Genomic DNA, 54,950 nt, shown 5'->3' with positions numbered 1-54,950 from the left:
CTCGTGATTGGCCGCAGGGGCATACTTGTCAAAACTTACGCTATTATTCTCGCATATTGCACCATAGCGCCTAGGAGAAATTATTCACCAATTCCTTGACGACTTGGGATTGCTCCTCAATACGCTGCCTCAGCCGCTGACACACCAAATCACACAGCGGAAAGATCGTTGGATCAGCAATTTCATAATAGACCGTAACCCCTTGGGGTTGTCTTCGCACCAGACCCGCTTGAGCAAGAGTTTTCAAATGCTTGGAGACATTGGCCTGCCCCAAGCCCGTCTCTTGAATAATCTCTGAGACATTGCGTCGTCCGTGTTTTAGGGCACAGAGCACTTGTAGGCGACTGGGTTCTGCCAGCACTTTGAAATAGTCAGCAACGTGGACAAGTAAATCAGGGGAGGGGAGGTCAACCATAGAGAGTATTGCAGAGACACAGATCAATTGCAGAGACACAGATCAGGATAACTTAGCTTAATAGTTCTATTATATGACTCTACAGTAAATAAGTAAATAAACCAACCTACCCCGTGGCTAACGCAGTTTGACCGCCAACTTGATTGCGGATGTGGATGATGAGGACGTTGAATTTTGTCGGCGTAGGCGTTGGGCATAGAAAGACGCCGCTTCATCACCACGGGCACATTCTTGGGCAAAGTTAATCAAATGATGCCCCACAACACCGACATGGATCACTTGTTCGATTTGGCCTTTTTTCAGAGCAGGCCATGCCAGTTTCCAGAACGTCTTGCGATAGCTCCCCCAAAGCCCCACGTGCCAGAGGAGATTTTTCATAATCCGCAGTCCCCGCAGGATATTTTCACGGCTGAGGCGAGCCGGACTATTGGGCACGGCAATGCGGTTGGGGTAGGTGTGCTCCATTTGGTAGGCAAACCGTTCGTAGAGGAATTCTGGTTCATAGGCGGCTGTGATCGTGCGGCGCCACATTTCCACCACCTCTTCGTAGGGCATGAGGAACTCCACATTGGATTCACGGCTTTCGTCATGGTTGAGGCGACCTTCTGCTTCAAGGCGCCGCCACAGGGGAGTACGGGGTAGGGCGTGCAGCAGGTTAATCGTCAATATGGGAATCTGGGAAGCGCGAATAAATTCAAGAATGCGATCGCCCGTCTGGGGTGTATCCGTATCAAAGCCGATGATGATTCCGGAGACCACTTCCATGCCGTAACGATTGAGGGTTTGCACTGCTTGGAGAATCGGCATGCTCAGGTTTTGATCTTTGTGGATGGCATGAAGTGCTTCCGGCTCGGGGGTTTCAATGCCACAGAAAATCGTACAGAAGTAGGCTTCCCGCATCATTTCGAGGAGTTTCGGGCTTTGGGCAATGTTCAGGGTCGCCTCACAGGCAAACTGCACCGGATAGCCGTTGGCCTTCTGCCACTCAATGAGATGTGGCAGCAGTTCGGTTACGGCGCGGCGGTTGCCGATAAAGTTATCGTCCACAAAATAGACTGCTCCCGGATTGCCCGCAGCCAGCATGGTATCCAGCTCCTTGAGGATCTGCTGTGGCGTTTTTAGGCGGGGATTGCGGCCATAGAGTTCGGGGATATCGCAAAACTCACAGCGAAAGGGACAGCCACTGGAAAACTGAATACTGCCGAGGAAGTAATTTTCCATGCGCACGTGCCGGTAGGCGGGGATGGGAAACTCACTCAGGGGCAATCTTGCGGTGGTTTCAAAGATCAACTGTTGGGGTGGGCGCCGGCTGCCATATTCATCAAAGTAGGCAATCATTTTGTCCGTGGCATCCCCCAGTTCCCCCAAATGGAGAATATCCACCTGCGGGTAGTATTCCGGACAACTGGAAACCGAAGGCCCGCCAAGGGCAGTGAGTTTACCGTGACGATGGGCAATTTCATTGATTTCTAAAATTTGTGGCCGCTGAATGTGCATGCCACTGATAATCACCACATCTGCCCAAGCATAGTCGGCCTCGGTTGCCGGCCGCACATTTTCATCAATGAGGCGCACGTCCCAAGATTCGGGAAGATAGGCGGCCACCAATAGAATTCCTTGGGGCGGCATGAAGGCGCGTACGCTGCCCATGAGGGGGTAGGCATGGTGAAACGTACCAAAGGAGCGGCTATAGCGGGGAAAAATGCAAAGAATACGGCGATGGTTGCGGGGGGTATAGGGGACTCGACCACCGGTCATCTCGGGAACCAGTTTAATCTCATCAGTACTCCGACTGAGGTTCATTGCCCACCACTCCTACCTACACGCACTTTTCTCAATAGGTATAGCCTACAAATGCGGCTATCGCCTAGGTTTTAGTACCCTTTGGCACTGAAGTCCAATGTGAGGGGAATCTCTACCCGCTCAATATGGGTGCTGAATGTGCCATCGGGGTATAGCGAGAGATGACGAAAACCAGGACCAATGGGTTCAAGGGAAAATTCAGGGGCACGGGGCAAAAACTGGATACAGGTGGAAGGGCAGCCCAGATACGTGACCCGTTGCCGCTCGGTAGCAAATTCCTGATGGATGTGACCAAAGAGAACCAGTTTTACCTGTGGATGGCGATCTAAAACGGCAAAAAGATGCTCAGGGTGCTGGAGGCGGCTACAGTCAAGCCAAGGGGCACCGGTCTCAAAGGGGGGATGGTGCAGAGCAATGAAGGTGGGGCGATCGCCTGTGCGATGTAAGGTCTCCTCTAGCCAACTTAGGGTCTCAGGGGTCAATTCACCGTGAACTTGACCCTCTGCGTAGGAACTCAGGAGCAGGCCTTGCCAAGCCCCAAGGTTAATCTGGCGATCGCCCCGCAGCGGCGGACGCGCAAGCGCCGGCAGCATTGCCCTTGGTTCATCATGGTTGCCGGGAATCCAATAGACAGGACAGGTAAAATCGCTGAAGGCAGCGGCCAAGCGGTTGTAGGTGGTGGCAATAGGTTCTTGAGCCAAGTCTCCTGTCAGCAGCAGGGCATTGGGGGTATGATGGCGAATGGCTTCCAAAACAGCAGCTAGGGATTGAGCCGTGGGCAGGCCAAGGAGTCGGTCTTCCTCTGTGGCAAATAAATGTAAATCCGATAACTGGATCAGGCGAACAGGTTGATTCATAGACTCGCTGGGGGTTGGGAACGCTGTAGCTTAGATGCTCAGGCTATTTCATCTGATCAACTACCTTAACGCGGACAGAGGTCGGCGATTCACGCAAGCGAGCAGGTAAGGGGAGTTGTTGCCACCACTGACCAAGCACTTGGCGTTGATTGATAAGGTAAATGCTGAGGAGCGTTAACCCCACGCCTAGTAACTGAACCTGACTTAGGGTTTCCCCCAAGAACCAATGCCCAAAGGTGAGGGCAAACACCGGCGTGAGAAACGTCAGGGCACTGAGACTGGTGAGATTTCCCTTGGCGGCGAAATAGAAAAAGACACCGTAGGACAGAGCACTGCCAAAGAGGGTGGTATAGCCCAGATTGAGAACATCCGACCAGTGGAGGCCTGCCCAAGGCGCCGGGGTCTGTAGGCTCGGCCAAAGCAATAGGGGGAGTCCCCCCAAGACCATGTGCCAGCCGGTGGCGACAACGGGATCCGCATAGCGTGCCAAGGGGCGCATAAGAATTGTGCCCACGGCCATCGAGAGGGCAGCCAACAGCATCCACAGTTCGCCCCGCTGCCACCACTGTCCCCAAGGGATGCCTTGCCATGTGCTAGGTTGATGGAGCAGCGTCAAGAGGTCATCGCCTAGACCAATGCCGCTAATGCCCAGTAAGCCAAGGAATAGCCCCAGCCAGCCCCAACCCCCAACGCGCTCTTGATACAGCCAGCGCGACAGCAATGCCACCGCCAAGGGTTGGGAGTCAATCATCACAGAGCCAAGGCCGGCGCCGGTTTTTGCTAAGCCCGTGGCCAGAAACCCCTGAAATAAAAAGCCATCCACAAAGGCAAACAGACTAATCCATCCCCACGCCTGCCAGCTATTGGGTTGGGGTTTACCAAGGGCGATCGCCACCGCTAAAACCAGAAGACCTGCGGGCACGAGGCGCACCCCCCCCACCCACAGCGGCGAGGTATGGGGCATTACCTCTTTCATAGCCACCATGGCAGTTCCCCAAAAGAAAAAGGGGGAAATTAAAATCAAACGTTGCCAGAGTGCGGTCACAGGGGTTGCAAAATCAAGAGAAATGTTAAGGATTATTGCAATTCGTATCCTTAAATTATAATCCTGCCGTGGGAAACAGCAACTTCAGGAGAGAACCGACAAGTTGATTTGCTATAACAAGTTCTAATGACCTCCCTAGCATCCTAGGGAAATTTCAGGCAGTGGGTGAGGAGCCGCAGCAAGGAATGAAAGCACTAGAGGTTTGGCAACGGTGGTTCCGGCGGGTTCCTAAGTCAGCGGAGCTAGCGATCGCCCCAGTGGGAACAACGACCACGGAATCTATTCCCTCCCGCTGGCAAACCTACCGCCAACGCCTTATGGCATACGAGGGGTGGCCTTGGCTTATCCCTTTTTTAATCTCCGGAGCAACCTTGATGACTGCCAGTGCGTGGCTATTGGTGTTACCCCCCTTGCCCGATTGTCGTCACCCCGGCTTCGTCATGAGTGATGGCGATCGCCTCTACTGTGCGGATCAAGCAGCTCTTCACGGCAACTTGCCCTCTCTCGCTCAAGCGATTGAAACCGTCAGTCAATGGCCAGAAGATCACCCCCTCTTTCCCCAAGCAAAACGACGTGTCGATGAATGGTCTGCCGCCCTTCTAGTAATTGCCCGCCAACAGTTGAGCCAAGGCAATATCGAACTGGCCACCCTTCTCCTGAAGAAAATCCCCAGCACTGCCGCCGGCTACGCCCAAGCCCAAGAGCTACTGACCGCAACCCATGTAGGAGAGGGTGGAAACTTGTTGGCCACAGCGGAGGCGGCACTGCGGCAGCAGGATTGGGGATTGGCATTACTGCAAGTGAAATTGATGAACCAATTAGGCACCCCCTACTGGCGCGAACAGGCCCAAAAGCTCTCGGTGCGCATCTCCCAAGAACAGGATGCGTGGGTACAACTGGTGCAGGCACGGGACTTAGCGGCTTGGCTAACGCCCAATGAACTGGCGGAGGCGGTCATGCTGGCTCTGAAAATTCCCCCGGCGGCGGTTGTCTATTCCCAAGCCCAAGCGGATATTCGCCGTTGGATTCCGCAAGTATTTACCTATGCAGAGGAGCGCTTAGCCGCCGGCGATCGCGAGGGCGCCTTAGCCCTTATCGAGAAAATTGCCCCGGCGCTTGAGGTGTCCTACCACGATCGCCCGATTGTGATCTTGGGTCAAGCCAAAGCCCTTGCGGCCAAGGGAACGGTTTTGGGCTACTGGGAGGCGATCGCCCGCGTGCAGCAGATTCCCACCACCGATCCATTCTATGAATCGGCTCAAGCTTACCTCAAGACATGGCAGCAACAGTTGCGTAACCAGCAGCAGCTTCAGTGGGCGTCGTGGCTTGCTAATTCCCATCTACGCTGGGGGTATGCCTTGGCTGTTGCTCAAGCTCGGCAGGTGCCCCTTGGTCAGCCGGAACGGGGTCAAGCCCAAGGTTTGATTGCCCTGTGGCAACGGGATCTGCACACCATTGATGAGCAACCCTTGCTCCATGCGGCGATCGCCCTTGCGGAGCAAAAGCAGTACCAAGCTGCTATCGGCGTTCTCAAATACTTCCCCGACAATGCCGTGCTTGCTAAGGTCGTTGCCAATTACCGTGAGGAGTGGCAGGCAAAACTGGAAGAAATTGAGGATCGTCCCATTTTGGATCGCGCCATTCGTTTGGCCCAGGAAGGCAAACTTGAGAAAGCCATTCAAACCGCCGAGCAAATTGGCCGCGATCGCGCCCTCTACCGCGAAGCCCTGAACAAAATTTGGCAATGGGATTACGAACTGAGCGTGCGTCAACGGCAGCAAGCGATCCCCCCAACCCCTTGGTGGGAAAGCCCCCCTAGTCCCCCCGAAACTACTTCTGAACGAGCAGTCGAGCCAGAATTGGCTCCGCCAGCAACACCCACGCCAGAAACAGTGACGCCCTCACCGACCCCTGAGGCATCTCCCCCGCCCACTCCTGAAACCACAGTTGACCCCACCCCTGCCAGTCCTTCACCGACACCTGAAGCCACTGCCGGCCCTCCGCCGACCCCTGTTCAACCGCCACCAGTGGAACCCGAACCGACGGCTACCCCCTAGCGATCGCCTGCCATCGTAAAATAGAGGCTCTGTGCAGTCTCGGTAGCCCAGCTATGCGCCTCTCGCAAATGCTTTTTGTCACGCTTCGCGATGATCCGGCGGAAGCAGAAATTCCCAGCCACAAACTATTGCTGCGGGCAGGATATATTCGACGGATTGCCAGTGGCATCTATAGCTATCTGCCCTTGATGTGGCGAGTGCTGCAAAAGGTCAGCGCCATTATCCGCGAGGAAATGAACCGCAGTGGTGCCTTGGAGTGTTTACTGCCGCAGTTGCAACCCGCTGAGGTGTGGCAAGAGTCGGGGCGCTGGGATACCTACACCAAGGCGGAAGGGATCATGTTTTCCCTGACGGATCGGTCTGAGCGGCAGTTGGGCCTAGGCCCCACCCATGAAGAGGTCATCACCACCCTTGCCAAGGACTTGATTCGCTCCTATCGCCAGTTGCCCGTTCATCTGTACCAAATTCAAACGAAATTCCGCGATGAGATTCGGCCGCGATTTGGGCTGATGCGGGGGCGGGAATTTATTATGAAGGACGGCTACTCCTTCCATGCCGATGTGGCCAGCCTCAAGGAAGCCTATCAGGCGATGTACGATACCTACAGCCGGATTCTGCGGCGCTGTGGCCTGAGCTTTCGAGCCGTAGAAGCGGATTCTGGTGCCATTGGGGGATCGGCCTCCCATGAGTTTATGGTACTGGCTGCCGCCGGCGAAGATGAAGTGCTCTACACGGCCGACGGTCAATATGCGGCCAATGTGGAAAAGGCCGTCTCGCTGCCTCCTGACCCTGTGCCGACAACCTACACAAAGACGGCGACGCTGGAGACCCCCAATGCGGCAACCATTGATGCTTTGGTTGAGCAATTGCAGTGCCATCCCACCCAAATTGTGAAAAATGTCCTCTATCGAGCGGTCTTCGACAGTGGGCGGGTGGGTCTGGTGTTGGTGAGTATTCGCGGCGATCAAGAAGTGAACAGCGTCAAGCTGCACAACACCCTAACCTCCCTTGCCCCCAACTATGGCGCCACAAAATTGCTGGATCTGCGGGTGGCGGATGCCAATACAGCTCAAGAGTGGGCCGCAACACCGATTCCCTTTGGTTACATTGGCCCCGATTTGGAAGACGCAGTGATTAAAGCGGATCCCCAAATTATTCCCCACTGGATTCGCATTGCCGATCCAACGGTGACAACCCTGAAGCGATTCATTACGGGCGCTAATCGCGATCAACAGCATCGGGTGGGGGTCAACTGGGGCAAAGCCTGTCCGCTGCCGGGGATTGTGGCCGATGTGCGCAAGGCCCAAGCAGGCGATCGCGCCTGTCACGATCCCAATCAGTACCTTGAAAGTGCTCGTGGTATTGAAATTGGCCATATTTTCCAGTTGGGCACCAAGTATTCTGAGGCAATGAAGGCCACCTACACCAATGAGCAAGGGCAAGAAGTGCCCCTGGTGATGGGCTGCTATGGCATTGGGGTTTCCCGCTTAGCCCAGGCGGCGGTGGAGCAGCACCACGACGAAAACGGCATCATTTGGCCGCTGGCGATCGCTCCCTATCAAGTGATTATCGTCGTGCCCAACATTGAGGATGGGCAGCAAAGGCAGGTGGCCACCGACCTCTACGGGCAGCTTCAAGCAGCAGGGATTGAGGTGCTCCTCGACGATCGCGAGGAACGGGCAGGGGTGAAGTTCAAAGATGCCGATTTGATTGGCATTCCCTATCGGCTGGTGACGGGGCGGGCGATCGCCCAAGGGGAAGTTGAATTGGTGGTTCGGGCCACGGGCGCTCGGCTCACCCTCCCCTTAACGGAGATTGTTGGTTATCTTCAGAAGGAGATTGCGCAACAGTTAGCCCCATGATTCTCAGCCCTCAGCAGCGCACGAAACTAGATAGCCGCAGTGATGATCTCTTCTACGCGGTGCCCCGTTTTGTGACCCACGTGGATGATTTCTTTTTGGCGCGCCTAACGGATCTGTATCGCCAACACTTGCGGCCGCAGATGCGGGTTTTGGACTTAATGAGTAGTTGGGTGTCCCATCTGCCCCCGGAGGTCTTCTTTCAGGAAGTGGTGGGCCATGGCATGAATGCCGCAGAGTTAGCCCGCAACCCTCGGCTAGATCGCTATTTTGTGCAGAACCTCAACGAAGAGTTGGCCTTGCCCCTTGAGGATGCCGCTTTTGAGGCCGTGCTGATGGCGGTGTCGGTGCAGTATCTGCAGTATCCGGAGGCGATCTTCGCAGAAATTGCCCGTGTCCTCAAGCCCCAAGGGGTGGTCATTGTCAGCTTCTCCAATCGCATGTTCTTTGAAAAGGCAATTCAGGCGTGGCGAGAAGCCACGGAGGGCGATCGCGTGCAGTTAGTGCAAACCTACATCGAGAGCATTCCCGCCCTTAAGGTGATCGAAACCCATCTGCCCCGTCCTTGGTCTTGGTTAAGACTCACCGATCCCTTCTATGCCGTTGTCGGTCAAAAGCAAGCAGCCTAATGGTTAGAGGCGGCGTCTATGAACAATTTCGCGGTGCCCTCCTTGGACTCCTCTGGGGCATGGCTAAGGAGGATGCTCATCTGGCACAGGCACTGCCGCAGCAATGGCTGCTCCATAACCAAGGGGATTGGTGCGTACAGCTTCCCCAGTTGCTTGCCTCATGGGATCAACCCCTGATCTCGGTTCCCGCGGAACTGCAAGACATTCAAGCGCTGCTGCACGAATACCTAGGGGCGGCTTGGGCCCCTGAACCTTTAGCTTTCCCTGCCGAAAGAGGAGAGATTCTCCGCTATGCCTTGGCGATCGCCCCCTGGGACTTGGAGTTGGCTCATGGAATTGTCTGCCGCCAAGAACCTAACGCCGGTCCTCTTTTGAGCTGTCTTTTTGGTGCCTATTGGGGAGCACTGGCGCTTCCTCTCACCGCCTGGCAGCATTGGACGCCTACAGTGGCTGAAGTTCTCACCCATATCATGACCCAATGGACCGGAGGTTCGGGCAATGAGCTTGCCGTTGCTCCCAAGGCCGGACTAAAAAACTGGAGAAGGGGCTGTACTCGGAACATAGCGCTCTAGCTGTGCGCCCAAACCCCGCAACTTGGCTTCGATTTGCCAGTAGCCTCGATCTAAGTGCTGCAAGCCATAGACGTGGGTTTCTCCGTGGGCAGCTAGTCCAGCAACCACTAAGGCCGCTGTGGCGCGTAAATCCGTACCTGTTACGGGCGCGCCGGAAAGATGGGGCACCCCTCGAATCGCCGCGTGATTGCCCTTGACGCGAATATCAGCACCCATGCGATTCAGCTCGGCCACATGGCCAAAGCGATTCTCAAACACCGTTTCGCTGACTAAACTATTCCCTTCACTGATGGCAAGCAACGTCATCATTAGGGCTTGCATATCCGTGGGAAAGCCGGGGTAGGGGAGCGTTTCAATGTCAGTGGCACGGTAGCGCTGGGCAGGGGTAAAGCGGACACGGGTGGGATCGGGGAATTCAACCGTTGCTCCCATTTCTGCAAGTTTGGCGATAACGGGAGTCAGATGAGCGGGAATCACGGGTGCAAGTGTAATTGCTGAGCGAGTAACCGCAGCCGCCAAGAGAAAGGTTCCTGCCTCAATGCGATCGGGGATAATTTCATATTCAGTGCCGTGGAGGCGATCGACTCCGACAATCGTGATTGAATTAGTGCCGGCGCCATAGATCTTTGCCCCCATGGCGATACAAAAGTTAGCCAAATCCACCACTTCGGGTTCTTGGGCGGCATTTTCAATCGTAGTTTCCCCCTCGGCAAGAGTGGCGGCCATCATTAGGGTTTCCGTTGCGCCGACGCTGGGATAGTCTAAATAGATGCGTGTTCCCTTGAGTTTGGCTGCACTGGCAGTGACGACACCGTGATCAATCGTCACTTCAGCCCCCATCGCTTGCAAACCGCGCACATGGAGTTCCACCGGACGGGCACCAATGGCGCAGCCACCGGGCAAAGGGACACGGGCAACACCTAACCGTGCCACCAAAGGACCAATGGCAAAGAAACTCGCCCGCAGTTGACTGACCAAGCGATAAGGGGGATCATTGGTATTTAAGTCTGTGGCATCAATGGCGATCGCCTCACTACCGAGGCGTTGTACCTTCACCCCCAATGCCTGTAAAATTTCCGCGAGGCGGCGAATATCGGCTAAGTCAGGCACTGCATGAAGAATGGTTGTGTCGGCTGCTAAGAGCGCCCCTGCCATCAAGACCAGTGCTGAATTCTTGGCTCCGCTAATCCTCACCTCACCCGATAACCGATAGCCCCCCTGAATCTTGAGGTGTGCCTGCTCCGTGGTCAGCAGCGTTGCGGTCGAGGTTAGCATATTTCACTCTCACAGCCAAAAGAATTCCAAGCGATTATAGCCCATCAGTGCGAATTTTATGCAAAGATCAATTTTGTAAATTATTTAATTATTTGATGGAACACCAAAATCTCAGTGACTTATTGCGGCAAGAGGCCGCCAAACAAAGTCAAGCTCCCAACAAGCGGAGTCGTCACCAGCCCACCAAGGCAGAACTAGAGCAAGAACTGGCCACCCTCAAAGCAGCCTTAGCAGCCGCAGAAGCTGAGAAAATGACTCAGAACACCCAGATAGAGCAACTCCAACAGGAAGTGCAAACGTGGCGCGATCGCGCCCAAGGCCTTGAAACAGCGCTTCAGGAACTCCAGACTCGCCATCAGGAATTGCACGCCGAATTTGAAGAAGCCAAAGAAGTCATTCGCCAACTCACTGCTCCTCAGCCCTACCGTTTTGAGGACGTGGGATTTAAGCCTCTTGTCAATGAGATTCCCACCCCCAATCCCAATGCCTCTCACCTTGGGGATGCCGAAATTGGTTGGTTTGACTAGCCATTCCCCAAGCGTTTTAGGGACTTTTTGAGAAGATTAAAAAATGTAAAGACAGATAAATCAATTATTAAAATTCCCACAGCGGTAATCTAATGTACATTTCACAAATCTGTATTAGCCTTAAGTTAAATTATTTCCGATTCCTTCAGAGCCACAGTTTGCATGAATAACTCCGCCACTCCGAACGGTCATCCTGTCGATTCAGTTTCCCACACCAATCCTGCTGCCAGCGACGACCACTGCGATCTGTATATCGAGAGCGATCGCACCGGGATGACCGTGCAAACCCTGAAGCGCGCCTTTGTTGATAATCTCCACTACATCCAAGGCAAGGATGCCATGTTTGCCACGCCCTACGATTACTTCATGGCACTGGCCTACACGGTGCGCGATCGCCTGCTGCATCGGCGGATTAAAACCGCCCAAACCTATTTTGAGCAGGATGCCAAGGTGGTCTATTACCTATCGGCAGAGTTTCTCATTGGTCGCCTGCTCCTGAACAATCTGATTAACGTCGGCCTCTACGAGCAAACCAAACAGGCGATGGCCGACTTTGGCCTTGACCTCAATGAACTCATGGAGCGCGAACCGGAGCCGGGATTAGGCAATGGCGGTTTAGGACGCTTGGCGGCCTGTTTCCTCGACTCTCTAGCTACTCTTGAAATTCCCGCTGTCGGCTACGGCATTCGCTACGAATTTGGTATTTTCGAGCAAATCATCACCAATGGCTGGCAACACGAAGTGCCCGACAACTGGCTGCGCTTTGGCAACCCTTGGGAGATTGCCCGTCCCGATTACAACGTTGAAGTCAAATTTGGCGGTCACACCGAAGCCTACACCGATGCCCAAGGGCACTACCGCGTGCGTTGGATCCCCAGCACGACGGTTTTTGGCACGCCCTACGATACACCCATTCCCGGCTATGGTAAAAACACCGTCAACACACTCCGTCTGTGGAGTGCCCGCGCCGCTCAAGACTTTAACCTTCAGGTGTTCAATGCGGGCGACTACACCCAAGCGGTCTCTGAAAAAACCTTTAGTGAAAACATCTCGAAGGTGCTCTACCCAAACGACAATACCCCCCAAGGCAAAGAACTGCGGCTGCGGCAACAGTATTTCTTTGTCTCTTGCTCCTTACAGGACATTATTCGGCTCTACTTGCGTCGGCACACCAGCTTTGATGCTTTCCCGGACAAAGTAGCCATTCAGCTCAACGATACCCACCCGGCCATTGGGGTCGCCGAATTGATGCGGCTGCTGGTGGATGAGTACCAACTCACATGGGAAAAAGCCTGGGACATCACCCAGCGCACCTTTGCCTATACCAACCACACACTGCTGGCGGAAGCCCTCGAACGCTGGTCAGTGGAACTCTTTGGTCAACTGCTACCGCGCCATTTAGAAATCATTTACGAGATTAATTACCGCTTCTTGAATGAGATTCGCCTGCGCTACCCCGGCAACATTGCACGGTTGGCACGCATGTCTTTGATTGAGGAGGGGTATCCCAAGCAGGTGCGCATGGCGCATTTGGCCTGTGTCGGCAGCCACACGGTGAATGGGGTAGCCGAACTGCACACAGAGCTGATCAAGCAGGAGCTGATGCGGGACTTCTATGAGATGTACCCCAACAAGTTCCAGAACAAAACCAATGGTATTACCCCCCGTCGTTGGCTATTGATGAGTAATCCGCGCTTGGCCAGTCTGATTACTGAAACACTGAAGAGCGATCGCTGGATTACCCACCTTGAAGACCTGCGTGGCCTAGAACCCTATGCCACCGATCCCGCCTTTCAGGCCAAGTGGCAGCAAATCAAACAAGCCAATAAAGAGCGCCTAGCGGAGTATATCTGGCGCAACAATCAAATCGAAGTAGATCCCTATTCCCTCTTTGACATTCAAATCAAGCGCATTCACGAGTATAAGCGGCAGCACTTGGCGGTGCTCCACATCATTACACTCTACGAGCAAATCAAAGCCAATCCCAACATGGACATTCAGCCGCGCACCTTTATTTTTGGCGGCAAGGCAGCCCCCGGTTATTTCATGGCCAAGATGATCATCAAGCTGATCAATTCTGTGGGCGATATGGTCAACCACGACAGTGATGTGAATGGCCGCCTCAAAGTGGTGTTTTTGAGCAATTACTCCGTTTCCCTTGGGGAGATGGTCTATCCCGCCGCCGATCTTTCGGAGCAGATTTCCACCGCTGGGAAAGAGGCCTCCGGCACTGGAAATATGAAGTTTGCCCTCAACGGGGCACTGACGATTGGGACACTGGATGGCGCGAATGTGGAAATTCGCCAAGAGGTGGGGGCAGAGAACTTCTTCCTCTTTGGTCTAACAGCTCAGGAGGTGATGAGCCTAAAAGCGGAGGGCTACAATCCCCGCGAGTATTACAACAGCAACCCCATGCTCAAGAAGGTGATTGACAGTCTGATTTCCAATTACTTCAATCCGCGTGAGCCGGGGCTATTTGAACCCATTGTCAGCTCGCTGCTGAATGAAGACCCGTACATGCTCTTGGCGGACTACCAATCCTATGTGGACTGTCAGCAACGGGCAGCGCAGGCTTTTCGCGACAAGGCTCACTGGACACAGATGTCTATTCTCAATGTGGCGCGCATGGGCAAATTCTCGAGCGATCGCACGATTGCCGAGTACTGCAAAGACATCTGGCACGTCAAGCCTGTCCCTGTTTCCCTAGACACCTGTCGGCCTGCTTTTCGCCCCAGCCGCGCCAGTCAAGCCAGTAGTCTTTAGGTTCCTGCCCTTTTTGCTCTAAACTAGGGCAAGTCCTAAGCAGTGGAACAAAATAAATGGCGGGAATCAGCGCAGCCCTACGGGTGTTTCAAAGTCGCAAAATGGTGGCACTGCTTTTATTGGGCTTTTCGTCGGGGCTGCCCCTGTTTCTCACCAGTCGAACACTGCAAGCATGGATGACCGTTGAGGGCATTGACTTGACCGCCATTGGCCTCTTTAGCTTGGTGGGGTTGCCCTATTCGCTGAAGTTTCTCTGGTCACCCTTGTTGGATCGCTATACGCTCCCTTTGTTGGGACGGCGGCGAGGGTGGTTACTGCTGATTCAGGTACTTCTCTTAGGAGCGATCGCTCTCATGGCGGTACAGGATCCCAGTACAAGTCTGCGGCTGTTGGCGGTGAATGCCTTGGCCATTGCCTTCTTGAGCGCCAGCCAAGATATTGCCGTGGATGCCTACCGTGCCGATGTCCTAGAACCGCTTGAAATGGGAGCTGGGGCAGGTATCTATGTCCTTGGCTATCGCATTGCACTCCTGATCACCGGCTCCCTAGCGCTGATCTTGGCCGATCAACTGCCGTGGCCAGTGGTTTACGTCCTCATGGCGCTGCTGATGCTGGTGGGCATGGTCACTACTCTTTGGGCGCCGGAACCTGAGGTACATCCCCCAGCTCCTCGTTCCTTAGCGGAAGCAGTGATTCGACCCTTCCTTGACTTTTTCCAGCGCTACGGCTGGGGAACCGGGCTGATTATTCTGCTCTTTATCTGCCTCTACCGCTTGGGGGATGCCCTCACAGGGAACATGATGACCCCTTTTCTGTTGCAGCAGGGCTTTAGCCAAACCCAAATTGGCGCAGTGCAAGGGGGGGTGGGGCTGATTGCCACAATTGTTGGTGCCCTTGCCGGGGGCGCAGCCATCAGTCAAACCGGGATTCACCGTGCCCTGTGGATCATGGGGGGATTGCAAGCCTCCAGCAATATCTCCTATTTTGTGTTGGCCAATGCCGGTGCCAATCCTACGGTGATGGTGGCCGCCATTAGTATTGATAACTTCTGTGCGGGGCTGGCGATCGCTGCTCTGACCGCCCTTTTAATGAGCCTCTGCAATCCCCAATTTAGTGCTACGCAGTATGCCCTGCTCTCCAGTCTGTTTGCCTTTAGTCGCGATGTCCTAGCAGCCCCGGCGGGGAAAGCCGCAGAAATCATGGGGTGGCCGCTCTTTTTTCTGTTTACGATTGGGGCTGCCTTACCAGCCTTGCTCCTGCTGCCCTTTTTTGCCCCGTGGCAAGCGAAGTCAGCGTTTCCCCGTCCCGGCAGTGATGACTGAAAATACTTAATAAGTAAATGTCCCCAGCAAATCCGACAATGACAACGCTGATTCCCGTGCCTCTTGGTGAGCACGCCTACCGAATTGCCATTGGTGCCAACACACGGCGGCAGTTGCCTGCACTTCTGGCCGAATATACCCCCTTGACCCCCAAAGCCCCCGCTCTTATTGTTTCCAATCCGCAAATTTGGCGCTACTACGGCATGGACGTGCAAGAGGTACTGACTCAAGCAGGCTGGCAGGTCACCCCCTGCATCCTACCGGCAGGGGAACGCTACAAAACCCTCAGAACCGTCGAGAAGATATATGATGCTGCCCTGCGTCAGCGCTTGGAACGGGGTTCCACCCTCTTTGCCCTTGGCGGTGGTGTCATTGGGGACATGACTGGCTTTGCAGCAGCGACGTGGCTGCGGGGGATTGCCGTGGTTCAGATTCCCACCAGTCTCTTGGCAATGGTGGATGCCGCCATTGGTGGCAAAACGGGCGTCAATCATCCCCAAGGCAAAAATCTCATTGGTGCCTTTCATCAACCTCGGCTTGTGGTCATTGATCCCGATGTTTTAGCAACCCTGCCCCCTAGAGAATTCCGAGCCGGTATGGCGGAGGTGATTAAGTACGGGGTGATTTGGGATGCTGAGCTTTTTGACCTACTGAGTCAGTTGCCACGCTTGGATCGGATGAGCGCCTTGCCCGCCGAGCACTTAATCCAAATCCTGCAACGTTCCTGCCAAGCGAAGGTGGATGTGGTCAGCCGAGATGAGCGGGAAGCCGGTCTGCGGGCTATTTTGAACTATGGGCACACGATTGGCCATGCCCTTGAAAGGATGGGCAACTATCGTCTCTTGAACCACGGCGAAGCAGTTGCAGTGGGAATGATTGCAGCGGGAGAACTGGCCGTGGTCTTGGGGTATTGGTCAGCCGAAGCTGCTGCCACCCAACGGGCGTTGATTCTCAAAGCAAAGCTACCGACAACAATCCCGGCGCACTTTGAGGTGGAGGGACTGCTGGCACTCTTGCAGCATGACAAGAAGGTGCAGGCACAAAAGGTACGCTTTATTCTCCCCACCGCCATTGGTCATGTGGAGATGTTTGATCACGTGCCGACAGAACTGATTCGGGAGACGCTCCATCGCCTGCAAGCCTAGCTGGAGGATACCGTATCTAGCAGCGCTTTTTTGCTTGCTTTCAGTTCTTGCCATAGGCTTTTAATTTGCTCATAGGCTTCCTGCGGGGAGAGCTTGCCACTATTTTCGAGGCCGGCAATGTAGCTCACGCGGGTGGCAAACTCCTGCAAGTTAGCATCAAATAAAAAGTTTTCGGGTGTAAAGTCACCGTGGTAACGGCTATGGGGATGTAAAAATTCGTATTTATTCATTGCTTACCTATCCTTTTTTCTCAGAAATTAACCTAGATTTAACTTCATTTTAACCAATTACCCTTGGATTCTTGTAGCTGCTGTAACAAAACTGTGACTTCTCAGATGGCACAACAGGGGCTTTGTTAACAACTGTTGGCAAATGGTTAAGCATTATTAACTTTGATTGATCAAATAAAGGAGACTTATCACACTACATATACATAAGAATGATCCCTGCGATCGCTGGATATCAATGCTGTTATTTAGGAAATGGGTACATGATGCATGGACTCTCCTTGGCTCCTCGTTATCGTTTAGATGATGTTGATCCATGGCTATTGGGAATTGATCCCAGCCGTCACTATTGGCTACACGTCAATGGGGAGCCCCAGCAGCGGGTGGCTATTCCGGGAGTTTGTGTCCAAAGCATCTCCGAACTGCGGGAGATTATGGAGGCTGTGCGATCGCTCCTACCGGGGCAGCAGTTGCAAATTCAGCGGGCGGCCACCTGCTTAGACATTCACTGTGTGGCTGAAAATCTGCTGGCGATCGCCCACCATGTTGACGGTGCCCCCGTTTGGCATCTCTTTGATCGCGAAACCCTCGAAAGCTTAGTGATGAGTGCCCATCCCCACTGGCAATGTCGGCCTGAGGATGTGGAATTGGGTCGGCAGCAATTGTGGCAGTGGTTTCAGTTACCGGTGGCTGCCTGAGCCGTGTCAAGAGCTTCACTGATCCGCCGCAGCACGCCATTGATAAAGCGGTGACTGCCCTGATCGCTGTAGCGTTTGGCCAGCTCAATCGCCTCGTTAATGGCCACTTGTTTGGCCACATCAAGATAGCGCATCTCTGCCACGGCAATTTCAATAATGGCGCGATCTAAGTGTGTCAGTCGCTCCAGTTGCCAATCCACCATTGAGCGATTCACCAGATCCTCAATCTCAGCTCGGTGCCGCTGTAAACAGCGCAGCAGGGCGATCGCATAGGCTTGAACTTCATCTTGGTGAGCAAAGTAGAGGATCTCTGGTAGATCAAGGGCAGCGCCTATTTTATTCAAGCCCTTTTCCGCCCGCTGAAGAGCATCTTGAAGCACCACCTGTGCCTTTTCGAGGTGGGGCAACTGAAACTCACTGTGGCGAAGCAGTCGCTGACTTTCACCGAGTTCGGTGGCGGCCTGTTCGAGGGTATCGCGCACATCACTTGCCAGTGTGCGTACGGCCATCAGAATTAAACTGCGGCAGTCGCTTTCATCCAGTAGTTTTGGTTGGCGCAGCACTTGGTCGGCACTGAGCAACGCCAATTCACGAGCAACACGACGAGCAGTAATCATGGAGCAAATCCTCAAAAAAGCGTTCTTAGCGCACTGGAGCAGTCGTGGGGGGCAGAGTCGAGGTCGGAACCGATCCCGGTGTGACAATTCCGCCGGAAATAATCAGCTTAAAGGCATCCTCGATTGAAATATCCAAATCTCGCACATCCCGCTCACTGGCAATCACATACCAACCCGTGGTGGGGTTGGGGGACGAGGGGATAAACAGACTCAACATCGGCTCGGAAAACACCGTTTGCATCGAACCATTAATCGTGCCAGTGACAAAGGCCACAGCCCACAGGCCCGACCGAGGATATTCCACCAGTACCACACGGCGAAAGCGATCGCCTGAGTCCCGCAGAATGGTCTCTAGGAGTTGTTGCAACACCTTATAGATGCTGCCCGCCAAGGGAATGCGCTTGAGAATGCTCTCACCCGTGTTCAATAGCCACTGGCCAAAGATATTGCGTGCCATTAAGCCAATGAGCAAGATGCCCCTTAGGGGCACGATAATCCCCACGGCCACATTGAGCAGATCTACCAACAGTGGGTGCCATGTTTTGAAAGGGTGTACTTGCTTAGGAATGCGGGTGAGGAGATCCAACACCCAACTAGACACAGAAATCGATAGCCAAATCGTCGTTGCCAGTGGAATCACCACTAGCAGACCAGCAATGAGATCATTCTTAATGGCTTGTTGGAGACGGTACAACACAGACACTCGTACGAGCAGACTTCTGTTTCTAGCTTAACGGTTGCTGCCACTGCGGGCACGATGAAAGGCTAAACTGCTGTAAAGCATGAAGGCAGCATCCCAAGGACTGTCTTCGCGGCGAAAAAGATTGATGTGGGGGGGGATTTTGCTTAGGAGTTCTGGAAAGTCTAAAGCGGTTTCGGCAAAGCTGGTGAAGTCTTGCCAGACGGGGCGATCGCCCCAGTGCTGCTGCCAGAGACTGGACAACTGTCGCCACTTCACCCATGAGGTATTTTGATCCAAATCCAGATCACTTTGGATGACCTCCGCCACTTGATTGAGGGGAATCCCTTGGTGAAATTGGTAGCCGCCGCGATAAAAGCGCAGGATTTGATTTTGCTCTAACAGGTGAAGATCACAGCACTGGGCATGATCCTGAATTTGTTCTTTGTAGGTGACTTGCCCCTGGCGATCGCGATCGAACACCTGCTCAAAAATCGGCAGCAAACCCTCCACCCGCTGGCTCACCTGTGACCAAGCAAAGGTTAGCTCCACCCGCTCTGGCGATAACGAACTAGTACACACCACCCGTGGCTGCGGTTCCAACGCCGCAAAATAACGCACCTGCAAGACCGGTGTTGCCGTTAGTGCCTCAAAGGGAACACAGAAGAGGGTAAACCCCTGCTGTTTCAGTTCTTGGCAATAGACGGTGAGTTCCGCAAAGTTGCCCGTGCGAATCAAACGCCAGCCCCGCGATGGGATCAAAAGTCGCGCCGTGTAGGGGTCAATCTTGAACATCGTGGCCAAAAGGCGAGCAAGGATTGTCCGCTGTTCAGGGGCAGCCACCCCCTCCAAGACCAAGACTCCCTGCTGCTCTACACCCACCACGGCATGGGTTTCTAAAATAGCCTGTTGTCGCTGCTGTTGGCGAATTTGCTCAATTTTTTCGAGGCCGCGTCGAGCCATTTGCGTCAGCTTGGAGCCACAGTTCAGCCGCAGCAATTGGCGAAAGTCTGTCTCAGCCGCCTCTAGCCGCTCTGTCTTGAGATAGAGTTGGCCTCGGCACAATAGCACATGGGGATCTTCAGGAGAGAAGGTTGCCAACAATTTTTCAGCCTGTTGGAAATTTCCTTGATCCAGTGCTGTCAAGACCTCAGTCAGCATGGCAGGGATCCCCCAACGAACGATTTTCTCTATTCTAGGCAAAGTCCCTTAGCCACCAAACAAGCTGCCAAGGAAGCCTTCTAAACCGCCTTTGCCCATGCGCTCGCCGCGAATCTTCGCCAATTTCTCCAGCAGTTCTCGTTCCTCATGGTTGATATGGGTGGGAATTTCCACATCAACGGTAATTAGGTGATCACCTCGCGCCACGGGATTGCCCACACGGGGCACACCTCGGCCTTCTAGGACTAACACTGTACCGGGTTGGGTGCCTGCGGGAATCTTCAGTTCTGCCTCCCCATCCACAGTGCTCACGGGAATCCGACAACCAAGAATTGCTTGCAAGTAGCTAATTTTAATCCGCGACAGGATGTTGTTGCCTTCCCGCTGAAACTCGGGATCGGGTGCGACAAAAAGATAGACGTAGAGATCGCCGGGGGGGCCTCCCCGCAGACCAGCATCCCCTTCACCGGAGACCCGCAGCCGTGTACCGCTGTCCACCCCAGCAGGGATGGTGATTTTTAGCTTTTTGCTGACTTGGATATGGCCTTGGCCACCGCAGGCCTCACAGCGATCTTCAATCACGACGCCAGAACCACCACAGGTGGGACAAGTGGTCAATTGGGTAAAACTGCCGAAGGGGGTTCGTGCCGATCGCCGCACTTGACCAATGCCACCGCAAGTTGGACAGGTAACGGGACGTGTACCGAGCTTTGCTCCAGTACCTTGGCAGGTCTTGCAGGTTTCTAAATGGTTGATGCGAATTTCCTTTTCACCGCCAAAAACAGCTTCGCGAAATTCCAGTTGCAGGTCATAGCGTAGATCTTCCCCTCGGGTTGGTCCTTGCTGTCGCCGACTACTCGTGGCAAAGCCGCCAAAGAAGGTTTCAAAAATATCGGCGAAGCCACCCATATCGCCAATACCAAAATCACCGAAGCCGGTAGCTCCAACTCCACCGACGCCGGCTTCACCAAAGCGATCGTAGTTGGCCCGCGCCTGTGGATCCGAGAGCACCTCATAGGCACGGTTGATTTCCTTGAACTTTTCTTCGGCACCCGGTTCTTTGTTCACATCGGGGTGATACTTGCGAGCCAAGCGCCGATAGGCTCGTTTTATTTCTTCAGCATCCGCAGAGCGGGAGACACCCAAGATCTCATAGAAATCACGAGCCATAGCTACCGTTACCTAAATTAATCAACCGCTTCATAGTCTGAAACAACTGTTTCTTCATTATCGCTGATGATTGTGGCGTCACTATCTAAAACTTGAGTAGCTTGGGAACTTATTGTGGCTCCCCCCATTGTTGGGCTTGAGGTCATCATTGAACCACCTGCGGTCTGTTGATAAACTATGCTCCCCAAGGTCACCAGAGCCTGCTGTAGGGCTTCCATCCGATGGCGAATTTCATCGGGAGTAATGTTGTCATCCACCATTGCTGCCTGCATACTCTGAACCACTGGCTCAATGCGTGCCCGCAGATCCGGGGTCAAGGCAATGCCATGGTTTTTGATCGTTGATTCATAGCTGTACAGCAGGGCATCGGCTTGATTGCGCAGTTCGGCAATTTCTTTTTTGATTTGGTCTACTTGGGCATAGATCGTGGCTTCTTGGCGCATGCGCTCAATTTCCATGCTGCTGAGGCCACCGCGATTGGTAATGCGCACACTTTGCTGCCGACCTGTGGCACGATCAACGGCAGACACACTCAAGATACCATTGGCATCAATATCAAACGTAACATCAATTTGCGGCACTCCGCGCGGGGCAGGGGCAATGCCGGTGAGTTCAAAGCAGGCCAGTTGTTTATTGTCCTTGGCAATGGGACGCTCCCCTTGATAGACAGCAATTTCAACCACGGTTTGGCCATCAGTGGCAGTGGAAAAAGTCTGGGTTTTGCTGGTGGGAAGAGTGGTGTTGCGTTCAATAATTTTCGTAAAGACACCCCCAAGGGTTTCTAGACCCAAGGAAAGGGGCGTAACGTCTAAAAGTAACAGATCTTTAACAGTTGTTTCCTTGCTGAGAATACCGCCTTGAATCGCCGCCCCGATGGCAACGGCTTCATCAGGATTTACGGAGCGATCCGGGGTTTTGCCGCAGAATTGCTTCACCAACTCCTGAATGGCTGGAATTCGGGTGGAACCGCCCACCAGCAACACCCGATCAATATCTTGCACCGTGAGACCCGCATCGGCGATCGCCTGCTGCATGGGTTCAAGGGTAGCCTGTACCAAGTGGGCACAGAGTTCCTCAAACTTGCGGCGGGTCAGCTCTATTTCAAGGTGCTTTGGCCCGGTTTCATCGGCAGTGATAAAGGGCAGGTTAATGGAAGTGCTCAGGGTGCCCGATAACTCCACTTTGGCTTTTTCAGCAGCCTCCCGCAGCCGTTGCAGGGCCATTTTGTCCTTGGAAAGATCGATCCCCTCCTGTTCCTTAAAGGAGGTCAAAAGCCAATCCAGAATACATTCGTCAAAGTTATCGCCCCCTAGGTGGTTATTCCCCGCGGTGGAGCGCACCTCGAAGACCCCATCGCCGAGTTGGAGAATCGAGACATCAAAGGTACCACCGCCCAAGTCAAAAACCAAAATTGTTTGATCCTGATCCTGCTTGTCAATGCCGTAGGCCAAAGAGGCAGCCGTTGGCTCGTTGATAATGCGTAACACCTCTAGGCCGGCGATCGCCCCCGCATCTTTGGTGGCCTGGCGCTGGGCATCACTAAAATAGGCCGGCACCGTAATCACGGCTTGAGTCACGGGTTCCCCCAGATAGGCTTCCGCATCCTGCTTCAGCTTTTGCAGGATCATGGCGGAAATTTCTTGGGGGGTATAGACGCGATCGCGAATCTGCACATCCACCATGCCGTCGCGACCCGGCACACAGGTATAGGGCACACGGGTGCGTTCTTGGGCGGTTTCCTCCCAGCGGCGACCGATAAACCGCTTGATACTAAAAATAGTATTCTCCGCATTGGTCACCGCTTGCCGCTTTGCCAGTTGACCCACCAACCGTTCGCCCGATTTGCCAAAGGCAACAATACTGGGGGTGGTGCGTCCGCCCTCGGCACTGGGGATCACAACGGGATTGCCACCCTCTAAGACGGCCACACAACTGTTTGTGGTTCCAAGGTCAATGCCGATAACTTTACCCATAGCCCTAATCGCTCATGTCGAAGATGCGTTTTTGAGAGCAGACTGGCCGCAAAAAGTCTGACTCTTTGGTTAGAATGCCGCAACAATGATGCTATCGTAACACCTCAATTCAGAGGAAAAACTGTTTACCAATCATCTTAGTTAACTGGAACAGGCTTAGCCACTGCTTTACTGGCGAATGAGCGCTACGGCCACGCGGTCATTTCCCTGCTCCGTCACGGCCACACGAATATTGGGGCCAAAGAACGTCTCCATCTTCGCTTGCTTCGATTGCCACAGCTCAAGGGGTACCGCTGGCGAGTCAAATTCTAGAATCAGGGTGTAGGCTCCCTCGGTTAACGTTTCGGCGATCGCCACCAAAACAGGACGCTCGGCATCCGAAGGACTCAATCCCAAGCTGGCCAATGTGCTGTCTAGGTGTGCCTCTTGGCCATAACGATAGCGGGTGACATCCTTGCGAATTTGGGTTTGGGTCGGGGTGGCTTGAGTACGGCCGGCGATCGCCTCTGGCGTTGGCGCTTCACGATAGGGTACCGGTTTGAGTTCTGCCGCCTTTAAGGCCAATCCTCCCAGTAGCAATGGCACGCCATAGAAGAATCCAGCCAGATTCAAAGTGGCATTTCCCCCCGCATAGGCCACCACTCCCACCCCGGTCAGCAGTGAACCGACAATTAGCCCCAACGTTCCTAGCGATACAGACCCCAACATGACCCTTCAATCCCTAGCGGTAATTCGTAAATTGTAATGGCACGGGGTAATCCTCCGTTTTCAGGCGTTGGATCACGGCTTGGAGATCATCCTTGGACTTGGCACTGACACGCACCACATCCCCTTGGATCGAGGCTTGCACCTTCTTAAATTCATTGCGGATCAGCTTGCTAATCTCCTTCGCCAATTCTGAATTAATACCACGCCGCAACTTAATCAACTGTTTGACCCGCTGGCCACCTGCTGCCTCCACAGGACCGTAGTCAAAGATTTTCAGGGACAACTGCCGCTTTGCTGCCTTCTGTTGCAAAATAGTTTGCACCGAGTTCAAGGTAAACTCGCTATCAGTGTGAATCGTCAGTCCCTCTTTGGTTAGCTCAAGGGTAGTCTGGGTATCCTTGAGGTCATAGCGGGCTTTGATCTCCCGCTCTGTTTGATCCACTGCATTCACCAGCTCTTGCCAGTCAAAATCACTCACAATATCAAAAGAAAATGTGCTTGCCATGCCTAGGGTTTTTGGGGATTCACTTGACCAATGATCTTTAATTTACCGTCATCAGTGACCTGCCAAATGTCATAAACGCCAACAACATCACCATTTTCATCAATATCGACATTGCCACTCGCGCCTTGATAGTTGATTTCTTTGCCTTCCCGCAGGAGTGCCAAGGCGGCACAGACATCATCCACTTCTTGGCCGGGAGGGTTAGCCACATCACGCAATTTGCTGCGAATTCCTTGCCCTGTATTTTGCCCTGCGGCTTGGGCAGCTAGTACCAACAGAGCCGCCGCATCCCAAGCTTGAGCGCCAAAGGCAGGAAGATCACTGTCTTTTTTGGTACGCCACAGCTCTTGTAAGCGACCCAAGGCTTTGCCATCGGCACCGGGAACTGTTCCCTTAGCACCAGCAATAATGTATTTGCCCTCAGGGGTACGTCCCACTTGCTCCGGGAAACTTTCTGATTTCACGCCATCGGTGAGGAGAATGGCCACGTTTTGAGTGAGACCTTGCTCAAAGGCCGACTTCAGAAGCAGGCTCCCTGTTTCGGGATACAAAATAGCCACCACCGCATCGGGCTTACCGTCAAAGGCAGCGGCGGCTTCAGTGGTGAAGGTGGTTGCCCGCTCATCATAGCGGGTGGGGCGCTCTTCATTGATCACCGTTCCCCCTAGGGCTTTGAAGGCACGGGTAAATTCCTGCTCAAAGCTACGGCCATAGTCATTGTTGATGACCACGGTGGCGACTCGCTGATACCCCTGTTCTTTGGCCAGTTGGGCAAGGGCTTGGGCTTGGTAATTGTCAGGAGGGGCAGTGCGTGCCCAATAGCCGTTAAAGTCTCCTTTTTTGGCGCGCTCAGTGAGGAGTGTACTCGTACTGCCGGGGGAAATCAGCATCACCTGACCCCGTGTGGCAATATCGGCGGCGGCATTGGAGACACTACTGCCAAAGGAACCAACGACGCCCGCCACGCGGTCAATCTCCACCAACTTCGTCATCGCTTCTGCCCCAGAGGCAGGACTAGATTGATCATCGGCAGCAATGAGCGTAACGGGCTGCCCATTAACGCCACCACAGGCATTCACCGTTTCCACCAGCAGGGGCACCACCTCGGCAATAGGGGTTCCCACAGAGGCTAAATCACCAGTTGAGGGTAACAATGAGCCAATACGCAGTCCTTCACCTGTTGGAACGGTGGTGGTGTCGGCCTCGCAGGCACCAATGATAGAGAGTAGGAGTAGGCCTGTAACAATCTTTGCGGCTGCCCATCCTCCTGAGTGATGTTGACCCATGGCATACCCTCACACTTTGCCAGAATCCTACTGCAAGTGGGAGAATCTTGCAATGTGCAGAGACTATGTACTGCATAAAAAAAGGGACAGAGATGCGACATTCCGACATCACTAGCCCCTTGGCATCCAATGCTCTGTGAATCTACTTCCCTAGGTAGAAGGACGAACTTGCCGCGCCATATTCAAGAATGCGGCCATATTGGCACCTGGCCGACGACGAGCAAAACGAGTATAGGGAACACTGGGGGTGACAGGGGCAGGGGTGGGTTCTGGTGGGGCTGTGACAATAGGGGGCGGTGCTGCGGCAACAGTTTGAGCAGGCTGAGGAGCAACAGCAGGTTCAGAGGGCGAAGCGGGTTCAGCCGCTTTAGCAGTTGTTTTCGGTGTAGCAGGGGCAGCGGTGCTTTCATCTAGTTCAATGTAAAACTCGCCCTTTTTGCCCAAGCCAAAGAGTTTCGCGATCGCCCCAAATAGGCCGAAAATCGCACCAAACAGTTTCTTCAACAGATTCATGTCAAAGCCTCCCAAGCGGTCATTGTGAGTAAGGTAGCAGACGACACAGCCCCAAGTCAGAATCCTAGAGCTGTTGAGACTTTATTATCGGACGGTGGGTAGCACCAATCAACAACTGAATATGGAAAGTCTGAGAGGGCTTGTGTTACATTTTTCAAAGTAAAGCAGCGGTTTCGCAGGACTGATCATTGTTATGAATAAAGTTTACGACTGGTTTGAAGAACGCCTCGAAATTCAGGCGATCGCCGACGACATCACCAGTAAGTATGTACCGCCCCACGTAAACATTTTTTACTGTCTGGGTGGTATTACCCTCACCTGTTTCTTGATCCAATTTGCCACAGGCTTTGCCATGACGTTTTACTACAAACCCACGGTGGCTGAAGCCTTTGCCTCTGTGCAGTACATCATGAATGAGGTCAACTTTGGCTGGTTGATCCGCTCCATTCACAAGTGGTCCGCCAGCATGATGGTGCTGATGATGATTCTGCACGTCTTCCGCGTCTATCTCACCGGTGGCTTCAAGAAACCCCGCGAACTCACTTGGGTGACGGGTGTGGTCTTGGCGGTGATTACCGTCAGCTTTGGTGTCACAGGCTACTCCCTCCCTTGGGATCAAGTGGGCTATTGGGCGGTCAAAATCGTTTCCGGTATCCCTGCGGCGATTCCCGTGGTGGGTGACCAACTGGTGGAACTAATGCGCGGTGGCGAAAGTGTCGGTCAAGCAACCCTGACTCGCTTCTATAGCTTGCACACCTTTGTGCTGCCTTGGTCGATCGCCGTCTTTATGCTGATGCACTTCTTGATGATTCGTAAGCAGGGCATTTCCGGTCCCCTGTAAGCCAAGCATCAAGAAATGTAACGGAGCCGGCTATCTTCGGCGGTTCCCCTGGTTATGCTCCAAGTAATCTTCCCTTGCTGACCCTCTAGGAGAACGATTGATTTATGGCAAAAGTTTTGAAAAAGCCTGATTTAACGAATCCGGCGCTGCGGGCAAAACTCAAAAAAGGCATGGGCCACAACTACTATGGCGAACCCGCTTGGCCCAATGATCTGCTCTACATCTTTCCTGTGGTGATTATGGGCACGATTGCCCTCGTGATCGGCTTAGCAGTGATGGATCCGGCGATGGTTGGTGAACCCGCAGATCCCTTTGCCACTCCCTTGGAAATTTTGCCAGAGTGGTACCTCTATCCCACCTTCCAGATTTTCCGGGTGGTGCCCAACAAGCTGCTGGGCGTGCTCATGAATGCTTCGATCCCCTTGGGCTTGATGCTGATTCCTTTTATTGAGAGTGTCAACAAATTCCAGAATCCCTTCCGTCGTCCTGTGGCCATGACGGTCTTCCTCTTTGGCACCTTGGTGACGCTGTGGCTGGGGATTGGTGCTGCTTTCCCCTTGGATAAGTCGCTGACCCTCGGCCTGTTCTAGGAATTTTAGAAAGCACTTCATTGACTGGCGCATCTGGCGATCGCTAGGTGCGCTTTTTAGTTGGCGTTTTGCAGGTCAATTTTTTCGATAAAGGGGCGAATCTCATTGAGATCAATGTAGCGATCGGTGGCGTTGCGCAGTTCACGGGCAATCATCCCTTCGGTAGAAACCACTGTGATGTGGGTATTCTTGGAACGCAACAGCTCGATCGCCCGCTCAAAATCACCATCGCCACTAAAGAGAACGACGCGATCGTACTGATCGACCGTGTTAAACATATCAATCACGATTTCGATATCTAAATTGGCCTTTTGATAATATTTGCCAAGGCTTTCATCGTAGTACTCTTTCAACAGTTTTGTGCGCACCGTATAGCCAAGGTTAATCAGGGCGTCTCGAAAGGAACGCTGATCTTGTGTGTCCTTGATGCCGGTGTACCAAAAGGCATTCACCAATACAATGTTAGGATCGCGGGTGAAGAATTCAAGCACTCGACGGGGATCGAAAAACCAGCCATTCTTCTGCTGGGCATAGAACATATTATTCCCATCGATAAAAATTGAGAGCCGTTCTTGATGGGGAAGCATCATTAGGGAGAACCTATGGATCAGTTTTGTATGTGTAATAGAACAACACTTGATAGAAGTTTGAGTAGGGGATGGGTTTTATACATTCTATAGGGGAGGTTTAACATGATTCCAGACGGTGAGACTCAGCTCTTCAACAGGCAACAAAGTAAGAAGAAATTAAATGATAGCTTTTGAGATTCCCCGTGGTAAGCAAAATAAAAGTTAGCTAATGGTTCAATGGGAACACTTTTAAGAAAAAGAAAAATTTATTAATGCTTTTTTAAGCACTGCAATCTATTTTATTTTAATGGAACTGCCTAAAGGATGCTACACGCTGTTCCTCGGCGATCACCCGTTAAAAACTCAAAAAGGGGGCATTGCCCCCAATCTTTAACCTTATCCCAGAAATTTCAATATAGGGCACGTACCGGGGGAGTTGGCATCACCGCAGGGGGGGGGGTGGCGGGGCAAAGAAAGGCTGCTGCGGAGGTGGCAGTGGTGACTCCACCATCAAATTGCAGGGAAAGGGCGTACCGTACATCGAGGTGCAGAAGGGACTATCGAGATCACGGCTGCGGACAGGCGGTTGATTGCTTTGCTGGTACCACGCATCGGTGGAGAGATAGTTAATTCGCCGCGCCCGATGAATGATGTCATTGTCGCGATAGGTGGGCGCACCAAACGTAAAAGCGGCATCACCAGCGATGGAGTCATCTTGCCAGTATCCTTGAGTGCCATCAATGCGTTCAAAGGCTTGGGGCAAGGTGGGCTGACTCACCGGAAATTGTTGGGGGTTAGTGGGTTGGCGGCGGCTTTGGGCAGTTGCCGGAGCGACCACCGCTGCCAACATTACCACACACACCAGCGGCACAAATTTCATGCCCATAGGTTCATCTCCATAAGCGTTTTACACTTCGGCAACAGTGATAGGCCTAAAGCATCTTAGGATTTCTCGCTTAGAATTATTCTAAGTTGACTTCTCTCGCCGCTCCCAGAAGACTGTGCCGCTTTTTGCAATGCTGAGAACTCTGAAAAATGACTTCAAGGCTTGAGCCGATGCAATGTCGGATACCCAGCTAGAACCGATACAGGCTGCTCTCCAACAATACTGGGGCTACTCTGAATTGCGATCGCCCCAAGCGGAGGTAATCACCGCCCTATGGCAACGGCGGGATGCCTTAGTTGTCTTGCCCACAGGGGCCGGCAAAAGTCTCTGTTTTCAGTTGCCGGCCGTGCTGCAGGGAGGATTGACGCTGGTGATCTCGCCGCTGCTTGCCCTCATGGAAAATCAAGTGACTGAATTGCAGCAACGGGGTCTTGCTGCGGCAGCCTACCACAGTGAACTGCCCGGCAGTCAACGCCGCCGGATTCTCTCGCACTTAACTCACTACCGCCTGCTGTATCTTTCTCCGGAGTCGCTCTTTTCTGACCCCTTTTGGCAGCGCCTCTGTTCACCGCAGGTGCGCCTCAACGGCTTAATTGTGGATGAAGCCCATTGCCTTGTGCAGTGGGGCGATCGCTTTCGGCCCGTTTATCGTCGCTTGGGAACGGTGCGGCCTGCCCTGCGTCAGCTGAAACCCCACCACCCACCCCCCGCGATCGCCGCCTTTACCGCCACTGCCGACCCCAGTGCTCGGCGCATCCTCATTGAGGTTTTAGGTCTAGAGCAGCCGGTGCAGATTGTTCACAGCCCCTATCGTGCCAATCTCCATTTGGCCGTACATACGGTGTGGAGTCGGGGGTATCGCCGCCATTGTCTGCGGCAATTTCTTAAGCAGCAGGGGAAAACCTCAGGGTTGATCTATGCCCGTACCCGCCGCGACTGTGAAACCTTGGCCGGTTGGCTTCAGGCGCAGGGTCACCCCACCACCGCTTATCACGGCGGACTGCCGGCAGCCCGGCGCCGCCAAATTGAGACGGATTGGTTGCAGGACAAGCTGCCCTTTGTCGTCTGTACCAATGCCTTTGGCATGGGGGTCAATAAACCCAATGTGCGCTGGATCTGCCACTATCAGCCCCCCCTTCAACTGAGTGAATACCTGCAAGAGGTGGGACGCGCCGGACGCGATGGCCAACCGGCACAGGCACTGGCTTTGGTGAGCGATCGCTGGGGGTTGGATCGTGAAGATCAACAGCGGTGGCAGTTTTTTCAGCGCCAGAGTCAAGAGACCTACAACCGCGCCATGGCACTGCAGGCGCATCTGCCCCTCAAGGGTAATCTTCCGCAACTGCGGCAACACTGGCCTGAGGTGGAATTGACCTTGGCACTCCTGCACCAACAGGGCGCCCTGCGCTGGCAAGACCCCTTTCACTATTGCCGTCAACCCTTGGCCCAGGTGCCACCTCCGCCCAAAGACACTCCAGAACAGTTGATGCAGCAGTTTCTCTATCACCGGGGATGCCGCTGGCAGTTTCTCCTCCAAGTCTTTGGTTTTGCCACTGAAGCAAAGGGGTTGCGTTGTGGCCATTGTGATCGCTGTCAGATCTAGCTAGAACCGTAAAGTGCTGTAAATCCACAGATTTGTATCCTTAGGACTCTGTGTACACTGTCAGATAGAACGTTAGCTTTACCATTGGTAGGCAAAAGTTTCCCAGCAGTCATTCTGTTGCTACAAGGTAGGGGTTGCGGACATGGGGCTACTACAGGTTGAGCAAATTCGCGAAATACTTCAGGATGTGCTTTCAGAACACGCCGTCGTTGTTCAAGTAAACCAGTTTCGCAACCAATTAAACATTGTTTTGAACAAGCCCCCCGGTACCGTTGCCCATTATTCTGCCTTGGTGAATCTTCTCAAGTCCCGCTTGGGACAGTTTCACCTTGATGACATCGCCCGCATTAAAATTATTGGCCGCATTCAAGGGTCGCCCAAACCCGATTGGGAGGAAGTGATTGATCTGCGCCCCGCAACCCCGCCCTTGTTGCTCCTGTGTATGCCTCCTCGGCTCCTTGGGTGGTGGCGATCGCCGCCGGGATTGTAAGTTTACTAGTAATCTTTAGCTACTCTCTCGGTCAGTTGCAGCAACAGCAACGAATGCAGCAGTTGATTGGCGGTAACCTTGCGCAACAAGGCGTCACCATGGCCGATTTTAAGTGGCATCTTGAGGGCGGTACACCCTTTATTGTGGGCGTTCTGAAAAACTACAGCGAAGAGGACTTTCGCATGATTCAGGCCGACTTTGAACTCTTTGACAAGGCAGGGCAGCGGGTCGGCGCTGTTTCGGTACAGGTCTATGGCCTTGGTTCTGAGGAAACTCGGCATTTTCGTGAACCAGTCACCAATGATCAAGCAGTGCGAGCACGACTGGTAAAATTACAGTCATTCCATTAATTTTTCCCCTGCGGGGATTCAGTACAAATCTCTATGGCTCACCTCAAAGCCCTGATTTTTGATGTGGATGGCACCTTAGCGGATACTGAGCGAGATGGTCATCGCGTTGCCTTCAATAAAGCCTTTGCGGCGGCAGGCTTAGATTGGGAATGGGATATTCCCCTCTATGGCCAACTGCTGGCGGTAGCGGGGGGCAAGGAGCGGATGAAGTATTATCTGGATCGCTTTCGTCCCGATTGGCCACGTCCCCAAAATTTGGACGCTCTGATTGCCGATTTGCACAAGGCTAAGACCCGCTACTATACGGAGCTATTGGCAGAAGGCGCTATTCCACTGCGACCGGGAGTCAAGCGGCTCCTCACTGAAGCCCGTGAAGCCGGATTACGTTTGGCGATCGCCACCACAACTACTCCTGCCAATGTTACCGCCCTCTTGGAAAATGCCCTTGCTGCTGATGGTGTCCGTTGGTTTGAGATCATTGCCGCCGGGGATGTGGTGCCGGCCAAGAAGCCCGCACCCGACATTTACCTTTACACCCTTGAAAAAATGTGCCTCTCACCACAGGAGTGCCTTGCCTTTGAGGATTCGGCCAATGGGATTCAGGCAGCTACTGCCAGTCGCCTAGCGACCATTATCACCATCACCGACTACACTAAGGATCATGATTTTCGCGATGCGGTGCTTGTGTTGGATTGCCTAGGGGAACCCGACTACCCCTTTCAAGTGATTCGCGGTGAGGTGGGCTGGACAACCTATGTGGATGTGCCTCTATTGCGATCGCTCCATCGGCAGTGGATCAGCCCGTTGAGTCACCGATGATTTTCTGGCTACAGCGTTTTACAGTGAATATACGAGCTGAGTCTAAGTGATTAAAGAACGCAATGTACACGATTGATTTAATTCTGCGTCATGTCCCCATGCCCGTCAGCATTGAGCGCAAAGAAAGTGCAGCAGCGACAGCCGTCTATCAGCAAATTCAGCAGGCCATGGCCAGTGGCACCCCGACTGTTCTTGAACTGACCTGCGATCGCCAAGTGGGCAAGAAGTTAACTGTTCTCACCTCAGAAATTGTGGCAGTACAACTGGCGGATAAAGATGCTCACTCCAGTGTCACCAGTCGTGGGGGATTCTTTGCCCAGCTCGTGCAGCAAACCAGCAACTAAGGGAAAGTCTCTCAATAAAGTTTAATTTTTCTTCGCAATGGTGAGTCTTTGCCGTTAGGATACTAAGCAGACTGATGTGTAGGGGAACGTTGAGCGAATCCTCCCCGTCAAAAAGCTCAGATGTCTGTGGTGTGTCGTAATAGGGTCTTGTATGGTGAAACGTTTCCTGCCAGCGCTTATCCTTGTGGGGTGCACCCTTAGTCTTGGGACTCCTGCCCTTGTGCGTGCCCAAGCCAATCAAGGCTTTACCTTTACGTGGGGGGAAGGGCCGAGTGGGCGACAGCAGCTCCAATATCATTTAGACTACGGCACGCCCGGTTTTATGGGCGATCGCTACTGGCTGCGCCTTGGTCAGCAAAAGGTGGCCATTAACCGCATCAATATCACCTATTCTGACTACTACAACGGCATTATCGATCCCAAGGGAATTGAAGTCAGAGTGGGTGGCAGTCGGGGGAATAGCTTTTTCCAATTTCGGCGAGAGCTAGGCAAAAAAATTGATCTGGCCGAAGTCACGGTAGATCGAGATAACCGCGTTATTGACATCGTGCCGGCAGAAGTGATTCCGGCAGGGGAACCCGTTCAAATCATCCTCAATAATGTGCGCAACCCCAATCATGGTGGGATGTTTTACTTCAATGCCCGCATTGGCTCCCCTGGGGATATTCCTTTGATGCGTTATGTGGGTACTTGGATTCTCAGTATTGCCAACAACTAACGGGGACTCTATTTGCCAATTTGCGAACTGGTTCGCCATTCCTAGCAAGATTGGGGCGATCGCCCTCATCTAGCTTCTACGTGTCAAAGCCGGTTCACTCTTCACGTCTAATGCAAGATTCTGCTAAAGCCTCATTGCCCAACGTTTCCCCTCTCCTCATGCCATTGATGTACCGTTTGCTGGGGGGTAACAGCAGTAACCGATAAATTAACCAAAATTACACAAGCTTATACTTTTATGGTGTGTAATCGTCGTTATGAGCAAACTATCAATTTCTCAAGCGGTGAAATGAAAGGGTGTGTCCACCCAAACCCTGCGGCGGTGGGAGGCTCCATCTGTCCCTTGAGGTGCAAGGGCAGGCGCAGGTGCCCAAAAGTGGTTCAGTGATCTTGGCCTCCACCCATCGTTCCCGTTGGGAGGCGCTGATTATTCCCTATGTCAGCGGGCGGCGGCTGAGCAGGCGCGACCTCTACTACATATTTTGCCACGATGAGATGCTGGAGCGATCACTCCTGTGTTTGGCTTAGACCTCAAACTTCTATCCGTTCAAGCCTCTGGGGGTACAATCAGGGCTTGAAATTGCTGGCGAATCTGGTCAGTGACTTCCTTGACGGCCTGCCGTGCCCCTTGGCGATCGCGCCGATACAGCGGCCAATAGCTCTCCAGATTCAAGGGTTCCCCGACACTGACACGCACCTGCCGCAATCCCACCAAGCGATTCACATTTGGGCTTTTCCCCTCTAGCCAATCGAAGGTGCGCCAGAGAATCAGGGCAATATCTGCAAAACGATTAATTGTGAATTTCTCACGGATATAGCTACCCGTAATCGAGGTAAATCGCTCCGCGAGACGCATATGACGTAATCGCACATTGGCTTCCTCCGCCAACCAATCGGCTAAACAGCGTTCTACGGCAGACAGTTGTGCCAAGTCAGCGCGAAACATCCGTTCCCAAGCCGCCTGCTCAATCCGCCGACAGCGACTCACAAAGTCTTCACTGGGTTTAAGACCAAAGTAGGACTCCGCCACCACCAGAGCACTGTTGAGGAGTCGCTGAATTCGTGCCGCTAATTCCGCATTCGGAGAATCAAAGGGCGGCAGTCCGGGAAAATCTTGGCGGTAGGAGGTAGCATAAAAGGTTTCTAGGCGATCCAGCAGATGCATTGCCAAATTCAAGAGGCGGCGGTAGAGATCCTGCGGCTCGGCACTCTGGGAAGGGGTGGGACACCCAAGGCGGTTCTCTAACCGGCTCATCAGCACTGCCATGCGTTCCCAAGAGGGCTGACTGAGGGTGTATTGAATGCCAATGGGGAGAATGACCACAGGAAGCGATCGCCCCCCCTTGGCCAAATCCTCCAGACACCAGAATCCCAGTTGTGCCACACCCGGCTCTAAAGGTGCGACCAGTTCGTTGTGTTCATTCGTAGCTCCCTCCGGCGCTGCCGCTAGGGGAAATCGTCCCTCTAGGAGTAATTCCCGTGCCGATCGCAGGGCTTGGCTATCGAGCTTGCCGCGCATGATTGAAATGCCCCCCAACCGTGAAAAGAGCCAACCAATTTGCTCCCCTGCCCAGAGGGGAATCCCGCGATCGTAGAGAAAATAGCCATTTGTTGGGGAGCGCAAGCGAATACCTAACCGCCCTGCTGTCTGCGGCAACAGATGCCACATCAAATAGCCCATCACCAAAGGATCATCCGTGCAGGGATGGCGAAAGGCAATGAGGAGTCGCACCTGTCCCTGCTGGAACTGTTCGTAATAACGGGCAAGGGTCTCGACATTGACCCCTTCAACCCGATTGAGACCCAGGCCATAACGGATATAGAAGGGCAGGAGCCGCGCCACCGTCCACCAGACTGGGTAGCTAAACCGCTGGGGGAGAAAATGCAACGGGGGTTGGGCAGTGGCAACCACACTGGACATGACGCAAACTCCTCAGAAATAAGGGCTTAGACTGAGGCAGTGGCCAACTCCGCAATCAACTGCTCCAACATCGGCTGATCCGCCCAATAGACAGCATTACAGAACTGGCAGGTGGCCTCTGCCTTTGCCTCTGTGGCTAGAATATCCTTTAATTCTGCCTCCCCTAGGAGCTTGAGTGCCGCTAGCATCCGTTCGTGGGAACAGCCACAGTGGAAGCGCACCATTTGCCGTTGGGGCAAAATTTGCAAATCCATATCCCCAAGGAGTTCCTGAAAGATATCGGGCAATGTTCGTCCCGCCTGTAGCAGCGGTGTAAAGCCCTTGAGATTAGCCACCCGTTGTTCAAGGGTAGCAATGAGGTGTTCATCATTGGCAGCCTTTGGCAGCACCTGCAACATCAGCCCCCCAGCAGCAGTCACTCCCGCCTCTTCGACAAAAACGCCCAACATCAGGGCTGAGGGAGTTTGCTCTGAGGTGGCAAGGTAGTAGGTGACATCTTCAGCAATTTCCCCCGAGACCAGTTCCACCGTGCTGGAATAGGGATAGCCGTAGCCCAGATCGTGGATGACGTAGAGGTACCCCTGAGAACCCACTGCTGCACCCACATCCAGTTTACCCTTGGCATTGGGGGGCAGTTCGACACTCGGATACTGCACATAGCCGCGAACGGTGCCATCGGCACCCGCATCAGCAAAGATTGTTCCTAGGGGGCCATTGCCTTGAATGCGCACATTTACCCGTGCTTGGGGCTGTTTGAAACTAGAGGCGAGAATTAAACCAGCGGCCATGGTTCGTCCCAGCGCAGCCGTGGCAACGTAGGAGAGTTGGTGGCGTTTGCGGGCTTCCTCGGTCAGTTGAGTAGTAATCACACCCACGGCACGGATACCTTCAGACGCAGCCGTCGCTCGCAACAGAAAATCTGCCATGATCAACCTAAGAAATGTTTTGTTACATTTAGTCTAAATCTTTCCTTTCGTTTTACTCCAAGGACAGTGGGTTGATGGGCACTTTCTGGGCCATCCCTAGCATTCACCTCAACAAATTGGCGATGATAGGCAAACAATCGTGATGCAGCATCCGGTGATTGCGCCTATGGCCATGCCCCTAACAGTTTTATCAGCAGCGACTGTTTTAGCGGAAGCAAAAGAATTGCCTCAGGGTGGCTTGATTACAGAGATTCCGACGCTGGCGATCGCCCACCGCTTGGCACAACATCTCCGCCACCACTGGCCTTTGGAAACACCCTTAACCCTCATTGACGGAGAACACTGTAGTACGAGCCTAACGCTTGGGGAATTAGCAGAACTCACGGAGGCAACCTGCCCGCTCCAACTGTATGTGCCACCTCCCCTACCGGCGGCCCTGATTCAATTTCAACGCCTAATTGACGTGGTTCGCGAACTGCGCCATCCTGAGCGGGGCTGTCCTTGGGATTTGCAGCAGACACCCACCAGCCTCATTCCCTATGTTCTTGAGGAGGCCTACGAAGTTGTCCATGCCCTGCAAGAGGGAGACACTGGGGCGATCGCCGAAGAACTAGGAGACCTGTTGCTGCAAGTGGTGCTCCAGAGTCAACTGGCTCAAGAAGCCAACCAATTTACCCTTGCCCAGGTCATTGAGGGGATTACCGATAAACTGATCCGTCGCCATCCCCATGTCTTTGGGAAGGTGGCCCTAACCACGGCGCAGGAGGTGCGCGACCAATGGGAGCGAATCAAGGCTGCCGAAAAGGGCGGTGAGGACTCCCTCCCCCTCAGTCAAAAACTGCAACGCTATGCCCGCACCCTGCCCCCCCTGATGGCGGGGATGAAAATCGGTGAGCGCGCCAGTCGCGCCGGTTTAGATTGGCCAAGCATTAGCGGCGTCTGGGAGAAATTTTACGAAGAACTGGCGGAGTTTCAGGAGGCGCTTCTGCAAGGGAATGCCGAGCAACAGGCTGCCGAGCTGGGGGACTTGCTTTTCAGTGTGATTAACCTTGCCCGCTGGTGCCAACTGGATCCTGTGAATGCCCTGCAACAAACCTATCAACGCTTTATTCAGCGCTTGGAGTGCATTGAGGCGGCCATTGACCGCCCCCTTGAGACCTACACCCTAGAGGAACTGGAAGCCCTCTGGCAACAGGCCAAGGTACAGTTGGCCACAGAAAGCAAGCCCACTGAACTTCCAACGCAGCCTGAAGAGGCCTAATCGGCGGTCATTTGCACCTTCAGTTCATCGAGGTTCCACAGGGCACCCCCCAGCGCCGTCGGATTTGCCCCCACCACATGATTGCGAAAGGCGGTCAGGGAAAGGGGATTCACCAAGTAGATAAAGGGGAGATACTCCTGAGCCAGTCGCTGCGCTTCGGCGTAGATCTGCTTGCGGCGTTCCGGATTGAGCTCCTGTGCCCCTTGGACATAGAGATCGCTGATGCGCTGCTCCCAGTCGGCGACAACGCGACCGGTAATTGGGGGTTGATTGGGGGCGGGTTGCTGATTGAATGTATGCAACAGGCCATCTACCCGCCAGATATTGGCACCGCTATTGGGTTCATTGCCCCCGCCGGTAAAACCGAGAATATGGGCTTCCCACTCTAGGGAATTGGAGAGGCGATCCACAAGGGTGCCAAAGGCCAAAAATTGCAGATCCACCTGCATCCCGATCGCCCCCAAGTCCTGCTGAATTTGGGTGGCAATGGCCTCACGGATTTTGTTACCGGCATTCGTGATTAGGGAAAAGCGAACGCGATTTCCCTTGGCGTCAAAGAGGCGTCCTTGCTCGTCGTAGCGGAAGCCGGCCGCTTGCAGGAGTGCCTTGGCTTTGGCCACATCGTAGCTGTAGGTGGGCAGTCCCTGCTCCGGGGAGAAGTAAAAGGGGCTTTGGACGGGAATCGTTGAATGTTGAGGTGCCCCTAAACCTTGGTAAATGTTGTTAATCATCCGCTGGCGATCGAGGGCATAGGCCACGGCTTGCCGAAAGCGGACATCGTTAAACCACGCGGACTTGACAGGATCCACCAGGGGTTTGCCATTGCGGCGACCGCGATTGAGATTAAAGCACAGAAAAAGGGTGTTGGCACTAGGGCCGCTGTTATAAATGCGAAACCGGCCGCGCTTTTCCTCGCGCTTGAGAAGCGCAAACATCTCCGGCGTAACGGTAAATAAATCCAAACCCCCGGAGCGAAATTGCAGCAGGGCGGTGTCGGTGGATTCCACAATCTGCCAAATGAAGCGTTCTAGATGGGGCAAGGGCGATCGCCAGTAGAAGAGATTGCGCCGAAAAATGAGCCGTTGGCCGTTGACATACCGCTCCATCACAAAAGGGCCGTTGCCGACAATTTGCCGCGGGTCGGTGTCGGTGCCCCACAGGGAGAGAAACTTCAACCGCCCTTGGCTATCCCGCTCGTGGACGGCTTTTCGGAGCACATGGGCAGGCAAAATTGGCAAGCCGGTAGTGCGTAAAAAAGGGGCAAAGGGTTCAGGCAGCTTAAAGGTCACTTGGCGATCGCCTTGGGCGGTCACCTGCGGCAGTAGCCCCTTCTGGCCAATGCGAAGAATATCGCGACTACTGGTGGGAATCTCGGGATTGAAATAGATCTCGTTGTAGGTGAACACCACATCCTCACTGGTGAGGGGCACCCCATCCGACCATTGCAAATTCGGCCTAAGTCGAAAGACAATCTCAAGGGTTTCAGGCTTGACTTCCCAAGCCTCGGCCAAGGCAGGCTCCAGCTCACCGGTGAGGCCGTTTTCCTGAACTAACCCTGTGTAGAGATACCCAAAGACGTTGGGAGATTCTTGACTGAGAGCGTAGTTAAAGGTTTTCGGGTCTGAGGTGACGGCGGTGACCAACTGGTTGCCACGGGGCGTCATCAGCCCAGCACAGCTTCCGAGGCTGAGGGTGCACAGACAAACCAGCAGCGCAATCAGAGGCCATCGCCAAGCGCGCATTAGCCGCCACCGACAATCGTGACAATCTCCAAGCGATCGCCCTCTTGGACATAGGTCGTTTGCCAAAACTGCCGGTGCAAAATCTCCCCATTGTATTCAATGGCAACTAAGCGGGGGTGAATGTTGAGCAGCTCACAGAGTTCTGGAATCGAGAGCGATCGCCTCAAGGTGTGAGGAGTGCCATTGACATGGATGACGATCGCTGGCTCAACAGGAACCATACCAGCAGAGGTAAGCCCAACCTACAGAAACTGCTCGAGGGTCGCTTCAATTTTTGTTTTTGGCACCGCGCCCACCAAAATATCTACCTTTTGGCCGCCCTTGAAAATCATCAGCGTCGGGATGCTACGAATACCGAAGTCGGTCGCCACCTTCGAGTTTTCGTCAGTATTCACCTTAACGACTTTTACTCTGCCTTGATATTCATTGGCAATTTCATCAACAACGGGCGCTACCATACGGCAGGGTCCACACCATGGTGCCCAAAAATCAACGAGTACAGGAATATCGCTATTTAATACTTCTTGCTCAAAAGTAGCATCGGTAACGGACAATGCACTGGACATAAACAGAACCCTTATAACGAATCAGCAGCCTTAAAAATATACTCTAGCAACCTTTGGGCTAACCTTGGGCTTCGGATTATTTTTGATTTTCCAGACCCTAGGCAGTCTAGCTCGCAGCTAGATTTGATTGCAGTATATCACGTTGCCCTCAGCATACAGGAGACTATCGGCGTATAATAAGGTAGCCGTTTCCAATTAAGAGGATGTCAACTATGGCAACAAAATCTGCAAAACCCACCTACGCTTTCCGCACCTTCTGGGCTGTGCTGCTGTTAGCCATTAACTTCTTAGTTGCCGCCTACTACTTTGGCATCCTCAAGTAGAACTTGAGAGTAAAGCACCGAGGGGGTCTCATAGCCCCCTGTCCTTAGGAATTACCTTAACTCGCGGCCAAAGGGAAGCAATCCGAGAATCATCAGCTTAAAGTGCTGCTGGGCAAAGGGCAGGCCAATGATCGTCACCGCCAAAAGCACCCCAAAATAGGTGATTGAGGGCAATACCCCAGCCCACCACTAAAAGCCACAGGATATTAAAAATCATTGCTAGGGTGCTGTTAGCATCAGGTGTTTCTACAATTTGCTTGCCAAAAGGCAATAGAGCACTCCAGCCCAGTTGAATCGTTTTAATCCCAAAGGGAATGCCAATGATCGTTAGGCACAGCGTTAGACCACCCAGCATATAGCCAATGCCCGTGAGGAAGCCGCCAAAAATCAGCCAAATGATATTGCCAAGAAAACTCATGATCTGCTGCTCCAAACCTTGTCTGAGTCCAGCCTAGCAAGTATCCAGTGCTATTTCGGTAGGGTAATGCGGAATCAGGGGGGGAGATAGTCATCCCCTAGGTAGTTACTGAGAATTGTGCTGGTGTTGCCATCCCGTAGTGCCAAGTAACTTGGTGACATGATCTCGATACCCGCTTCGTTGCAGGTATCTTGGAGGTTTTGATGCAATTCCGAGAGGATATAGCGCAGCTCCTTATTCGCGAAATAGGGGTGCCAATTCGTTATAGCCGGGGAGATGGGTTGAAGAACAGGTCGGCGTAAAAACACCGGGTAAAGCAAACACAACCACCGTTTTGCCATTGAACAGATCATTGGGTGGTCACATTGACCCATTGATCCCCTTCACGAGTGCGAAAAGTAACTTCGGGAACACGTTGTCTTTCACGGTTGGGTAGCATGGTGGAGTCCTCTACAGAACGTTACTCCCTAAAGTGTAGTCGTTATAACTTTGGTTTGTTAAGTCGCCATGGAACAGCAAATTGTTCATGCCACAACAGGACGAGTTCGCTTTCGCGTGCCCCGTGTGCAGTGGGATGCCAACTATGGGGAGTTATTGGTGCAGTTGCTGGAGTCCTTGGCGATCGTCGAGCAGGTGCGTCTCAATCCACAGGCAGCAACAGTGGTGGTACACTATCAACCCCATTTGCTCGATGAAGCGGCGGTCTATGAGCGGTTGAATCAGTGTTTTGAACAGGCGATGGTGGCCATGCCGCAGCTTTTTCCGGCCAGTGCGGCTCCTGCGGATGCGATCGCCCTCGAAGATTACGAAGCGCAAGTAGAGGCCGATGCTCGCCTTGAAACTGACTGGGAGCGCTTGGGATTGCCCTTGGTGGCCTTGGGGGTCTCGCTCCTCAGTGTGCCCTTGGAATTGCCTTTCGCGGTTGTCGGGGCAACGGTCTTGGCCAGTGCTTGGCCTTGGTTTCAGCGGGTGGGGCATCAGATACATCAGGGGCATCCCCCCAATGTGGATTTGCTCGATGGCCTCTGGATGGCATTGCATACCGTCAATGGCCAGTTCTTAGCGCCTGCATTGAAGACCACTCTAGTTGGGGCACGGGCAGATGTGCGCGATCGCCAGCGACGACACCAGTTGGATCGCTATCCCAGTGTCTTAATGGCGCATTATGAACACCTGACGGTGGAACGTCAAGGGCACTCCCTCACAATTGAAAGTCAGGAGTTGCAAACAGGGGATCTCCTGTGGTTGCAGCCGGGGGATGTTGTCCCTGCCGATGGCTGTGTTGTTGCAGGACTCGCTGAAGTGGAGCCTGCCCATTTTGAATCCTCCCGACAGGTGCGGGTCTGCCGCCCCGGCGATGCCCTCTATGCAGGCTGTCAAATTCTCACAGGACAAGTTCAACTGCGCGTGAGGCGCACCGGTTGGCAAACGCGCCTTGGTCTAATTACGAATCTGCTACACACTGAACCGGTCTATGACAGTCCCCTTGCCCACCAACAGGGGGAATTTGCCCGCCATGCGGTGCTGCCAACCCTTGCTCTCAGTGGTGCCCTCTGGTTGGCTACGGGTGCCTATGGGCCGGCGATCGCCCCCCTGCAATTTGACTTTGGCAGTGGTGTGCAACTGTCGCTGCGGACAGTGATGCTCTCAGCACAGGTCTTTGCCGTACAACAGGGAGTGTACTTACCCACCGCCGGGACGTTAGAGCAACTGGCACAAATAGAGAGCTTGGTGATTGATGCTCGCGCGGGTCTTCCCCAGCCCCAACAGGCACAACGATTGATTCAGCAATTGCGACAGCTTGGCCTTCATATCTATCTGCTTCAAGATCAAGGCACGCCCCTTGAGGGCACGACTGATCTCACCAGCGATCGCCTCGCTGATCTTCAGGCCTACCTCATGGCTAACCGGCGGCGGGTAGGGTGGATGAGCTTTGGTGAAACGTGCTCCTGTCCTGCACCCACATGGTTACCGATTCGCTGGCAGCCCCCCACCTTTGCCCCCAATGCCAAAGTGGTCATTCTCTTGGATGGCGACTGGTCTGCCCTTGGCCGTGGGATTGCCATTGCCCGTGATGCCCTAGAGCGTACCTATCAAAATGTGGCCTTGATTTCTCTGCCAAATTTAGCCGTTACCTTTGGTGCCATGTTTTTCGGCCTGCATCCTGTGGTCAATGTTGTGACCAACAACGCCACTGCCTTTGTGGCTGAGTTTTGGCATGGGAACTCACCCCAGTTTCGCACTGCCCTATTACCAACCGCGTCAACGACCATACCCCTGCAACCGCTGTCCCTAGAATCGCCCCAACTGGCAGTAGCCTCATAGAGCGAGGGTAGTAAGGGGTTAGTAACGCTGTTTCAAAAAGGTGAGAACCGACCAAAGCGCTGTAAACCAACTGGCAATGGCGAGGCTCAAGAAAATTCCCCCCGGCAGCATCGTCAGCCAACCGATGCCCCGCAAAACGTAGAGAATAACGAAGATACTAAAACAGGCAGCAAAAGCATAATAGGCGACGCGCACGGCAAATTGGGTAATGAAGTGTTATAGTGATCTCGTAATGTAAGGGTATGGGACTTGTCAACAGTGAAACAATTGACGTTGATGGGTTATCCCAACATCACCACTTGGTATCTCGAAATGGGGTTGCGCCAGCGGCGAGCAGCCATCCCTGCACTTTCGGTTGTGGATAATTGCGAAGGGCCGAGTATGAGCTGATCGGCCTGCAAGTGTTCACCCCTCTGTGAACTGGGTCGATCAGAAGTGTTGAGCGTGTTAAACACGGTTACTTCACTTCAAGTTTTTCACAACTAAAGATCACTAGACACCCCTCAGCGGGTTAAACAATGCTGTGGTTAGGGAAGTTCCCGACTGCGCGGTGGTGCCTGCTGTGGAATTCGCTTGCGAGGAACGACCGATGTCTGCATTTGCTACCCCCATTACCCCTGCACCGATTCCCGACAATATCAGCTTAGCAGAACTTATTGATAAATACTTTACGGCCTACAACTCGGCACGCTTGCGGGAAATCTGCCAACTTCTGAGCCAACGGGTCTTCCAGCCAGAAGTGACGGTTGGCCTGAGCCTCTCAGGGGCGATGACCCCCACGGGGTTGGGTATCTCCGCCTTGGCGCCCTTAGTGCGGGCTGGCTTTGTGGATTACATCATTAGCACCGGCGCAAACCTCTACCACGATATTCACTATGCCCTCGGCCTGCATCTCTATGCGGCGCATCCCTTTGTGGATGATGTACAACTGCGCAAAGAAAGCAAAATTCGCATCTATGACATTATCTTTGACTATGATGTGCTCCTTGAAACCGATGCCTTTTTGCGGCAGGTGCTGCGCAGTGAAACGTTCCAACGCCGCATGGGCACCGCTGAGTTTCACTACCACCTAGGGCGCTATGTGCGGGAACTGGAAGTGCAGCGGGGACAACCCTATTCCTGTCTGTTGGCCACGGCCTACGAGTGCGGTGTACCCATTTATACCTCTTCTCCCGGCGATAGCTCCATTGGCATGAATGTGGCGGCGATCGCCCTAGAAGGCTCGAAACTGATTCTTGACCCTGCCATTGATGTCAATGAAACCGCGGCCATTGCCTACTTTGCCCGGGAAGCCGCCGCGGGGAAGGGCAAGAGCGCCGCTCTCATTATTGGTGGGGGGAGTCCGAAAAACTTCCTGCTGCAAACCCAGCCGCAAATCCATGAAGTCTTGGGACTAGAGGAACGGGGGCACGATTACTTTATTCAAATTACCGATGCCCGTCCGGATACCGGTGGCCTCTCAGGCGCCGTGCCCAGTGAAGCCGTCAGTTGGGGCAAGGTGGATCCCCAAGGACTGCGCGATACCGTGGTCTGCTATACCGATAGCACGATCGCCCTGCCCATCCTCACCGCCTACTGCCTCAATCGCTGCCAACCCCGTCCCCTGAAGCGGCTCTACGATCGCCGCCAAGAAATGGTGGAACGCCTGCAGCAGCTCTACCTACAAGCGCAACTTCAGCACAAGGTCAAAGAGCTACCTCCAGAAGTGCCTGTGGCCACCTATCCCTGTGGTACCCCCATTCGTTGGGGCTAGTCACAACGGCGGGGGATGCCGAGGGATCCCTCGAAGGCGCGGGCAAGATTTTCAGGGGTAAAGACCTCGGCGGTGCGGCCATAGGCCAAGATGCTGCGGTTCACCAGCACCACCTGATCACAAAAGGTGGTCACCGAGGCAAGATCGTGGGTGGCAATCAGAATCGTATGCCCTTTCTGCTGCTCCGCCATCAGCAGATCGATCATCAGTTTCTCCGTTTTCACGTCCACCCCGGCAAAGGGTTCATCCAAGAGCAACACCTGGGCTTCTTGGGCAAAGGCGCGGGCCAGGAACATCCGTTTCTTTTGGCCGCCGGAGAGTTCGCCGATCTGACGGTGGCGCAACGGCCACAGTCCCACTTGCTCTAGACTTTCGCGTACCCGCCGGCGATCGCCCGCTTGGGGTTGACGCAGCCAGTTCATTTTGCCGTAGCGCCCCATCATCACCACATCCCACACCCGCAGGGGAAACTGCCAATCCACCTCCTCACTTTGGGGCACATAGGCCACAAGGGACTGCCGTTGCACCTGCCGTTGCGGTAAGCCATGAATGCGCACCTGCCCGCGGATCGGTTTGACAAACCCCATGATGGCCTTAAAAAGAGTGGATTTGCCGGCACCATTCATCCCCACCACACCACAGAGGGTGCCTGCAGGCAGTTGCAGCGTTGCGCCATGGAGGGCGACATGGCGATGATAGGCCACCGTCACATCTTGTAAATCAATGGCAGGGCTAGAAATCACGGCGCTGTCCTCCCGGTGAGACCGTGAATGAGGGTGTGGAGGTTGTACTTGAGCAGGTCAAGGTAGGTGGGGGCAGGGCCGGTGGGGGGAGAGAGGGAATCCACGTAGAAAATGCCGCCAAAGGCAGCGCCGGACTCCCGTGCCACCTGTTGTTGGGGAGCGGCATTGACGGTACTTTCACAAAAGACAGCGGGAATCTGTTGCCGCCGCACAATCTCAATTACCCGCGCCATTTGGCGGGGCGTCCCCTCCTGATCGGCATTGACCGGCCAGAGAGACACTTCCTGGAGGGCGTAGTCCCGCGCCAAGTAGGAGAAGGCACCTTCACAGGTGACGAGGTAGCGTTTGTTGGCCGGGAGGGCGGCCAGGGCTTGACGTAGCTTCTGATCAAGGGCACGAATTTGGGCTTGGTAGGCTGCGGCGTTGGCGGCATAGATCTCGGCGCCGGCAGGATCGAGGTCTGTGAGCGCTTTGCGAATGTTCTCCACATAAATGAGGGCATTTTGGGGCGACATCCAGGCATGGGGGTTGGGTTGTCCGCGGTAGGTAGCCTCTTGAATGGGAATCGGGGTAATCCCTTCTGTGAGCGTGACGCGGGGGACATTGGGCAGACTGGGGTAGAAGCGATCGCCCCAGCGTTCCAGGCCAAGACCGTTTTCTAAAATCAGGGCAGCTTCCTGCGCCCGCACAAGGTCACGGGGAGTAAACTCATAGCCGTGGACTTCGGCACCGGGTTTCATCAGCGACTCCACCCGCAGGCGATCGCCCGCCACCTGCTGCGCCATATCCGCCAGCACCGTAAACGTAGTGAGCACGAGCGGACGTTTCTCCCTCTGGATTTGGGTTTGGCGGGTCTGTTGGCGATTCTGCGGGGCAAGGGCTGCACAGCTGCCCAACAGGAGCACGCCCACCACTAACCAACTCAGACCCCGCATGATTAGCAATCTTTCATAATCCTTTCATTTTTTCACCCTAACACAGGAGGCACAGAAAAATGAAAGAAAAATGAAATGCCTCCCCTTGGAGGGCGATCGCGCCGTCCGATACACTGAGGGGAGACGGTCATGGGAAGAAACGGTGAAACGACGCAAACGCTGGCTTGCTCTTCTGGTGATATTCCTTCTCTGGTTGGGTACATTCCTGCTGCCGCCGCTGGCGATCGCGCTGCCCACTGAACAGCCCTTAATTGCTGCCCTACCCCAAGGAAATGCCATTACCGATTCCAAAGCGCTGCTCCGTTGGGCCTTACCGATTGACAATCCAACGGTACGAGAACTGCAAAAGGACTTGGAACAAATCTCCTTTTGGGTGCGGGGCAAGCAGTGGTCAAAAATTGCCAACAACGTCAGTAGGGCCAAAGCCATTGTTCGCGATCGCGCCGATGAACTGCTCAAAAGTATTCCTGCCGAGAAAGAGGCAGCAGCAAAAGCCCTTTTAGCGGAGCTAGAGACTGCCCTTGATACCCTCCAAGAAGCTGCCAAAAACAAAGATCGCAGCCAACTCTTGCCTGCCAAAGCGGCGGCTCTCGACAAAGTAGGGGACTTAGAGGCCATGATGGTTCAAAACTTTAGCTACACGCCTCCCAAGGGCTATGAGCATCTGCCGCGATTGCTGGGTCGTGCCACCGTGGAAATGGTAACCACCAAGGGCAACCTCACAATTGTTGTGGATGGCTACAGTGCGCCCCTCACGGCGGGCAACTTTGTGGACTTAGTGCAACGCCACTTCTACGATGGCCTGCCCTTTACCCGTGCCGAGGAATCCTACGTGCTGCAAGCGGGCGATCCACCGGGGCCGGAGGTGGGCTTTATTGATCCCAAAACCAACCAGTACCGCGCCATTCCCCTTGAAATTCTGGTGGAGGGCGACAAGTATCCCCTCTATGGCATTACCCTTGAGGAGGCAGGGCGTTACCTAGAACATCCTGTGCTTCCCTTTTCCGCCTATGGCACCGTTGCCTTGGCCCGTCCCAGTGATGATCCCAATGGGGGGTCGTCGCAGTTTTTCTTTTTGCTCTTTGAACCGGAACTGACCCCCGCCGGGCTCAATCTGTTAGACGGTCGCTATGCCGTCTTTGGCTATGTCGTAGAGGGACAAGAAACACTGCGGCAGCTGCGTCAAGGGGATAAGATCCTCTCCGCTCAGGTGGTGGAGGGCCTTGAAAATTTGGTGCAGCCTGCGTAGGTTAGGATGTTCGGAATAGACACCGTTGAGAGTGTACAATGATAGTCAAGGTTACCCCTGCTCTTTTCCTACTCCTGATCGCTGCCCCGGCTTGGGCTGCCGATCCTGCCCATTTAGAGCAACTGCGGCGCACGGGCAACTGTCCCAACTGCGACCTCAGCTATGCACGATTGCGGGGACGGAATCTTCAGGGTGCCGATTTGCGGGGAGCAAACCTCAATGCCGCCGATTTGCGCGGTGCCAACCTCAGGGGTGCCAACCTCAGGGAGGCCGTTCTCAATAATGCGGATCTCACAAAGGCCAATCTGACCAACACCAATCTTACAGGGGCAAGTTTGCTGATCACCCGTTTGGATGGCGCCATTCTCGTGGGGGCACAGTTGGTGGATGCGGTGCTGGGGGGGCGCGATCGCCTAGCACGGGTGCAGACGTTGCAAGAGGCCACCTTGCCCAATGGTCAAAAAGCCTTCTTTTTAGAGTTTTTAGAAGAACTGACCCGCCCTCGCTAGCCGATGGAAATTGCGATCGCCAGCTTTATCATCCTCTTCCTGCTCAGCGAAGCCGTATTGCACCTCCGGCAGTGGGTGATTCCCTTACCGGTTGTCTTAATGGCTGCGGTTGCTTTAGTGGTGGCCTCCAACTGGTCACTCTTTCGCCGTGAATAACTCCTCCATTTTAAGCGTCACCGCCCACTGTTTAGAGGAACTCTTGGCGTGGCATCAGCGGCACCACCCGCAATGGAGTGCCCACTGGCAACCCCTGTATGAGCTGCGCGATCGCCTCCACCAGAGCGCATGGCACATTGTTGTCCTCGGTCAAGTGAGTCGGGGTAAGTCCGCCCTGTTGAATGCCCTCTATGGCGAAGCGATTTTTCCCGTGGGCGCCGTTCATGGTACGACGCAATGGCCGCGTACGGTTCGCTGGCACTGTCAGGATCAAATCGTCGATCTCACCGATACCCCCGGCTTGGATGAAGTGGCCGGTAGCGATCGGGAAAGGATGACATGGAGCGCTGTTGAGACGGCCGATCTGGTTCTTTTTGTCACCCAAGACAGTCTCACCCCTGTCGAATGCCAAGCCCGCGATCGCCTGAACACCCTTGGGATTTCCTACAAGCTGATTCTCACCAAGGCGGATCTCTACCCGCCCATGGCTGAAGGGATTGCGGTGAGCAGCACCACAGGGCAGGGAATTGCAGAACTGCGACAGCTTCTCCAACAGTGGTTACAACAGGAGGCTCCCCAGGCGCGTGCCCGTCGCATTCTCCACCAAGCCAGTCAAGTGGAACAGAACCTCGGAGCGGCTTTAGGGACGCAAGACACCTCCGCATGGTCGTGGTTGGCCGCCCAGATGGTGGGGAGCCTGCTGCTGCCGGGGGGATTTTTCGATGTGGTGCTGGCGATGATCAGTACCCTCGCCTATATCCGCAAAGCGTGCCAAGCCTACGCTGTTCCCTTCCCCCTGCCTGCTTTTGCAAGTCTCAGTCAATTTGTCTTGCTTTGGTATGCGGCAATTTATCTCTCCAGTTGGCAAGGCTTGACCTTCGGCAGTGAACTCTGGGGGGTGAGTACCACTGTCTTCCTACAGGGGGGAGTGATCTTCTGGGGTTATCAACAAATTCGCCGCCGCCTAGACCCCTATCTTCAGCAGGGCTATCAATGGGGACACCATGGGCCACAACGACTGTTACAGCAACTGACTCAAACCCGTGCCAATGTAACGGCCTCCGGCTGATCTTGGTACTTGCCGCGCCGTGTTTCGTAACTCACATCACAGGGTTCGCCCTCAAAAAAGAGCAATTGCACAACTCCCTCATTGGCATAGATGCGACAGTCGGCACTAGAAGAATTCGAGAATTCTAAGGTCAGGTGGCCACGCCAGCCCGCTTCTGCCGGTGTCAGGTTGGCAATAATCCCCGCGCGGGCATAGGAGCTTTTCCCAATACACAGCACCGTCACATTTTCCGGTACCTGGAGGCGTTCTAGGGCGACCCCAAGGCCATAGGAATGGGCAGGCAAAATGAAAAAGGCGCCATTGGCATCCTCATGAAGGGGGGCAGACTCCAAATTTGCCGGGTTAAAGTTCTTGGGATCCACCACCGTCCCCGGCACATGGCGAAAGATCCGAAACTCCTTGGAGCTGAGGCGAATATCGTAACCATAGGAAGAAAGACCAAAACTAATCACCGGCTGCTCAGACACCCGCCGCACAAGGGTAGGTTCAAAGGGCTGAATCATACCTTGAGCCGCCATGGCTCGAATCCAAATATCATTTTTGATCATTGCGCTGCTGCGATCGCACAAACCATCAATGTATATTACAGCCCTTTTTACCACTATAAATGCTTTGCTTCCCGCTGCCCCCAGCGATAGCCCAGTTCAAAGCAAATTAGGGAATTGACAAGATAAATGCCAACTATGGTTAACCGCTGCCATATTTGACTCACCTCTGGCCAAAGCCACGGCACAAGACCCAAGCCAACAGCGAGGCTAACAAAGAAACCGAGACCCGTCCCTGCTGCCATTACCAACATAATAAACAAACCACCCAGTTCTAGGCGGCTGGGCAACTCACGGCGAAATAACCAAAAGTAAAACTGCATGAGGTAGATATGCGGCCAGATCAGCAGGAAGATAACCGCAAGTAAGAGCTTGGAGAATAGGCCTCCCACCCTCTAGAAACTCCCAGAAACAAGAGTGGTGTTGCGCCCCAGTATAGCAAGCAGGCTCTAAATCCGATCCAAAACCCGAATTCCTAGGAGGGATAGCCCCAGCTTCAGGGTTTGAGCCGTGAGATAGGCGAGAGTTAGACGGGATTGTTTCGTCGGCTCGGCAGCCGAGAGGATAGGGCAGCGATCGTAAAATTGGTTGAAAAGTTGGCTTAGTTCAAAGAGGTATTGACAGAGGCGGTTGGTCAACAGCTCCGCGCCCACCAGATCTAAGGTTTCCTCCAGTTGCACCAGGTGCTTGGCAAGGTTCTGCTCGGTCTCATCCTCTAGGAGCAAGGCCGTCTCCGATGAAAGCATGCGCCAATCAATGTCCCCCCGGCGGGTGAGTCCCTGAACACGGACATAAGCATAGAGCAGGTAAGGAGCGGTGTTCCCCTGTAGGGAGAGCATCTTGTCGTAGCTAAAGATGTAGTTGCTGTTGCGGTTTTGGCTGAGATCGGCATACTTGACGGCACCGATACCGATCGCCCGTGCCACGGTGTCAATGAATTCCGGAGACTCGGTGCGCCCCTCGGTGGCAAGGCGTTGTTCTAAATCCGCACGACTGCGGGCGATCGCCTCCATGAGCAAATCCATGAGCCGAATCGTTTCCCCGGCGCGGGTTCTGAGCCGTTTACCATCTTCGCCGAGCACCAAGCCAAAGGGGACATGGGTCAACGTGACATGCTCAGGCACCCAACCCGCGCGCCGTGCCACTTGAAACACTTGGGCAAAGTGGCTGGACTGCCCCACATCGGTGACGTAGATAATCCAATCCGCCCGATCCTTTTCGATCCGATAGCGCAGGGCAGCTAAATCGGTGGTTGCGTAGTTGTAGCCACCATCGGACTTCTGAACAATCAACGGTTGAGGCTGCCCCTCTTTGTTGGTAAAGCCCTCGAGAAAGACAACTTTTGCCCCCTGATCTTCTACGAGGAGGCCAGCTGCCGCTAAGTCCTCAATCACCGCCGGCAAAAAGGGGTTGTAGAAGGATTCCCCCCGCTCGGTGAGCTGAACATCCAGCAGATCGTAGATCTTTTGAAACTCGCGGCGGGATTGCTCACACAGCAGGTGCCATGCGCGGCGACTGTGTTCTTCCCCCTGCTGGAGGGCCACCACTTGCTGGCGGGCTTTTTGCTGAAAGTCGGGATCAGTATCAAAGCGTTGCTTGGCCTTTTTGTAGAATGTCACCAAGTCCCCCAAATCAAGGGCATTGGCGGTGGTAAGGGCATCGGGATACACCTCGTCGAGGTAGGCAATGAGCATGCCAAACTGTGTTCCCCAGTCCCCCACATGGTTGAGCCGCAGCACCTCGTGTCCCCGAAATTCCAGAATGCGGGCAATACAGTCCCCAATAATTGTGGAGCGCAGGTGACCCACGTGCATTTCCTTGGCAATGTTGGGGCTGGAAAAATCAACCACGACCCGTTGTGGCTTTTGTGTCTTGGGAATACCTAGGCGATCGCTCCCCAGCGCCGCTTGCAGGCTGCGCGCCAAAAAGTCTGGTTTGAGACGAAAATTGAGAAACCCCGGCCCGGCAATTTCCACGGGTTGACAAATATCTGCAACGTTGAGATGGGATACCACTTCTTGGGCAAGCTCCCGCGGCGCTTTACCGACCTGCTTGGCAAGCGTCAGACACACGTTCGATTGATAATCGCCAAACTTGGCTTGACTGGCCGGCAGCAGCAGGGGCTGAGGGTAGGTTTCTAAGGGCAGAACCGTTTGCAGGGCACAGAGGAGGCGATCGCCCAAAAGCTTCAGAGGAGCTACCATTACCGTTTGCGTCTCCGTCGTTGTTCTTTTTGCTCCGCTTGCAGACGCCGGCGATCGCGCCACTCCGCAAAGGTAAGATAGCCAATGCCACCCGTCACCACAATGAGCAGCAGCAAGGCCACCAGAACCAGAAGATCGGCCAGTGAAACGGTCATCGCTCCAGCCCTAGATGGCTACATGCCGTGGCGACCCCAGACCACAAAGGCAATTGAGAGCGTAAAGACACTGAGGACACCCACCCAACCGAGCGTGATAATATCCATTGCATACAATCCTGAACTCAATGCAAGCCTCATTTTAACGCAGATAGATTATCTTTTCTTTATAAGAGGCAGGGTACAGGGAATGACGCAGGGGATGACAGCAATTGAAATCGCCATTGCACAAGGAGATCTGACCGCTGTCCAAGAGGCGATCGCCGGCGGTACCGAGATTACAACCGAAGCGCTGGCCTTAGCGGCAGAACTAGGGCACACCGAAATTGTCCATGCCCTGATTGCCGCAGGGGTTAATGTCAACCAAGGGGATAGTGAGGGTTGGACCCCCTTGATGGCCGCCGCCGGCGGCGGGCACACCGCCATAGTTGAGAAACTGCTAGCTGCAGGTGCCAATGTCAATGCTCAAACGGCCTTTGGTCTTACGCCTCTAATGGCCGCAGCGGCCAAGGGACAAACGGCTACGGTCAAACAACTGATTGCCGCAGGTGCAGATCTCAACGCCAAGGATCAGAATTCCTGGACGGCTTTGGTGTGGGCGCTGGATGGGAAACATGCCGACGTAGTGGCAGTCATTAAAGCCGCTCGCGCACAATCTTTGGGACCATGATTAAGTATCTCAGTCTATTTTTAGCAACAGCCCCTGCAGGTCTTCTCATTGCTCAACTGGCGCGAACTCAACGGCTGCGGGTTGCGTTCATTGAAGCTGCTCAAATTGTGGGGATTGTCGGCATTGCAATCCTCACCGACTGGCTTCTGCTGAAACTGGGGATTCATCAACTGCAACAGCGGCTTGACCAAAAAGCCAGCCAACAATCTCAGCCATGGCTCTCCCTAGGCACTAGCCTATTGCGCCTGACACTGCGAATTTTGCTCTGGTCACTTGTTTTATCTTGGATTCTCCAATCTGTTCAAAGTCTTTCCCCTTGGCATGAGCGCATTGACGGCACGATTCAGTTTCTTCTCCAGCGGGTGGCAGTGGTGTTTAACACTCCCTTTATGGAGTTGGGGCGCACCAAAGTTACCCTGAACTTTCTCTTTTTAATCCTCTTTCTATCCCTTGCGGTGATTTTTATCTCCCGCTGGGTGAGTGAGTGGCTCAAGCGTCGGATTCTCATGCAGTTACGGGTAGATCGGGGTAGCCAAGAAACCATCACCCGTGTGGTTAGCTACAGCTTGAGTTTTATTGGCTTTATTATCGTCCTGCAAACCGCAGGCATTGACCTCAGTTCCCTCACGGTGCTAGCGGGGGTCTTGGGGATCGGTTTTGGTTTTGGTTTGCAAACCCTCGCCAGTAACTTTATTAGTGGTCTAGCGATTCTACTGGAACATCCGATCAAAGTTGGAGATTTTATTGAAGTGGATGGCCTGCTGGGCACGGTGGAGAAAATCTCAATTCGCGCCACGATTATCCGCACCAACGATAGCCAGTACGTAATTGTCCCCAACAACCGCTTTATTGAAAAAAATGTCGTCAACTGGAGCTACGGTAGCCCCGATAGCCGCATCCATATCCCCGTGAGTGTTGCCTACGGCAGTGATACGGTTCTCGTCACCGAAGCGCTCCTCAGTGCTGCCCGTCAGGATCCGCGCGTCCTACTGACCCCACCCCCCAGTGTTTGGTTTCGCGGCTTTGGCGAGCATGCCTACCTTTTTGAACTCTTGGTGTGGATTAACCGCCCCCAAGATTCTGAACCCATTAAAAGCGCGCTTAATTTTCTGATTGAGCAGGAGTTACGGCAGCGGCAGATTGAAGTGCCCTTTCCCCAGTTGGATTTGCGGTTGCGCGACTTGGGAGAACTGCGTTCCTTGGCTCATTATTACCACCGTTCTGTGGCTAGTGTACCTGAAAGCTTAGCAGTGACTGAGCCGGCGGCTCCCAAAAGGGCCAAAACCGAACCCTCTCTTGCTGATTTATTACGCAATATCAGTTGTTTTTCCCGTTGCTCCAATGCGGAATTGCAAATGCTCATTGAGTTGGGCAATCGCCAATTTTACGGTGTGGGGGAAATTATCTGCCGTGAGGGGGATCCGGGGGATGCCTTTTACATCGTCCTTGAGGGTTCTGTCGAAGTCCGCTCTGAGCACCTAAATCAGATTTTAGCCACCCTCTATGAGGGGGAGTTTTTTGGTGAAATTGCCGTACTTACGGGGATGCCGCGCTCAGCGACAGTGCGGGCGCTAGAAGAAACGACGCTGTTTGTGGTACACCGCTCGGCAGTACAGCGACTCTTGCAAGCCCAACCCCAATTGGCGGAAGATATTGCCCATGAGTTAGCGGCACGGCAGCAGGTACTGCAAGAACTTGGTCTAGTGAACTCCCAAGAAATCAAAAATCTGCCCCCCCTACATTGGATTCGTCGCCGCCTGCGAACACTTTTTAATGTTTAGGGCGTCAAGTGTTCAATCAATCGCTGGTGTTGGGGAAACTGCTGCTGCAACTGCTGGCGATCGCCCAATTCAAAATCACGAAAGTCAAATCCCGGTGCCACCGTACAGCCCACAAGACTAAAACTGTCTGGCGCATTCACTGTTGCCCCAAACCATGCACCGGCCGGTACCACCTGCTGCAATTGCTCCCCCTGCTCCACATTGATCCCCAAGCACAGGGGTTGATACTCCCCCGTCGGTAAAATCACATGAATTGTCAGGCTACTGCCCATGTAAAAGTGCCACAGTTCATCGCTAGCAATGCGGTGCAGTCGCGAACAGGCCGTGGAGGGAAGCAGGAAGTAAATGCTTGTACAGTAGGCGCGATCGCCCCCCCGAAATCCTGAGGGCAAGACCGCTTGTGGAATACTCCTCGCTGAGCGATAGACCTCGCGGAAATAGCCCCCCTCCGGATGGGGCTGTAGATCCAGCGCCTCAATCCACGCCTTAGCTGGCCAAGTATTCATACAGCTGCTGGCGCCGCCGCCGCAGGTGATCAAGGGCTTGGCGTTCCAGTTGCCGCACCCGCTCTCGACTCAGGTTGAGTTGCTCACCCACCTTGGCAAGGGACAGCTCTTGGCCATCCCCCAAGCCGTAGCGCAGGGTGAGCACTTGCCGTTGTTGTGGGGTGAGTTCTGCCAGCCA

The 54,950-nt window shown here is 53.9% G+C and carries 61 protein-coding genes and 2 pseudogenes (1 of these 63 running past the window's edge); 29 read left to right on the top strand and 34 right to left on the bottom strand.

Annotated features, from left to right (window positions below; all coding sequences use genetic code 11):
* Positions 1-70: 70 nt before the first annotated feature.
* The 4 genes from ACK4IR_RS02930 to ACK4IR_RS02915 all read right to left on the bottom strand — a co-directional run bounded on the left by ACK4IR_RS02930 (position 71) and on the right by ACK4IR_RS02915 (position 4,060).
* Positions 71-415, bottom strand: coding sequence for an ArsR/SmtB family transcription factor (locus tag ACK4IR_RS02930; RefSeq protein ID WP_409872328.1), 345 nt, complete (start codon positions 413-415; stop codon positions 71-73).
* Between the two features lie 117 nt (positions 416-532).
* The gene (locus tag ACK4IR_RS02925) at positions 533-2,218 is read right to left on the bottom strand and encodes a B12-binding domain-containing radical SAM protein (RefSeq protein ID WP_409872325.1); all 1,686 of its coding nucleotides are present in this window, start codon (positions 2,216-2,218) and stop codon (positions 533-535) included.
* A gap of 71 nt (positions 2,219-2,289) precedes the next feature.
* Positions 2,290-3,075 (bottom strand): 3',5'-cyclic-AMP phosphodiesterase, encoded by a 786-nt coding sequence (gene cpdA / locus ACK4IR_RS02920; protein WP_409872322.1) that lies wholly within the window; start codon positions 3,073-3,075, stop codon positions 2,290-2,292.
* Between the two features lie 43 nt (positions 3,076-3,118).
* Positions 3,119-4,060: a DMT family transporter gene (locus ACK4IR_RS02915; protein WP_409872382.1), complete on the bottom strand. Its 942-nt coding sequence runs from the start codon at positions 4,058-4,060 to the stop codon at positions 3,119-3,121.
* A gap of 245 nt (positions 4,061-4,305) precedes the next feature.
* Here ACK4IR_RS02915 and ACK4IR_RS02910 point away from each other — a divergent pair, with 245 nt between their 5' ends.
* Genes ACK4IR_RS02910 through ACK4IR_RS02895 form a run of 4 tightly spaced genes read left to right on the top strand, consistent with a single transcriptional unit; the run spans position 4,306 to position 9,237 of the window.
* A complete protein-coding gene (locus ACK4IR_RS02910) occupies positions 4,306-6,177 on the top strand; it encodes a hypothetical protein (protein WP_409872320.1) in 1,872 nt (623 codons plus the stop codon).
* 53 nt (positions 6,178-6,230) lie between these two features.
* Positions 6,231-8,039, top strand: coding sequence for a proline--tRNA ligase (locus ACK4IR_RS02905; RefSeq protein ID WP_409872317.1), 1,809 nt, complete (start codon positions 6,231-6,233; stop codon positions 8,037-8,039).
* Positions 8,036-8,665 (top strand): class I SAM-dependent methyltransferase, encoded by a 630-nt coding sequence (locus ACK4IR_RS02900; protein ID WP_409872314.1) that lies wholly within the window; start codon positions 8,036-8,038, stop codon positions 8,663-8,665. The genes ACK4IR_RS02905 and ACK4IR_RS02900 overlap by 4 nt, the downstream gene beginning before the upstream one ends.
* Positions 8,665-9,237, top strand: a complete 573-nt coding sequence (locus ACK4IR_RS02895; protein ID WP_409872312.1) for a hypothetical protein — start codon at positions 8,665-8,667, stop codon at positions 9,235-9,237. Before ACK4IR_RS02900 ends, ACK4IR_RS02895 begins: the two co-directional genes overlap by 1 nt.
* On the opposite strand, the gene murA is transcribed toward ACK4IR_RS02895, so the two are convergent.
* Positions 9,193-10,512 carry a UDP-N-acetylglucosamine 1-carboxyvinyltransferase gene (gene murA, locus ACK4IR_RS02890; protein ID WP_409872310.1) on the bottom strand — a complete coding sequence of 440 codons (1,320 nt, stop codon included), beginning with the start codon at positions 10,510-10,512 and terminating at the stop codon, positions 9,193-9,195. The two genes, ACK4IR_RS02895 and murA, sit on opposite strands and share 45 nt — an antisense overlap.
* 95 nt (positions 10,513-10,607) lie before the next feature.
* On the opposite strand from murA, the gene ACK4IR_RS02885 reads away from it, so the two are divergent.
* From ACK4IR_RS02885 to aroB, 4 genes are all read left to right on the top strand, one after another.
* Complete coding sequence (locus ACK4IR_RS02885) at positions 10,608-11,039, top strand: hypothetical protein (protein WP_409872307.1); 432 nt, start codon at positions 10,608-10,610, stop codon at positions 11,037-11,039.
* A 162-nt stretch (positions 11,040-11,201) separates the two neighbouring features.
* On the top strand, positions 11,202-13,802 hold the full coding sequence (locus ACK4IR_RS02880) for a glycogen/starch/alpha-glucan phosphorylase (RefSeq protein ID WP_409872304.1): 2,601 nt from the start codon (positions 11,202-11,204) through the stop codon (positions 13,800-13,802).
* 56 nt (positions 13,803-13,858) lie between these two features.
* Entirely contained in the window at positions 13,859-15,124 is a 1,266-nt protein-coding gene (locus ACK4IR_RS02875; protein WP_409872300.1) for an AmpG family muropeptide MFS transporter, read from the top strand.
* A gap of 38 nt (positions 15,125-15,162) precedes the next feature.
* Positions 15,163-16,269: a 3-dehydroquinate synthase gene (gene aroB / locus ACK4IR_RS02870; protein ID WP_409872299.1), complete on the top strand. Its 1,107-nt coding sequence runs from the start codon at positions 15,163-15,165 to the stop codon at positions 16,267-16,269.
* Here the strand turns inward: aroB and ACK4IR_RS02865 are convergent.
* Positions 16,266-16,499 (bottom strand): hypothetical protein, encoded by a 234-nt coding sequence (locus ACK4IR_RS02865; protein ID WP_409872296.1) that lies wholly within the window; start codon positions 16,497-16,499, stop codon positions 16,266-16,268. The two genes, aroB and ACK4IR_RS02865, sit on opposite strands and share 4 nt — an antisense overlap.
* A 260-nt stretch (positions 16,500-16,759) precedes the next feature.
* Between ACK4IR_RS02865 and ACK4IR_RS02860 the strand changes: the two genes are divergently transcribed.
* Complete coding sequence (locus tag ACK4IR_RS02860) at positions 16,760-17,194, top strand: hypothetical protein (protein ID WP_409872294.1); 435 nt, start codon at positions 16,760-16,762, stop codon at positions 17,192-17,194.
* Here the strand turns inward: ACK4IR_RS02860 and nusB are convergent.
* From nusB to ACK4IR_RS02815, 9 genes are all read right to left on the bottom strand, one after another.
* A complete protein-coding gene (nusB, locus tag ACK4IR_RS02855) occupies positions 17,173-17,811 on the bottom strand; it encodes a transcription antitermination factor NusB (protein WP_409872292.1) in 639 nt (212 codons plus the stop codon). The genes ACK4IR_RS02860 and nusB overlap by 22 nt on opposite strands.
* A gap of 25 nt (positions 17,812-17,836) precedes the next feature.
* Positions 17,837-18,508: a DUF502 domain-containing protein gene (locus tag ACK4IR_RS02850; protein ID WP_409872289.1), complete on the bottom strand. Its 672-nt coding sequence runs from the start codon at positions 18,506-18,508 to the stop codon at positions 17,837-17,839.
* A 33-nt stretch (positions 18,509-18,541) separates the two neighbouring features.
* A complete protein-coding gene (locus ACK4IR_RS02845) occupies positions 18,542-19,651 on the bottom strand; it encodes a tetratricopeptide repeat protein (protein WP_409872286.1) in 1,110 nt (369 codons plus the stop codon).
* A gap of 48 nt (positions 19,652-19,699) precedes the next feature.
* Positions 19,700-20,821, bottom strand: coding sequence for a molecular chaperone DnaJ (gene dnaJ, locus ACK4IR_RS02840; protein ID WP_409872283.1), 1,122 nt, complete (start codon positions 20,819-20,821; stop codon positions 19,700-19,702).
* Positions 20,822-20,838: 17 nt separating this feature from the next.
* Positions 20,839-22,794, bottom strand: a complete 1,956-nt coding sequence (gene dnaK / locus ACK4IR_RS02835) for a molecular chaperone DnaK (protein ID WP_409872280.1) — start codon at positions 22,792-22,794, stop codon at positions 20,839-20,841.
* A 168-nt stretch (positions 22,795-22,962) separates the two neighbouring features.
* Positions 22,963-23,502 (bottom strand): DUF2854 domain-containing protein, encoded by a 540-nt coding sequence (locus tag ACK4IR_RS02830; RefSeq protein WP_409872278.1) that lies wholly within the window; start codon positions 23,500-23,502, stop codon positions 22,963-22,965.
* 13 nt (positions 23,503-23,515) lie between these two features.
* Positions 23,516-24,007: a YajQ family cyclic di-GMP-binding protein gene (locus ACK4IR_RS02825; RefSeq protein WP_409872275.1), complete on the bottom strand. Its 492-nt coding sequence runs from the start codon at positions 24,005-24,007 to the stop codon at positions 23,516-23,518.
* A gap of 2 nt (positions 24,008-24,009) precedes the next feature.
* Positions 24,010-25,293, bottom strand: a complete 1,284-nt coding sequence (locus ACK4IR_RS02820) for an ABC transporter substrate-binding protein (RefSeq protein ID WP_409872272.1) — start codon at positions 25,291-25,293, stop codon at positions 24,010-24,012.
* A 150-nt stretch (positions 25,294-25,443) separates the two neighbouring features.
* Positions 25,444-25,806 carry a hypothetical protein gene (locus ACK4IR_RS02815; RefSeq protein ID WP_409872269.1) on the bottom strand — a complete coding sequence of 121 codons (363 nt, stop codon included), beginning with the start codon at positions 25,804-25,806 and terminating at the stop codon, positions 25,444-25,446.
* A gap of 193 nt (positions 25,807-25,999) precedes the next feature.
* Here ACK4IR_RS02815 and petB point away from each other — a divergent pair, with 193 nt between their 5' ends.
* Entirely contained in the window at positions 26,000-26,647 is a 648-nt protein-coding gene (gene petB, locus ACK4IR_RS02810) for a cytochrome b6 (RefSeq protein WP_011056639.1), read from the top strand.
* 104 nt (positions 26,648-26,751) lie between these two features.
* Positions 26,752-27,237, top strand: coding sequence for a cytochrome b6-f complex subunit IV (gene petD / locus ACK4IR_RS02805; protein ID WP_011056640.1), 486 nt, complete (start codon positions 26,752-26,754; stop codon positions 27,235-27,237).
* A 56-nt stretch (positions 27,238-27,293) separates the two neighbouring features.
* Here the strand turns inward: petD and ACK4IR_RS02800 are convergent, their stop codons facing one another.
* Positions 27,294-27,824, bottom strand: a complete 531-nt coding sequence (locus ACK4IR_RS02800; RefSeq protein ID WP_409872379.1) for an NYN domain-containing protein — start codon at positions 27,822-27,824, stop codon at positions 27,294-27,296.
* Positions 27,825-28,248: 424 nt separating this feature from the next.
* A complete protein-coding gene (locus ACK4IR_RS02795; protein WP_409872266.1) occupies positions 28,249-28,692 on the bottom strand; it encodes a hypothetical protein in 444 nt (147 codons plus the stop codon).
* 175 nt (positions 28,693-28,867) lie between these two features.
* Here ACK4IR_RS02795 and ACK4IR_RS02790 point away from each other — a divergent pair, with 175 nt between their 5' ends.
* From ACK4IR_RS02790 to ACK4IR_RS02760, 7 genes are all read left to right on the top strand, one after another.
* Positions 28,868-30,295 carry a RecQ family ATP-dependent DNA helicase gene (locus ACK4IR_RS02790; RefSeq protein ID WP_409872263.1) on the top strand — a complete coding sequence of 476 codons (1,428 nt, stop codon included), beginning with the start codon at positions 28,868-28,870 and terminating at the stop codon, positions 30,293-30,295.
* A 142-nt stretch (positions 30,296-30,437) separates the two neighbouring features.
* Complete coding sequence (locus ACK4IR_RS02785) at positions 30,438-30,785, top strand: hypothetical protein (protein ID WP_409872261.1); 348 nt, start codon at positions 30,438-30,440, stop codon at positions 30,783-30,785.
* A complete protein-coding gene (locus ACK4IR_RS02780; RefSeq protein ID WP_409872259.1) occupies positions 30,734-31,135 on the top strand; it encodes an FxLYD domain-containing protein in 402 nt (133 codons plus the stop codon). The genes ACK4IR_RS02785 and ACK4IR_RS02780 overlap by 52 nt, the downstream gene beginning before the upstream one ends.
* A 33-nt stretch (positions 31,136-31,168) precedes the next feature.
* Complete coding sequence (locus tag ACK4IR_RS02775) at positions 31,169-31,954, top strand: HAD family hydrolase (protein WP_409872256.1); 786 nt, start codon at positions 31,169-31,171, stop codon at positions 31,952-31,954.
* 62 nt (positions 31,955-32,016) lie between these two features.
* On the top strand, positions 32,017-32,298 hold the full coding sequence (locus ACK4IR_RS02770) for a hypothetical protein (protein ID WP_409872253.1): 282 nt from the start codon (positions 32,017-32,019) through the stop codon (positions 32,296-32,298).
* A gap of 151 nt (positions 32,299-32,449) precedes the next feature.
* Positions 32,450-33,016 (top strand): DUF2808 domain-containing protein, encoded by a 567-nt coding sequence (locus ACK4IR_RS02765; RefSeq protein WP_409872251.1) that lies wholly within the window; start codon positions 32,450-32,452, stop codon positions 33,014-33,016.
* A gap of 296 nt (positions 33,017-33,312) precedes the next feature.
* Positions 33,313-33,543 carry a hypothetical protein gene (locus ACK4IR_RS02760; protein ID WP_409872248.1) on the top strand — a complete coding sequence of 77 codons (231 nt, stop codon included), beginning with the start codon at positions 33,313-33,315 and terminating at the stop codon, positions 33,541-33,543.
* A gap of 19 nt (positions 33,544-33,562) precedes the next feature.
* On the opposite strand, the gene ACK4IR_RS02755 is transcribed toward ACK4IR_RS02760, so the two are convergent.
* Together ACK4IR_RS02755 and hslO are read right to left on the bottom strand one after the other, a co-directional pair.
* Positions 33,563-34,936, bottom strand: coding sequence for a 1-acyl-sn-glycerol-3-phosphate acyltransferase (locus tag ACK4IR_RS02755; RefSeq protein WP_409872245.1), 1,374 nt, complete (start codon positions 34,934-34,936; stop codon positions 33,563-33,565).
* A 26-nt stretch (positions 34,937-34,962) separates the two neighbouring features.
* Positions 34,963-35,862 (bottom strand): Hsp33 family molecular chaperone HslO, encoded by a 900-nt coding sequence (gene hslO, locus ACK4IR_RS02750; protein WP_409872242.1) that lies wholly within the window; start codon positions 35,860-35,862, stop codon positions 34,963-34,965.
* Positions 35,863-36,004: 142 nt separating this feature from the next.
* Here hslO and mazG point away from each other — a divergent pair, with 142 nt between their 5' ends.
* Entirely contained in the window at positions 36,005-37,123 is a 1,119-nt protein-coding gene (gene mazG, locus ACK4IR_RS02745; RefSeq protein ID WP_409872376.1) for a nucleoside triphosphate pyrophosphohydrolase, read from the top strand.
* On the opposite strand, the gene ACK4IR_RS02740 is transcribed toward mazG, so the two are convergent.
* Genes ACK4IR_RS02740 through trxA form a run of 3 tightly spaced genes read right to left on the bottom strand, consistent with a single transcriptional unit; the run spans position 37,120 to position 39,431 of the window.
* Positions 37,120-38,865 carry an ABC transporter substrate-binding protein gene (locus tag ACK4IR_RS02740; RefSeq protein ID WP_409872240.1) on the bottom strand — a complete coding sequence of 582 codons (1,746 nt, stop codon included), beginning with the start codon at positions 38,863-38,865 and terminating at the stop codon, positions 37,120-37,122. The two genes, mazG and ACK4IR_RS02740, sit on opposite strands and share 4 nt — an antisense overlap.
* On the bottom strand, positions 38,865-39,086 hold the full coding sequence (thiS, locus tag ACK4IR_RS02735; RefSeq protein WP_409872237.1) for a sulfur carrier protein ThiS: 222 nt from the start codon (positions 39,084-39,086) through the stop codon (positions 38,865-38,867). Before thiS ends, ACK4IR_RS02740 begins: the two co-directional genes overlap by 1 nt.
* A 21-nt stretch (positions 39,087-39,107) precedes the next feature.
* Positions 39,108-39,431 carry a thioredoxin gene (gene trxA, locus ACK4IR_RS02730; protein WP_409872234.1) on the bottom strand — a complete coding sequence of 108 codons (324 nt, stop codon included), beginning with the start codon at positions 39,429-39,431 and terminating at the stop codon, positions 39,108-39,110.
* Positions 39,432-39,643: 212 nt separating this feature from the next.
* Here trxA and psaX point away from each other — a divergent pair, with 212 nt between their 5' ends.
* Positions 39,644-39,754: a photosystem I protein PsaX gene (gene psaX / locus ACK4IR_RS02725; RefSeq protein ID WP_081711791.1), complete on the top strand. Its 111-nt coding sequence runs from the start codon at positions 39,644-39,646 to the stop codon at positions 39,752-39,754.
* A 51-nt stretch (positions 39,755-39,805) separates the two neighbouring features.
* Here the strand turns inward: psaX and ACK4IR_RS02720 are convergent.
* Together ACK4IR_RS02720 and ACK4IR_RS02715 are read right to left on the bottom strand one after the other, a co-directional pair.
* Positions 39,806-40,172, bottom strand: a pseudogene (locus ACK4IR_RS02720) (YccF domain-containing protein).
* Between the two features lie 237 nt (positions 40,173-40,409).
* Positions 40,410-40,611: pseudogene (locus tag ACK4IR_RS02715) on the bottom strand (redoxin family protein); the annotation flags it as partial.
* A gap of 68 nt (positions 40,612-40,679) precedes the next feature.
* Between ACK4IR_RS02715 and ACK4IR_RS02710 the strand changes: the two are divergent.
* Positions 40,680-42,497 carry an HMA2 domain-containing protein gene (locus ACK4IR_RS02710; protein WP_409872231.1) on the top strand — a complete coding sequence of 606 codons (1,818 nt, stop codon included), beginning with the start codon at positions 40,680-40,682 and terminating at the stop codon, positions 42,495-42,497.
* 18 nt (positions 42,498-42,515) lie between these two features.
* On the opposite strand, the gene ACK4IR_RS02705 is transcribed toward ACK4IR_RS02710, so the two are convergent.
* Positions 42,516-42,692 (bottom strand): hypothetical protein, encoded by a 177-nt coding sequence (locus tag ACK4IR_RS02705; RefSeq protein ID WP_409872228.1) that lies wholly within the window; start codon positions 42,690-42,692, stop codon positions 42,516-42,518.
* Positions 42,693-42,746: 54 nt separating this feature from the next.
* On the opposite strand from ACK4IR_RS02705, the gene ACK4IR_RS02700 reads away from it, so the two are divergent.
* Both ACK4IR_RS02700 and ACK4IR_RS02695 read left to right on the top strand, forming a co-directional pair.
* Positions 42,747-42,887 carry a hypothetical protein gene (locus ACK4IR_RS02700; protein WP_286668883.1) on the top strand — a complete coding sequence of 47 codons (141 nt, stop codon included), beginning with the start codon at positions 42,747-42,749 and terminating at the stop codon, positions 42,885-42,887.
* 199 nt (positions 42,888-43,086) lie between these two features.
* The gene (locus ACK4IR_RS02695) at positions 43,087-44,250 is read left to right on the top strand and encodes a homospermidine biosynthesis protein (protein ID WP_409872225.1); all 1,164 of its coding nucleotides are present in this window, start codon (positions 43,087-43,089) and stop codon (positions 44,248-44,250) included.
* Here the strand turns inward: ACK4IR_RS02695 and ACK4IR_RS02690 are convergent.
* Together ACK4IR_RS02690 and ACK4IR_RS02685 are read right to left on the bottom strand one after the other, a co-directional pair.
* Entirely contained in the window at positions 44,247-44,990 is a 744-nt protein-coding gene (locus tag ACK4IR_RS02690; RefSeq protein ID WP_409872374.1) for a metal ABC transporter ATP-binding protein, read from the bottom strand. The two genes, ACK4IR_RS02695 and ACK4IR_RS02690, sit on opposite strands and share 4 nt — an antisense overlap.
* Positions 44,990-45,928, bottom strand: a complete 939-nt coding sequence (locus tag ACK4IR_RS02685) for a metal ABC transporter substrate-binding protein (RefSeq protein WP_409872223.1) — start codon at positions 45,926-45,928, stop codon at positions 44,990-44,992. The genes ACK4IR_RS02690 and ACK4IR_RS02685 overlap by 1 nt, the downstream gene beginning before the upstream one ends.
* Before the next feature lie 70 nt (positions 45,929-45,998).
* On the opposite strand from ACK4IR_RS02685, the gene ACK4IR_RS02680 reads away from it, so the two are divergent.
* The 4 genes from ACK4IR_RS02680 to ACK4IR_RS02665 are packed head-to-tail and all read left to right on the top strand — an operon-like array spanning position 45,999 to position 48,911.
* Complete coding sequence (locus ACK4IR_RS02680) at positions 45,999-47,177, top strand: peptidylprolyl isomerase (RefSeq protein WP_409872220.1); 1,179 nt, start codon at positions 45,999-46,001, stop codon at positions 47,175-47,177.
* A 38-nt stretch (positions 47,178-47,215) separates the two neighbouring features.
* A complete protein-coding gene (locus tag ACK4IR_RS02675; protein WP_409872217.1) occupies positions 47,216-47,686 on the top strand; it encodes a pentapeptide repeat-containing protein in 471 nt (156 codons plus the stop codon).
* Between the two features lie 3 nt (positions 47,687-47,689).
* Positions 47,690-47,842, top strand: a complete 153-nt coding sequence (locus ACK4IR_RS02670) for a hypothetical protein (RefSeq protein WP_409872215.1) — start codon at positions 47,690-47,692, stop codon at positions 47,840-47,842.
* Positions 47,835-48,911 (top strand): Era-like GTP-binding protein, encoded by a 1,077-nt coding sequence (locus ACK4IR_RS02665; protein WP_409872212.1) that lies wholly within the window; start codon positions 47,835-47,837, stop codon positions 48,909-48,911. Before ACK4IR_RS02670 ends, ACK4IR_RS02665 begins: the two co-directional genes overlap by 8 nt.
* Here ACK4IR_RS02665 and dcd read toward each other — a convergent pair.
* The 5 genes from dcd to petN are packed head-to-tail and all read right to left on the bottom strand — an operon-like array spanning position 48,878 to position 51,923.
* Positions 48,878-49,459, bottom strand: coding sequence for a dCTP deaminase (dcd, locus tag ACK4IR_RS02660; RefSeq protein ID WP_409872210.1), 582 nt, complete (start codon positions 49,457-49,459; stop codon positions 48,878-48,880). The two genes, ACK4IR_RS02665 and dcd, sit on opposite strands and share 34 nt — an antisense overlap.
* A 53-nt stretch (positions 49,460-49,512) precedes the next feature.
* Positions 49,513-49,848, bottom strand: a complete 336-nt coding sequence (locus ACK4IR_RS02655; RefSeq protein ID WP_409872207.1) for a hypothetical protein — start codon at positions 49,846-49,848, stop codon at positions 49,513-49,515.
* A gap of 57 nt (positions 49,849-49,905) precedes the next feature.
* Positions 49,906-51,660 carry an arginine--tRNA ligase gene (gene argS, locus ACK4IR_RS02650; protein WP_409872204.1) on the bottom strand — a complete coding sequence of 585 codons (1,755 nt, stop codon included), beginning with the start codon at positions 51,658-51,660 and terminating at the stop codon, positions 49,906-49,908.
* On the bottom strand, positions 51,660-51,815 hold the full coding sequence (locus ACK4IR_RS02645) for a hypothetical protein (RefSeq protein ID WP_409872201.1): 156 nt from the start codon (positions 51,813-51,815) through the stop codon (positions 51,660-51,662). The genes argS and ACK4IR_RS02645 overlap by 1 nt, the downstream gene beginning before the upstream one ends.
* A gap of 18 nt (positions 51,816-51,833) precedes the next feature.
* Positions 51,834-51,923: a cytochrome b6-f complex subunit PetN gene (gene petN / locus ACK4IR_RS02640; protein WP_011056671.1), complete on the bottom strand. Its 90-nt coding sequence runs from the start codon at positions 51,921-51,923 to the stop codon at positions 51,834-51,836.
* A gap of 94 nt (positions 51,924-52,017) precedes the next feature.
* On the opposite strand from petN, the gene ACK4IR_RS02635 reads away from it, so the two are divergent.
* Both ACK4IR_RS02635 and ACK4IR_RS02630 read left to right on the top strand, forming a co-directional pair.
* Entirely contained in the window at positions 52,018-52,485 is a 468-nt protein-coding gene (locus ACK4IR_RS02635; RefSeq protein WP_409872199.1) for an ankyrin repeat domain-containing protein, read from the top strand.
* A complete protein-coding gene (locus ACK4IR_RS02630) occupies positions 52,482-54,266 on the top strand; it encodes a cyclic nucleotide-binding domain-containing protein (RefSeq protein ID WP_409872197.1) in 1,785 nt (594 codons plus the stop codon). The genes ACK4IR_RS02635 and ACK4IR_RS02630 overlap by 4 nt, the downstream gene beginning before the upstream one ends.
* On the opposite strand, the gene ACK4IR_RS02625 is transcribed toward ACK4IR_RS02630, so the two are convergent.
* A complete protein-coding gene (locus tag ACK4IR_RS02625) occupies positions 54,263-54,772 on the bottom strand; it encodes a cupin domain-containing protein (protein WP_409872194.1) in 510 nt (169 codons plus the stop codon). The two genes, ACK4IR_RS02630 and ACK4IR_RS02625, sit on opposite strands and share 4 nt — an antisense overlap.
* Positions 54,753-54,950, bottom strand: the 3' portion of a protein-coding gene (locus tag ACK4IR_RS02620) for an RNA polymerase sigma factor, RpoD/SigA family (protein WP_409872193.1). 780 nt of this gene lie beyond the right edge of the window; only the last 198 of its 978 coding nucleotides appear in the window; the start codon falls outside the window, past its right edge; the stop codon is at positions 54,753-54,755. Before ACK4IR_RS02620 ends, ACK4IR_RS02625 begins: the two co-directional genes overlap by 20 nt.

This window comes from Thermosynechococcus sp. (assembly GCF_046299635.1).
Classification (GTDB): Bacteria; Cyanobacteriota; Cyanobacteriia; order Thermosynechococcales; family Thermosynechococcaceae; genus Thermosynechococcus.
The sequence above is the reverse complement of the archived record's forward strand: the minus strand, read 5'-3'. Positions and strand labels throughout refer to the sequence as shown.

Bases quoted from the DNA above. Each gene is read 5' to 3' on its own strand.
- ACK4IR_RS02930 (WP_409872328.1), bottom strand. From the start codon at position 415: ATGGTTGACCTCCCCTCCCCTGATTTACTTGTCCACGTTGCTGACTAT.
- ACK4IR_RS02925 (WP_409872325.1), bottom strand. From the start codon at position 2,218: ATGAACCTCAGTCGGAGTACTGATGAGATTAAACTGGTTCCCGAGATG.
- cpdA (WP_409872322.1), bottom strand. From the start codon at position 3,075: ATGAATCAACCTGTTCGCCTGATCCAGTTATCGGATTTACATTTATTT.
- ACK4IR_RS02915 (WP_409872382.1), bottom strand. From the start codon at position 4,060: ATGGTGGCTATGAAAGAGGTAATGCCCCATACCTCGCCGCTGTGGGTG.
- ACK4IR_RS02910 (WP_409872320.1), top strand. From the start codon at position 4,306: ATGAAAGCACTAGAGGTTTGGCAACGGTGGTTCCGGCGGGTTCCTAAG.
- ACK4IR_RS02905 (WP_409872317.1), top strand. From the start codon at position 6,231: ATGCGCCTCTCGCAAATGCTTTTTGTCACGCTTCGCGATGATCCGGCG.
- ACK4IR_RS02900 (WP_409872314.1), top strand. From the start codon at position 8,036: ATGATTCTCAGCCCTCAGCAGCGCACGAAACTAGATAGCCGCAGTGAT.
- ACK4IR_RS02895 (WP_409872312.1), top strand. From the start codon at position 8,665: ATGGTTAGAGGCGGCGTCTATGAACAATTTCGCGGTGCCCTCCTTGGA.
- murA (WP_409872310.1), bottom strand. From the start codon at position 10,512: ATGCTAACCTCGACCGCAACGCTGCTGACCACGGAGCAGGCACACCTC.
- ACK4IR_RS02885 (WP_409872307.1), top strand. From the start codon at position 10,608: ATGGAACACCAAAATCTCAGTGACTTATTGCGGCAAGAGGCCGCCAAA.
- ACK4IR_RS02880 (WP_409872304.1), top strand. From the start codon at position 11,202: ATGAATAACTCCGCCACTCCGAACGGTCATCCTGTCGATTCAGTTTCC.
- ACK4IR_RS02875 (WP_409872300.1), top strand. From the start codon at position 13,859: ATGGCGGGAATCAGCGCAGCCCTACGGGTGTTTCAAAGTCGCAAAATG.
- aroB (WP_409872299.1), top strand. From the start codon at position 15,163: ATGACAACGCTGATTCCCGTGCCTCTTGGTGAGCACGCCTACCGAATT.
- ACK4IR_RS02865 (WP_409872296.1), bottom strand. From the start codon at position 16,499: ATGAATAAATACGAATTTTTACATCCCCATAGCCGTTACCACGGTGAC.
- ACK4IR_RS02860 (WP_409872294.1), top strand. From the start codon at position 16,760: ATGATGCATGGACTCTCCTTGGCTCCTCGTTATCGTTTAGATGATGTT.
- nusB (WP_409872292.1), bottom strand. From the start codon at position 17,811: ATGATTACTGCTCGTCGTGTTGCTCGTGAATTGGCGTTGCTCAGTGCC.
- ACK4IR_RS02845 (WP_409872286.1), bottom strand. From the start codon at position 19,651: ATGCTGACTGAGGTCTTGACAGCACTGGATCAAGGAAATTTCCAACAG.
- dnaJ (WP_409872283.1), bottom strand. From the start codon at position 20,821: ATGGCTCGTGATTTCTATGAGATCTTGGGTGTCTCCCGCTCTGCGGAT.
- dnaK (WP_409872280.1), bottom strand. From the start codon at position 22,794: ATGGGTAAAGTTATCGGCATTGACCTTGGAACCACAAACAGTTGTGTG.
- ACK4IR_RS02830 (WP_409872278.1), bottom strand. From the start codon at position 23,502: ATGTTGGGGTCTGTATCGCTAGGAACGTTGGGGCTAATTGTCGGTTCA.
- ACK4IR_RS02825 (WP_409872275.1), bottom strand. From the start codon at position 24,007: ATGGCAAGCACATTTTCTTTTGATATTGTGAGTGATTTTGACTGGCAA.
- ACK4IR_RS02820 (WP_409872272.1), bottom strand. From the start codon at position 25,293: ATGGGTCAACATCACTCAGGAGGATGGGCAGCCGCAAAGATTGTTACA.
- ACK4IR_RS02815 (WP_409872269.1), bottom strand. From the start codon at position 25,806: ATGAATCTGTTGAAGAAACTGTTTGGTGCGATTTTCGGCCTATTTGGG.
- petB (WP_011056639.1), top strand. From the start codon at position 26,000: ATGAATAAAGTTTACGACTGGTTTGAAGAACGCCTCGAAATTCAGGCG.
- petD (WP_011056640.1), top strand. From the start codon at position 26,752: ATGGCAAAAGTTTTGAAAAAGCCTGATTTAACGAATCCGGCGCTGCGG.
- ACK4IR_RS02800 (WP_409872379.1), bottom strand. From the start codon at position 27,824: ATGCTTCCCCATCAAGAACGGCTCTCAATTTTTATCGATGGGAATAAT.
- ACK4IR_RS02795 (WP_409872266.1), bottom strand. From the start codon at position 28,692: ATGGGCATGAAATTTGTGCCGCTGGTGTGTGTGGTAATGTTGGCAGCG.
- ACK4IR_RS02790 (WP_409872263.1), top strand. From the start codon at position 28,868: ATGTCGGATACCCAGCTAGAACCGATACAGGCTGCTCTCCAACAATAC.
- ACK4IR_RS02785 (WP_409872261.1), top strand. From the start codon at position 30,438: ATGGGGCTACTACAGGTTGAGCAAATTCGCGAAATACTTCAGGATGTG.
- ACK4IR_RS02775 (WP_409872256.1), top strand. From the start codon at position 31,169: ATGGCTCACCTCAAAGCCCTGATTTTTGATGTGGATGGCACCTTAGCG.
- ACK4IR_RS02770 (WP_409872253.1), top strand. From the start codon at position 32,017: ATGTACACGATTGATTTAATTCTGCGTCATGTCCCCATGCCCGTCAGC.
- ACK4IR_RS02765 (WP_409872251.1), top strand. From the start codon at position 32,450: ATGGTGAAACGTTTCCTGCCAGCGCTTATCCTTGTGGGGTGCACCCTT.
- ACK4IR_RS02755 (WP_409872245.1), bottom strand. From the start codon at position 34,936: ATGTCCAGTGTGGTTGCCACTGCCCAACCCCCGTTGCATTTTCTCCCC.
- hslO (WP_409872242.1), bottom strand. From the start codon at position 35,862: ATGGCAGATTTTCTGTTGCGAGCGACGGCTGCGTCTGAAGGTATCCGT.
- mazG (WP_409872376.1), top strand. From the start codon at position 36,005: ATGCAGCATCCGGTGATTGCGCCTATGGCCATGCCCCTAACAGTTTTA.
- ACK4IR_RS02740 (WP_409872240.1), bottom strand. From the start codon at position 38,865: ATGCGCGCTTGGCGATGGCCTCTGATTGCGCTGCTGGTTTGTCTGTGC.
- thiS (WP_409872237.1), bottom strand. From the start codon at position 39,086: ATGGTTCCTGTTGAGCCAGCGATCGTCATCCATGTCAATGGCACTCCT.
- trxA (WP_409872234.1), bottom strand. From the start codon at position 39,431: ATGTCCAGTGCATTGTCCGTTACCGATGCTACTTTTGAGCAAGAAGTA.
- psaX (WP_081711791.1), top strand. From the start codon at position 39,644: ATGGCAACAAAATCTGCAAAACCCACCTACGCTTTCCGCACCTTCTGG.
- ACK4IR_RS02710 (WP_409872231.1), top strand. From the start codon at position 40,680: ATGGAACAGCAAATTGTTCATGCCACAACAGGACGAGTTCGCTTTCGC.
- ACK4IR_RS02695 (WP_409872225.1), top strand. From the start codon at position 43,087: ATGTCTGCATTTGCTACCCCCATTACCCCTGCACCGATTCCCGACAAT.
- ACK4IR_RS02685 (WP_409872223.1), bottom strand. From the start codon at position 45,928: ATGCGGGGTCTGAGTTGGTTAGTGGTGGGCGTGCTCCTGTTGGGCAGC.
- ACK4IR_RS02680 (WP_409872220.1), top strand. From the start codon at position 45,999: ATGAAATGCCTCCCCTTGGAGGGCGATCGCGCCGTCCGATACACTGAG.
- ACK4IR_RS02675 (WP_409872217.1), top strand. From the start codon at position 47,216: ATGATAGTCAAGGTTACCCCTGCTCTTTTCCTACTCCTGATCGCTGCC.
- ACK4IR_RS02670 (WP_409872215.1), top strand. From the start codon at position 47,690: ATGGAAATTGCGATCGCCAGCTTTATCATCCTCTTCCTGCTCAGCGAA.
- dcd (WP_409872210.1), bottom strand. From the start codon at position 49,459: ATGATCAAAAATGATATTTGGATTCGAGCCATGGCGGCTCAAGGTATG.
- argS (WP_409872204.1), bottom strand. From the start codon at position 51,660: ATGGTAGCTCCTCTGAAGCTTTTGGGCGATCGCCTCCTCTGTGCCCTG.
- ACK4IR_RS02645 (WP_409872201.1), bottom strand. From the start codon at position 51,815: ATGACCGTTTCACTGGCCGATCTTCTGGTTCTGGTGGCCTTGCTGCTG.
- petN (WP_011056671.1), bottom strand. From the start codon at position 51,923: ATGGATATTATCACGCTCGGTTGGGTGGGTGTCCTCAGTGTCTTTACG.
- ACK4IR_RS02635 (WP_409872199.1), top strand. From the start codon at position 52,018: ATGACAGCAATTGAAATCGCCATTGCACAAGGAGATCTGACCGCTGTC.
- ACK4IR_RS02630 (WP_409872197.1), top strand. From the start codon at position 52,482: ATGATTAAGTATCTCAGTCTATTTTTAGCAACAGCCCCTGCAGGTCTT.
- ACK4IR_RS02625 (WP_409872194.1), bottom strand. From the start codon at position 54,772: ATGAATACTTGGCCAGCTAAGGCGTGGATTGAGGCGCTGGATCTACAG.